Annotated in this window: 43 protein-coding genes, 8 pseudogenes and 2 riboswitches (1 of these 53 running past the window's edge); of the genes and pseudogenes, 24 read left to right on the plus strand and 27 right to left on the minus strand. The window is 71.1% G+C overall.

The annotated features are described in order from the left end of the window. Both ACZ4SA_RS12040 and ACZ4SA_RS12045 read right to left on the minus strand, forming a co-directional pair. A partial coding sequence (locus ACZ4SA_RS12040; protein WP_468273141.1) for a type I polyketide synthase occupies positions 1-6675 on the minus strand: 6675 nt, incomplete at its 3' end. A gap of 138 nt (positions 6676-6813) precedes the next feature. After that, positions 6814-7749, minus strand: a complete 936-nt coding sequence (locus ACZ4SA_RS12045; protein ID WP_468272804.1) for an ACP S-malonyltransferase — start codon at positions 7747-7749, stop codon at positions 6814-6816. A 496-nt stretch (positions 7750-8245) separates the two neighbouring features. Here ACZ4SA_RS12045 and ACZ4SA_RS12050 point away from each other — a divergent pair, with 496 nt between their 5' ends. From ACZ4SA_RS12050 to ACZ4SA_RS12085, 8 genes are all read left to right on the plus strand, one after another. Next, entirely contained in the window at positions 8246-8998 is a 753-nt protein-coding gene (locus tag ACZ4SA_RS12050) for a thioesterase II family protein (RefSeq protein ID WP_468272807.1), read from the plus strand. Between the two features lie 196 nt (positions 8999-9194). After that, entirely contained in the window at positions 9195-11966 is a 2772-nt protein-coding gene (locus ACZ4SA_RS12055) for an AAA family ATPase (RefSeq protein ID WP_468272810.1), read from the plus strand. A gap of 86 nt (positions 11967-12052) precedes the next feature. After that, positions 12053-12928, plus strand: a complete 876-nt coding sequence (locus tag ACZ4SA_RS12060) for a metallophosphoesterase family protein (RefSeq protein WP_468272812.1) — start codon at positions 12053-12055, stop codon at positions 12926-12928. Further along, entirely contained in the window at positions 12925-13680 is a 756-nt protein-coding gene (locus ACZ4SA_RS12065; protein WP_468272815.1) for a 4'-phosphopantetheinyl transferase family protein, read from the plus strand. The genes ACZ4SA_RS12060 and ACZ4SA_RS12065 overlap by 4 nt, the downstream gene beginning before the upstream one ends. Before the next feature lie 229 nt (positions 13681-13909). After that, on the plus strand, positions 13910-14545 hold the full coding sequence (locus tag ACZ4SA_RS12070; RefSeq protein ID WP_468272817.1) for a thioesterase II family protein: 636 nt from the start codon (positions 13910-13912) through the stop codon (positions 14543-14545). 93 nt (positions 14546-14638) lie between these two features. After that, entirely contained in the window at positions 14639-16108 is a 1470-nt protein-coding gene (locus tag ACZ4SA_RS12075; protein WP_468272819.1) for a class I adenylate-forming enzyme family protein, read from the plus strand. 15 nt (positions 16109-16123) lie between these two features. Continuing rightward, complete coding sequence (locus ACZ4SA_RS12080; protein WP_468272821.1) at positions 16124-16912, plus strand: carbon-nitrogen hydrolase family protein; 789 nt, start codon at positions 16124-16126, stop codon at positions 16910-16912. A 38-nt stretch (positions 16913-16950) separates the two neighbouring features. After that, on the plus strand, positions 16951-17661 hold the full coding sequence (locus ACZ4SA_RS12085) for a methylmalonyl-CoA mutase family protein (protein WP_468272824.1): 711 nt from the start codon (positions 16951-16953) through the stop codon (positions 17659-17661). Here the strand turns inward: ACZ4SA_RS12085 and ACZ4SA_RS12090 are convergent. Together ACZ4SA_RS12090 and ACZ4SA_RS12095 are read right to left on the minus strand one after the other, a co-directional pair. Further along, positions 17630-18085, minus strand: a pseudogene (locus ACZ4SA_RS12090) (MFS transporter); the annotation flags it as partial. The gene ACZ4SA_RS12085 and the pseudogene ACZ4SA_RS12090 overlap by 32 nt on opposite strands. Before the next feature lie 444 nt (positions 18086-18529). Next, positions 18530-19906: pseudogene (locus ACZ4SA_RS12095) on the minus strand (IS1380 family transposase). A gap of 294 nt (positions 19907-20200) precedes the next feature. On the opposite strand from ACZ4SA_RS12095, the gene ACZ4SA_RS12100 reads away from it, so the two are divergent. Both ACZ4SA_RS12100 and ACZ4SA_RS12105 read left to right on the plus strand, forming a co-directional pair. Then, the gene (locus ACZ4SA_RS12100) at positions 20201-20485 is read left to right on the plus strand and encodes a hypothetical protein (protein ID WP_468272827.1); all 285 of its coding nucleotides are present in this window, start codon (positions 20201-20203) and stop codon (positions 20483-20485) included. Further along, complete coding sequence (locus tag ACZ4SA_RS12105) at positions 20482-20880, plus strand: type II toxin-antitoxin system VapC family toxin (protein WP_468272829.1); 399 nt, start codon at positions 20482-20484, stop codon at positions 20878-20880. The genes ACZ4SA_RS12100 and ACZ4SA_RS12105 overlap by 4 nt, the downstream gene beginning before the upstream one ends. A 140-nt stretch (positions 20881-21020) precedes the next feature. Here ACZ4SA_RS12105 and ACZ4SA_RS12110 read toward each other — a convergent pair whose 3' ends face one another. The 3 genes from ACZ4SA_RS12110 to ACZ4SA_RS12120 all read right to left on the minus strand — a co-directional run bounded on the left by ACZ4SA_RS12110 (position 21021) and on the right by ACZ4SA_RS12120 (position 22912). Continuing rightward, complete coding sequence (locus ACZ4SA_RS12110) at positions 21021-21680, minus strand: hypothetical protein (protein ID WP_468272831.1); 660 nt, start codon at positions 21678-21680, stop codon at positions 21021-21023. Beyond that, positions 21677-22507 carry an ATP-binding cassette domain-containing protein gene (locus ACZ4SA_RS12115; RefSeq protein ID WP_468272833.1) on the minus strand — a complete coding sequence of 277 codons (831 nt, stop codon included), beginning with the start codon at positions 22505-22507 and terminating at the stop codon, positions 21677-21679. Before ACZ4SA_RS12115 ends, ACZ4SA_RS12110 begins: the two co-directional genes overlap by 4 nt. Positions 22508-22759: 252 nt before the next feature. Beyond that, a complete protein-coding gene (locus tag ACZ4SA_RS12120) occupies positions 22760-22912 on the minus strand; it encodes a hypothetical protein (RefSeq protein ID WP_468272836.1) in 153 nt (50 codons plus the stop codon). Between ACZ4SA_RS12120 and ACZ4SA_RS12125 the strand changes: the two genes are divergently transcribed. Beyond that, the gene (locus ACZ4SA_RS12125) at positions 22913-23224 is read left to right on the plus strand and encodes a hypothetical protein (RefSeq protein WP_468272838.1); all 312 of its coding nucleotides are present in this window, start codon (positions 22913-22915) and stop codon (positions 23222-23224) included. It begins immediately after the preceding gene. Between the two features lie 367 nt (positions 23225-23591). On the opposite strand, the gene ACZ4SA_RS12130 is transcribed toward ACZ4SA_RS12125, so the two are convergent. The 3 genes from ACZ4SA_RS12130 to ACZ4SA_RS12140 form a co-directional block, all read right to left on the minus strand. Further along, the gene (locus ACZ4SA_RS12130) at positions 23592-24152 is read right to left on the minus strand and encodes a TetR/AcrR family transcriptional regulator (protein ID WP_468272841.1); all 561 of its coding nucleotides are present in this window, start codon (positions 24150-24152) and stop codon (positions 23592-23594) included. A gap of 141 nt (positions 24153-24293) precedes the next feature. Then, on the minus strand, positions 24294-25685 hold the full coding sequence (locus ACZ4SA_RS12135) for an amidase (RefSeq protein WP_468272843.1): 1392 nt from the start codon (positions 25683-25685) through the stop codon (positions 24294-24296). Further along, positions 25672-25878, minus strand: a complete 207-nt coding sequence (locus ACZ4SA_RS12140) for a hypothetical protein (protein WP_468272845.1) — start codon at positions 25876-25878, stop codon at positions 25672-25674. The genes ACZ4SA_RS12135 and ACZ4SA_RS12140 overlap by 14 nt, the downstream gene beginning before the upstream one ends. 149 nt (positions 25879-26027) lie before the next feature. Between ACZ4SA_RS12140 and ACZ4SA_RS12145 the strand changes: the two genes are divergently transcribed. The 3 genes and pseudogenes from ACZ4SA_RS12145 to ACZ4SA_RS12155 form a co-directional block, all read left to right on the plus strand. Continuing rightward, positions 26028-27350 carry an MFS transporter gene (locus ACZ4SA_RS12145; protein ID WP_468272847.1) on the plus strand — a complete coding sequence of 441 codons (1323 nt, stop codon included), beginning with the start codon at positions 26028-26030 and terminating at the stop codon, positions 27348-27350. An 11-nt stretch (positions 27351-27361) separates the two neighbouring features. Beyond that, entirely contained in the window at positions 27362-28357 is a 996-nt protein-coding gene (locus tag ACZ4SA_RS12150) for an MBL fold metallo-hydrolase (protein WP_468272849.1), read from the plus strand. A 253-nt stretch (positions 28358-28610) separates the two neighbouring features. Further along, a pseudogene (locus tag ACZ4SA_RS12155) lies at positions 28611-28772 on the plus strand (GTP-binding protein); the annotation flags it as partial. Between the two features lie 117 nt (positions 28773-28889). Here ACZ4SA_RS12155 and ACZ4SA_RS12160 read toward each other — a convergent pair. The 8 genes from ACZ4SA_RS12160 to ACZ4SA_RS12195 form a co-directional block, all read right to left on the minus strand. After that, positions 28890-29702, minus strand: a complete 813-nt coding sequence (locus ACZ4SA_RS12160; protein ID WP_468272852.1) for an ABC transporter ATP-binding protein — start codon at positions 29700-29702, stop codon at positions 28890-28892. Next, the gene (locus ACZ4SA_RS12165; RefSeq protein ID WP_468273143.1) at positions 29702-30730 is read right to left on the minus strand and encodes a FecCD family ABC transporter permease; all 1029 of its coding nucleotides are present in this window, start codon (positions 30728-30730) and stop codon (positions 29702-29704) included. The genes ACZ4SA_RS12160 and ACZ4SA_RS12165 overlap by 1 nt, the downstream gene beginning before the upstream one ends. Positions 30731-30812: 82 nt before the next feature. Next, positions 30813-31838, minus strand: coding sequence for an ABC transporter substrate-binding protein (locus ACZ4SA_RS12170; RefSeq protein ID WP_468272855.1), 1026 nt, complete (start codon positions 31836-31838; stop codon positions 30813-30815). A 149-nt stretch (positions 31839-31987) separates the two neighbouring features. Next, positions 31988-32971, minus strand: a complete 984-nt coding sequence (locus tag ACZ4SA_RS12175) for a PLP-dependent cysteine synthase family protein (RefSeq protein ID WP_468272857.1) — start codon at positions 32969-32971, stop codon at positions 31988-31990. After that, positions 32968-34110 (minus strand): histidinol-phosphate transaminase, encoded by a 1143-nt coding sequence (gene hisC / locus ACZ4SA_RS12180; protein WP_468272859.1) that lies wholly within the window; start codon positions 34108-34110, stop codon positions 32968-32970. Before hisC ends, ACZ4SA_RS12175 begins: the two co-directional genes overlap by 4 nt. Further along, on the minus strand, positions 34107-35567 hold the full coding sequence (locus ACZ4SA_RS12185; RefSeq protein WP_468272862.1) for an MATE family efflux transporter: 1461 nt from the start codon (positions 35565-35567) through the stop codon (positions 34107-34109). The genes hisC and ACZ4SA_RS12185 overlap by 4 nt, the downstream gene beginning before the upstream one ends. Further along, positions 35564-36562, minus strand: a complete 999-nt coding sequence (locus tag ACZ4SA_RS12190) for an ornithine cyclodeaminase (RefSeq protein ID WP_468272865.1) — start codon at positions 36560-36562, stop codon at positions 35564-35566. The genes ACZ4SA_RS12185 and ACZ4SA_RS12190 overlap by 4 nt, the downstream gene beginning before the upstream one ends. Positions 36563-36591: 29 nt before the next feature. Then, entirely contained in the window at positions 36592-37971 is a 1380-nt protein-coding gene (locus tag ACZ4SA_RS12195) for an alanine racemase (RefSeq protein WP_468272867.1), read from the minus strand. Positions 37972-38189: 218 nt separating this feature from the next. Between ACZ4SA_RS12195 and ACZ4SA_RS12200 the strand changes: the two genes are divergently transcribed. Then, entirely contained in the window at positions 38190-38339 is a 150-nt protein-coding gene (locus ACZ4SA_RS12200) for a hypothetical protein (RefSeq protein ID WP_468272870.1), read from the plus strand. Positions 38340-38373: 34 nt separating this feature from the next. On the opposite strand, the pseudogene ACZ4SA_RS12205 reads toward ACZ4SA_RS12200, so the two are convergent. Continuing rightward, positions 38374-38790 (minus strand): annotated as a pseudogene (locus ACZ4SA_RS12205) (short-chain fatty acyl-CoA regulator family protein); the annotation flags it as partial. Here ACZ4SA_RS12205 and ACZ4SA_RS12210 point away from each other — a divergent pair. From ACZ4SA_RS12210 to metE, 3 genes and pseudogenes are all read left to right on the plus strand, one after another. Next, a pseudogene (locus tag ACZ4SA_RS12210) lies at positions 38784-39173 on the plus strand (isocitrate lyase); the annotation flags it as partial. The pseudogenes ACZ4SA_RS12205 and ACZ4SA_RS12210 sit on opposite strands and share 7 nt — an antisense overlap. After that, positions 39166-39414 (plus strand): annotated as a pseudogene (locus ACZ4SA_RS12215) (3-hydroxyacyl-CoA dehydrogenase family protein); the annotation flags it as partial. The pseudogenes ACZ4SA_RS12210 and ACZ4SA_RS12215, both read left to right, overlap by 8 nt. Positions 39415-39603: 189 nt before the next feature. Further along, positions 39604-39800: riboswitch (cobalamin riboswitch) on the plus strand. A gap of 179 nt (positions 39801-39979) precedes the next feature. Beyond that, positions 39980-42298: a 5-methyltetrahydropteroyltriglutamate--homocysteine S-methyltransferase gene (metE, locus tag ACZ4SA_RS12220; RefSeq protein ID WP_468272872.1), complete on the plus strand. Its 2319-nt coding sequence runs from the start codon at positions 39980-39982 to the stop codon at positions 42296-42298. A gap of 99 nt (positions 42299-42397) precedes the next feature. Here metE and ACZ4SA_RS12225 read toward each other — a convergent pair whose 3' ends face one another. The 3 genes from ACZ4SA_RS12225 to ACZ4SA_RS12235 all read right to left on the minus strand — a co-directional run bounded on the left by ACZ4SA_RS12225 (position 42398) and on the right by ACZ4SA_RS12235 (position 46542). Then, positions 42398-43147, minus strand: a complete 750-nt coding sequence (locus ACZ4SA_RS12225) for an ABC transporter substrate-binding protein (protein ID WP_468272875.1) — start codon at positions 43145-43147, stop codon at positions 42398-42400. Positions 43148-43488: 341 nt separating this feature from the next. Further along, positions 43489-45552 (minus strand): iron ABC transporter permease, encoded by a 2064-nt coding sequence (locus ACZ4SA_RS12230; RefSeq protein WP_468272878.1) that lies wholly within the window; start codon positions 45550-45552, stop codon positions 43489-43491. 15 nt (positions 45553-45567) lie between these two features. Next, positions 45568-46542 (minus strand): iron-siderophore ABC transporter substrate-binding protein, encoded by a 975-nt coding sequence (locus ACZ4SA_RS12235; protein ID WP_468273145.1) that lies wholly within the window; start codon positions 46540-46542, stop codon positions 45568-45570. A gap of 363 nt (positions 46543-46905) precedes the next feature. Then, a riboswitch (cobalamin riboswitch) is annotated at positions 46906-47112 on the plus strand. Between the two features lie 40 nt (positions 47113-47152). Here ACZ4SA_RS12235 and ACZ4SA_RS12240 point away from each other — a divergent pair. The 3 genes from ACZ4SA_RS12240 to ACZ4SA_RS12250 are packed head-to-tail and all read left to right on the plus strand — an operon-like array spanning position 47153 to position 50081. Next, positions 47153-48193: an ABC transporter substrate-binding protein gene (locus ACZ4SA_RS12240; protein ID WP_468272881.1), complete on the plus strand. Its 1041-nt coding sequence runs from the start codon at positions 47153-47155 to the stop codon at positions 48191-48193. Further along, a complete protein-coding gene (locus tag ACZ4SA_RS12245) occupies positions 48190-49266 on the plus strand; it encodes a FecCD family ABC transporter permease (protein WP_468272884.1) in 1077 nt (358 codons plus the stop codon). Before ACZ4SA_RS12240 ends, ACZ4SA_RS12245 begins: the two co-directional genes overlap by 4 nt. Then, positions 49263-50081, plus strand: coding sequence for an ABC transporter ATP-binding protein (locus ACZ4SA_RS12250; protein WP_468272887.1), 819 nt, complete (start codon positions 49263-49265; stop codon positions 50079-50081). Before ACZ4SA_RS12245 ends, ACZ4SA_RS12250 begins: the two co-directional genes overlap by 4 nt. Positions 50082-50097: 16 nt before the next feature. On the opposite strand, the pseudogene ACZ4SA_RS12255 reads toward ACZ4SA_RS12250, so the two are convergent. Both ACZ4SA_RS12255 and ACZ4SA_RS12260 read right to left on the minus strand, forming a co-directional pair. After that, a pseudogene (locus ACZ4SA_RS12255) lies at positions 50098-50434 on the minus strand (short-chain fatty acyl-CoA regulator family protein); the annotation flags it as partial. Between the two features lie 78 nt (positions 50435-50512). Further along, a complete protein-coding gene (locus ACZ4SA_RS12260) occupies positions 50513-50734 on the minus strand; it encodes a hypothetical protein (protein WP_468273165.1) in 222 nt (73 codons plus the stop codon). Here ACZ4SA_RS12260 and ACZ4SA_RS12265 point away from each other — a divergent pair. Beyond that, a pseudogene (locus ACZ4SA_RS12265) lies at positions 50667-51143 on the plus strand (ABC transporter substrate-binding protein); the annotation flags it as partial. The gene ACZ4SA_RS12260 and the pseudogene ACZ4SA_RS12265 overlap by 68 nt on opposite strands. 166 nt (positions 51144-51309) lie before the next feature. On the opposite strand, the gene ACZ4SA_RS12270 reads toward ACZ4SA_RS12265, so the two are convergent. Both ACZ4SA_RS12270 and ACZ4SA_RS12275 read right to left on the minus strand, forming a co-directional pair. Then, positions 51310-52629 (minus strand): class I SAM-dependent RNA methyltransferase, encoded by a 1320-nt coding sequence (locus ACZ4SA_RS12270; RefSeq protein WP_468272890.1) that lies wholly within the window; start codon positions 52627-52629, stop codon positions 51310-51312. A 75-nt stretch (positions 52630-52704) separates the two neighbouring features. Next, the gene (locus ACZ4SA_RS12275) at positions 52705-54753 is read right to left on the minus strand and encodes an APC family permease (protein WP_468272892.1); all 2049 of its coding nucleotides are present in this window, start codon (positions 54751-54753) and stop codon (positions 52705-52707) included. A 196-nt stretch (positions 54754-54949) separates the two neighbouring features. On the opposite strand from ACZ4SA_RS12275, the gene ACZ4SA_RS12280 reads away from it, so the two are divergent. Continuing rightward, positions 54950-55618, plus strand: coding sequence for a potassium channel family protein (locus tag ACZ4SA_RS12280; RefSeq protein ID WP_468272895.1), 669 nt, complete (start codon positions 54950-54952; stop codon positions 55616-55618). Further along, complete coding sequence (locus ACZ4SA_RS12285; protein WP_468272898.1) at positions 55618-56301, plus strand: potassium channel family protein; 684 nt, start codon at positions 55618-55620, stop codon at positions 56299-56301. Before ACZ4SA_RS12280 ends, ACZ4SA_RS12285 begins: the two co-directional genes overlap by 1 nt. A gap of 766 nt (positions 56302-57067) precedes the next feature. On the opposite strand, the gene ACZ4SA_RS12290 is transcribed toward ACZ4SA_RS12285, so the two are convergent. Continuing rightward, positions 57068-57671, minus strand: partial view of a DUF3159 domain-containing protein gene (locus ACZ4SA_RS12290; RefSeq protein WP_468272900.1) — the 3' portion only. 131 nt of this gene lie beyond the right edge of the window; only the last 604 of its 735 coding nucleotides appear in the window; its start codon lies beyond the right edge, outside the window; its stop codon occupies positions 57068-57070.

Here is a 57671-nt window from a genome sequence, read left to right on the forward strand (position 1 = left end):
GTGCGCCTCGACCACGTCCACGTCCGCCGTCGCCAGACCCGCATTGGTGAGCGCGGCACGGATCACCCGCTGCTGGGCCGGGCCGTTCGGCGCGGACAGGCCATTGGACGCACCGTCCTGGTTCACGGCCGAACCCCGCACCACCGCGAGCACACGGTGTCCCATGCGCCGGGCATCCGACAGACGCTCCACCACCAGGACGCCGACGCCCTCGGCCCAACCGGTGCCGTCGGCGCCCGCCGCGAAGGACTTGCAACGGCCGTCCTGGGCCAGACCGCGCTGCCGCGAGAAGTCGATGAAGGTGTCGGGGGTCGACATGACGGTGACGCCACCGGCGAGGGCCATCGAGCACTCGCCGCGCCGCAGCGACTGCACCGCGAGGTGCAGGGTCACGAGCGACGACGAGCACGCCGTGTCGATGCTGATGGCCGGGCCCTCCAGGCCCAGCGTGTAGGCGATCCGGCCGGAGGCGACGCTGTAGGCGTTGCCGTTGCCAACGAAGTCGGCGACGTCCTGGGGGATCTCGTCGAGGCGGGAGGCGTAGTCGCCGTACATGACGCCGGCGAAGACGCCGACGGCGTCGCCGCGCAGGCTCTGGGCGTCGATGCCGGCGCGTTCGATGGCCTCCCAGGAGACCTCCAGGAGGAGGCGCTGCTGCGGGTCCATCGCCAGCGCCTCACGCGGGCTGATGCCGAAGAACGCCGGGTCGAACTGCGCCGCGTCGTGCAGGAAACCACCCTCCCGCACGTACGTCGTCCCCGGACGGTCCGGATCCGGATCGAAGATCCCCTCCACGTCCCAGCCACGGTCCTCGGGGAACGCGGACACACCGTCCGTGCCCTCCACCACCATCCGCCACAGGTCCTCCGGCGACAGCACGCCGCCCGGGTAGCGGCAGGCCATGCCGACGATCGCGATCGGTTCGGTGCCGGCGCCCGTGGCGGTCATGGCGGCCGCAGCGAGCGGCGCCGCCGCAGTCGAAGACGCGTCGCCCACCAGCGTGGTGGCGAACTCGCGGGCCAGGGCGTGCGGGGTCGGGTAGTCGAAGATCAGCGTGGCGGGCAGGCGTACGCCGGTGGCGGCGGTCAGCCGGTTGCGGAGTTCGACGGCGGACAGCGAGTCGAAGCCGAGCTCCTTGAACGCCTGCTGCTCGTCGAGGGCGGTGCTCTCGGGATGGCCGAGGACCACGGCGACGGTGCGTCGTACGAGGTCGAGCGCGGCCTTGAGACGGTCCTCGGGCGTCAGTGCGGCGAGCTGGTCGGCGAAGGTACGGGCGGAGCCCGTGGTGCCGGTGTCGGTGTCGGCGGTGCCGCGACGGACGGTGGTGGTGCGGACGAGGCCGCGGAGCACGGCGGGGATGTCGCCGGAGGCGCGTACGGCGGCAAGGTCGAGCCGGACGGGGGCGACGACGGGCAGGTCGGTGCGCAGGGCCAGGTCGAGGAGTTCGAGGCCGAGTTCGGTGGGCAGGGGCAGGGAGCCGGCGCGCTTCATGCGTTCGATGTCGGCGTCGGAGAGGTGGGACGTCATGCCGCTGCGCTCTTCCCACAGGCCCCAGGTGAGGGAGAGGGCCGGGAGGCCCTGTGCCCTCCGGTGCTGGGCGAAGGCGTCGAGGAAGGTGTTGGCGGCGGCGTAGTTGCCCTGTCCGGGTGCGTTGACGACACCCGCGTCGGAGGAGAAGAGGACGAACGCGGTCAGGTCCCGGTCGGCGGTGAGGTCGTGCAGGTTGACGACGGCGTCGACCTTGGGCCGCAGGACGCGGGCGAGGCGCTCGGGGGTGAGGGAGCCGATGAGGGCGTCGTCCAGGACGCCGGCGGTGTGCACGACGCCGGTGAGCGGGTGCGCGTCGGGGAGCGCGGCGAGCACGGTCCGCAGGCTCCCGCGGTCGGCGGCGTCGCAGGCGGCGACGGTCACGTGGGCGCCCCGTGCCGTGAGTTCGGCGGTGAGTTCGGCGGCGCCGGGGGCGGCGGTGCCGCGGCGGCTGGTGAGCAGCAACCTGCGGACGCCGTGCCGGGCGACCAGGTGGCGGGCGACGAGGGCGCCGAGGGCGCCGGTGCCGCCGGTAACGAGCCAGGTGCCGTCGGGGTCGCCGGCCGGGTCCTGGGGTTCGGTGGGGACGGGGGCGCGGCCGAGGCGTCGGGCGTGCGGGACGCCGTCGCGGAGGGCGAGTTCGGGTTCGTCGAGGTCGAGGAGGGCGGGGAGAGTGGCTGCGGCGGCCGGCCCGTCGAGGTCGACGAGCCGGATGCGGTCGGGGTTCTCGGCCTGTGCGGAGCGGACGAGGCCCCAGACGGACGCGCCGGGCAGGTCGTCGGGGGCATCGCCGGGTGCGGTGGCGACCGCGCGGCGGGTGAGGACGACGAGCCGGGTGGTGTCGAAGCGGGCGTCGGCGAGCCAGTCCTGGAGCAGGGCGAGTACGGCGCCGACGCGCTGGTGGACGGTGGCGGCGAGGTCGTCGCCCGTGGCCTGCGGGAGGCTGAGGACGACGGTGCCGGGCGCGTCGGCCGCGGCGGCGTCGAGGCTGTCGTGGGCGCGGGCGGTGACCGGCGTGCCGGCCAGGGCCTCGGCCACGGTGTCGGCGTCGGCGCCGAGGACGGCCCACGTGGCCGGGGCGGGTTCGAACGCCGGCGTGGTCAGGGCGGTCCACTCGACGCGATGGAGGGCGTCGTGGCCGGCGGGCGGAGCGGTGAGCTGCTCCGCCGAGGCGGGGCGCATCGTGAGGGCGTCGACGGTGGCGACCGTGGCTCCGGTGGCGTCGGCGAGGGTGAGCCGTACGGTGCCGGGGGCCGTCTCGGTGGTGGTGACGCGGCAGACGGAGGCACCGCCGAGAGCAAGGCGTACGCCGCTCCAGGAGAACGGCAGCAGCACACGGCCGCCGTCCTGACCGCCCTGGGAGCCCTCGGGGCTGAGGAGGCTCGTCGTGTGGAGGGCGGCGTCGAGGAGCGCCGGGTGCAGGCCGAAGTCCTTGGCGCTGTCGGCTGCGGTCTCGGGCAGGGCGACCTCGGCGTGAACGGTGTCGCCGTGCCGCCAGGCGGCGCGCAGGCCCTGGAAGACGGGGCCGTAGCCGTAGCCGTCGGCTTCGAGGCGCTCGTAGAAGTCGGTGAGGGCGAGGGGTTCGGCGCCCGCGGGCGGCCAGGCGGCCGGGGCGGCCTCCGCGGCCGCGGCCGGGGTGCCGCCGGTCAGCAGGCCGGTGGCGTGCAGGGTCCACGCGTCGTCGCCCGCGTCCACCGGGCGGGAGTGGAGGGTGAGTTCACGGGAGCCGTCGGCGGCGGGGGCGACGACGGTGGCGCGCAGGGCGACGCCGCCACGCTCGGGTACGACGAGCGGGGTGGCGAGGGTGAGTTCGTCGAGGCGGTCGCAGCCGGCCTCGTCGCCGGCGCGTACGGCCATGTCGACGAAGGCCGTGCCGGGGAGCAGGACCGTGCCCATGACCGCGTGGTCGGCGAGCCAGGGGTGGGTGCGCAGGGAGATCCGGCCGGTGAGGACGACGCCGTCGGTGTCGGGGAGGGTGACGGCGGCGCCGAGCAGGGGGTGGCCGGTGGCGCGCTGGCCGAGGCTCTCGGCGTCGGTGCCGGGGGTGGTGGTGTCGAGCCAGTAGCGCTGGTGCTGGAAGGCGTAGGTGGGGAGGTCGGTGCGGCGGCCGCCGCGGCCGGCGAGGGCGCCCGTCCAGTCGACGGGGGCGCCGTGGGCGTGGAGTGCGGCGAGCGCGGTGGTGAAGGTGCGGGCCTCGGGGCGGTCGCGACGCAGGGCGGCGGTGAAGAGGGCGGGCGTGTCGTCGCCGGCGGTCTGCCGCGCCATGGCGGTGAGGACGCTGTCGGGGCCGAGTTCGATGAAGTGGGTGACGTCCTGGTCGCGCAGGAAGCGGACGGCGTCGGCGAAGCGAACGGCGTGCCGGACGTGCTGCACCCAGTAGTCGGGGGAGCAGATCTCGTCGGTGGTGACGGTGCGGCCGGTGAGGTTGGAGACGACGGGGAGGGTGGGCGGCCGGTAGTCGACGATGCGGGCGATCCAGCGGAACTCGTCGAGCATGGGTTCCATCAGCGGCGAGTGGAACGCGTGGCTGACGGTGAGCCAGTGGGTGCGGCGGCCGCGGTCCTTCCAGGTGCGGGCGATCTCGGTGACGGCGTCCTCGGTGCCGGAGAGGACGAGGGAGTCGGGGCCGTTGAGGGCGGCGATGCCGATCTCGTGCTCGCGTCCGGCGAGTGCGGCGAGCATCTCGTCCTCGGTGGCCTCGACGGCCACCATGACGCCGCCGGCGGGGAGTTCCTGCATGAGGCGGCCGCGTGCGGTGACGAGCAGGGCGGCGTCCTGGAGGCTGAGGACGCCGGCGATGTGGGCGGCGGCGAGTTCGCCGATGGAGTGCCCGGTGACGTAGTCGGGGCGCAGTCCCCAGGATTCGGCGAGCCGGTAGAGGGCGACCTCCAGGGCGAACAGCGCGGGCTGGGTGTAGCGGGTCTCGTCGAGGAGGGCGGCGCCGGGGGTGCCCTCGTCGGCGAACATCAGCTGCTTGAGGGGCCGGTCGAGGTGGGTGTCGAGGGCTGCGCAGGCTTCGTCGAGGGCGGCGGCGAACACGGGGTAGGCGTGGTGGAGTTCGCGGCCCATGCCGGGGCGCTGGCTGCCCTGGCCGGTGAAGAGGACGGCGGTGCCGCCGTCGGTGCGAGTGCCGGTGACGGTGCCGGGGCGCTCGGTGCCGTCGGCGAGGGCGTCGAGGGCGTCGAGGAGGTCGGCGCGGTCCTCGGCGACGACGACGGCGCGGTGCGGCAGGTGGCCGCGGGTGGTGGCGAGGGAGTACGCGATGTCGGCGTCGGAGGCGGCGGACACGTCGGCGGAGACGGCGGTGAGCCGGCCGGCGAGGCGGCGGGCCTGGTCGCGCAGGGCGTCGGCGGTGGCGGCGGACAGGGTGTGGGGCAGGGGGGTGCCGTCGGCGACGGCCGGGGCGGCGACGGGCGAGACCTCGTCCTCGGCCTCGGCCTCGGCGGTGGGGGGCTCTTCGATGATGGCGTGGGCGTTGGTGCCGCTCATGCCGAAGGACGAGACGCCGGCGCGGCGGGGGGTGTCGCCGTCCGGCACCCAGGGGCGGCTGTCGTCGAGGAGCCGGACGTGGCCGGCGGACCAGTCGACGTGGGGGGTGGGTTCGGCGGCGTGCAGGGTACGGGGCAGGGTGCCGTGGCGCAGGGCCTGCACCATCTTGATGACGCCCGCGACGCCGGCGGCGGCCTGGGTGTGGCCGAGGTTGGACTTGACGGAGCCGAGCCACAGTGGCCGGTCCTCGGGGCGGTCCTGGCCGTAGGTCTCGATGAGGGCGCGGGCCTCGATGGGGTCGCCGAGGACGGTGCCGGTGCCGTGGGCCTCGACGGCGTCGACGTCGGCGGTGGTGAGGGCGGCGTCGGCGAGGGCGGCGCGGATGACGCGGCGCTGGGCGGAGCCGCTGGGGGCGGTCAGGCCGTTGGAGGCGCCGTCGGAGTTGACGGCGGTGCCGCGGACGACGGCGAGGACCTGGTGGCCGTTGCGCCGGGCGTCGGAGAGCCGTTCGAGGACGAGGATGCCGACGCCCTCGGACCAGCCGGTGCCGTCGGCGTCCGCGGAGAAGGGCTTGCATCGGCCGTCGGGGGACAGTCCGCGCTGCCGGCTGAAGGCGAGGAAGCCGCCGGGCGAGGACATGACGGCGACGCCGCCGGCGAGGGCGAGGGTGCACTCGCCGGAGCGCAGGGCGCGGACGGCGAGGTGGAGGGCGACGAGGGAGCCGGAGCAGGCGGTGTCGACAGTGAGGGTGGGGCCTTCGAGGCCGAAGGTGTAGGCGAGTCGGCCGGAGGCGACGCTGGCGGCGGTGCCGGTGAGGAGGTAGCCCTCCAGGCCGGCTTCGGCGTCGCCGAGGCGGGGGCCGTACTCCTGGGTCTCGGCGCCGACGAACACGCCGGTGCGGCTGCCGCGCAGGGCGGCCGGGTCGATCCCGGCGTGTTCGAGGGCCTCCCAGCCGGTCTCCAGGAGGAGGCGCTGCTGGGGATCGGTGGCGAGGGCCTCGCGCGGGGTGATGCCGAAGAACTGGGGGTCGAACGCGTCGGCGTCGTGGAGGAATCCGCCGTGCCGGGTGTAGCTGGTGCCGGGGTGGTCCGGGTCGGGGTGGTAGAGGCCGTCGAGGTCCCAGCCGCGGTTGTCGGGGAAGCCGGTGATGGCGTCCCGGCCGTCGGCGACAAGGTCCCACAGGTGGGCGGGCGAGGCGACGCCGCCGGGGTAGCGGCAGCCCATGCCGACGATGACGACGGGGTCGTCGGTGTGGTCCCACAGGTGGGCGGGCGCGGTCTCGTCGGTGTCAGGGCCCGTGGGCGGGCCGTCACCGTCGAGTTCGGCGATCAGCTGCTCGGCGAGGGCCTGCGGGGTGGGGTGGTCGTAGACGAGCACGAGCGGCAGGCGCAGCTCGGTGGCGTCGCCGATCCGGCGGACGAGTTCGACGGCCGCGAGGGAGCCGAATCCGAGGTCCAGGAAGGACCGGTCGGAGGTGATCTCGTCGGCGGGGCGTTGCAGGATGTCCGCCACGTGGTCGCGGACGAGGGCGACGAGTATGCGCCTGCGTTCGTACGCGGAGGCCCGGGCGAGTATGTCGCGGACGGAGGACCGAGGGGACTCGGTTTCCTCGTGGTGGGCGTTCTCCGTTTGCGCACCGAATTCGCGGGACTCATCCAGCATCTTTGACCACTCCAGAGTTCTGCCGTGCTTCTCAGCGGACGCCGATCCGTGGTCGAGGCTACGCAGCCGGTGGAGCCCGTTCGCACCCCTAAAGCCCCCTGACTGGTGGTGAATTCACGGTCGAGGGGGTGGGTTTCACCGGGTGACGGGTGCGGTCATCGCGCGGACGGTGCTCTTGGGGTCGAATGCGGTGACGTCGAACCGTGCGGTGGTGCAGGGAAGTCGGCGGAAGAGGTTGTCGGGGCCGGTGACGACGACGTGTTCGACGCCGAGTCCGTGGAGTCCTTCGACGGCGGCCGGCCAGTCGACGGGGCGGTCGAAGGTGTCCAGGAGCATGGTGCGCATGTCGTCCGCCGTGGTGACGGTCCGGCCGTCCTGGTCTGCGACGACGGGGATGGCGGGGGCGTCGATGCGGTAGCGGGCGAAGACCTCGCGTTCGGCCTTGGCGCGCAGTCCGGCGAAGGCCCGGGCGTGGACGGCGGGGCGCATGGCGTACATGGGGTGGCCGCCCAGGGCGCGGACGGCGGTGGTGAACTCGTCGAGGGTGGATTCGCGTAGGGTGACGAGGAAGAAATGGGTGTCCATGTAGCCGGAGATCTCGCACGTGTCGTCGCGTTCGCGGAGTCGGGCGACGAGTTCCTCGAGGGGCTCACGGGGGGTGCGGGCGACGGACTGGGTGACGGTGTCGGTGTATTCGGCGGCGAAGAACTCGGCTTCGCAGCGGGCGGTTTCCGCCGTCATCCGTATCGCGTCGGAAAAGCTCATCGTCTCCGCGTACACGGCGGCCGCCTTCTGTCCGAAGCTGGGGCCCACGCAGACCTCGGGTCGCATTCCGAGGGTTTCGACGGCGCGGTCGGCGAGGGCCACCGAATTGACGAGGAAGGCGAGTTGGGTGTAGTCGGAATAGTCGCTTTCCGAGGCGTAGAACCGGTCGAGGAGGCGGTATCCGAGGGCGTCGTCGGCCTCGGCGAGGCGGCGGCGCACATAGGGGTCGAGGACCATGAACTTGCCGACCTCGGCGAAGTTCGACGGTCCCATGCCGGGGAAGACGAGGGCGGTTGCGGGGGACATGGTTCTCCTTCAGGCTGCGCCGGGGCCGGACGGGCCGGTTCGCCGCGCGGCGACGCCGCGGGCGTTGGCCGGATCTCGTCCCTGCACCGGTAGGCTGGAATCCGGCGGCGACGGGTCGTCTGGCCCGCGAGAGCCGACCCTACGCGGCGACGGTCGGCGGTCCCCACCCCTAACGTCCCCTAGGTGGAGGGCTCCGGGGCACCGGTCGCGGGGGCCCGACGGCGGCTCGAGGCGTTCGCGAAGAACGGGTGGGCGAAACCCCTAGGACCCCTCATGTGATCCTCAAGGATTCCTCAAGTCGTCCGGTCCGACCCGCAGAGGCGGTGCGGCGCCTGAGAAGTCATCAGTTTTGCGCACGCCAACCACCGTTCAAACCTGTTGAGACATGAATAGGGGTACCGCGCGGCAGAAGCGGCTCGTTAGCATTCAGCAAGATCGATTCGCACAAACTTCCGCCAGACCCTCACACTTTCACACGGAAGGACTCGCCATCACTGTGACCGCACCCGCATCCGGCAGTGCCTGGATTCGACGGTTCCACCCGACCCCGGACAGCAGCATCCGGATGACCTGCCTGCCGCACGCCGGCGGCTCGGCTTCCTTCTACCACCCCATGTCACAGGCGTTCTCGGGCCTTGCGGACGTCATGGCGGTGCAGTACCCGGGGCGGCAGGACCGGCGCAGGGAGCCGTGCATCGAGGACATCGGCGAGCTCGCCCTGGCCGTCGCCGGCGAGCTGGAGCCCTGCCTCGACCGGCCGATGGCGCTCTTCGGCCACAGCATGGGCGCGACCCTGGCGTTCGAGGTGTCCCGCATGCTGGAGCTGAAGTACGGCTTCACGCCGCTCCACGTGTTCGTCTCGGGCCGCCGCGCCCCGTCCGTCCACCGTGACGAGTCGGTCCACCTGCGCGGGGATGACGGCATCGTGCGGGAGATGCTGGCCCTGCAGGGCACGGACGCAGCGGTGCTCGCCGACGAGGAACTTCTGCGCATGGCGCTGCCCGCACTGCGCGGCGACTACCGGGCCATCGAGCGGTACCGCGCCGAGCAGGGGGCCGTCACCGCGGCCCCGGTCACTGCCCTGACCGGCGACTCGGACCCGCGCGTCTCGATCGCCGACGCCGAGGCGTGGCGCTCCCACACCACGGGCCGCTTCGACCTGAAGGTCTTCACCGGCGGCCACTTCTTCCCGGCTCAGAACCAAGCCGCGATTACCGAGTTGATTTCCAGCCAGATTTTCCCGTCCTGAGCGCCAGATCACCGCAGGGGAACCGTCCGGAGGCGACGAGAATCCAACCGGACGAGTGATGATCACGTCGAGGCGGAGGCCCACGACAGGGAGGGGAAGGCCTGCATTCAACCTTTGCTACATCAACTAACTGGTTGGTGCCGGCCCACACGATCTGTGGCCCGCGCCAGTACCTATCGGGGGAAAAAGAAAGTTGTTGTCTGCAAAACTGACCGATCGCGACGAAGAGCTGTCGGAGCTCAGGGAGATGTTCTCCCGCACCCAGGGCGCCTCGGGGCATATCGCCCTGATCACCGGAGCCGTGGGCAGCGGGAAGACCGCCCTGCTGAACCAGTTCGCCAACGAGACGGCAGACGAGGGAGCCCTGCTCCTCGACGTGACGGCCAGCCGTGGTGACGACGACCTCTCGTTCGGCGTCCTCCGGCGCATGCTCACCGACGCGCCGCTGGCCGATACCGCCCGCACCGATGCGGAGCGCCTGCTCGGTCCGCGTACCGTCGCCACCGGCCTCTCCGGATCGCCGACCGAGGCGATCTCCCGGCTGGCCACCACCCTGCTGAAGTCCGTCGAGGACCGGGCCCTGGTGATCGCCGTGGACGATGTCCACCACAGCGACCCGGCCTCCCTGCGGTTCCTGCTGCACCTGGCCCGTCGCATCCACCACCAGCGGGTGCTGATGGTGTTCACCGACGCGAACCGACGCGGCGACAGTCTCGCCCGCTACCGCTCCGAGCTCGCGCAGCAGCCCCACTACCGGCGCATACGCCTCAGGATGCTCTCCCGCGCCGGCATGCAGGAGATGCTGGCGGGCCGCCTCAGCCCGGCCGCCGCCGCCCGGCTCAGCAGCGACCTGCACAACGCCACCGGCGGCAACCCGCTGCTCGTCCGGGCCCTCCTGACGGACTACCAGGCCACTGCTGAGGCCGAGGGCACCCCCCTCAGAGTGGTCCGCGCCGAAACCTACGACGAGGCCCTGCTCGACTGCCTCCACCGTTGCGGCACCGAGAGCCTCGGCGTCGCCCGCGCCATCGCCGTCCTCGGTGACCGCTCCACTCCCCCGCTGCTCGCCCGCGTGCTCGACACCAGCGTCCGCAACATCGAGATGGCGCTGTACACCCTGGACCTGTGCGGTGTCGTCCAGGACGGCCGGCTCCGCGACCCCGAAGGCCGCGGCACCATCTACGACTCCACCCCCTCGTCCGTGCTCGCCGACCTCCACCGCGACGCGGCCGCCCTGCTCCACCAGGAGGGCGCCTCGGCCACCGAGGTGGCCCGCCACCTGCTGCGGGGCCCCGCCCGCTACGAGCTGTGGACGGCGCCCGTCCTGCGCGAGGCCGCCGAGCACGCCCTGGTCGCCGGGGACACCACGCAGGCCCGCCGCTGTCTGGAGGCCGCCCTGGGGGCCGCGGTCGACGAGCGCACCCGGGCCACGATCCGGCTGCGGCTCACCAGCGTGCTGTGGCGCATCCTGCCCACGGCCGCCGAGAAGCACTTCGCGCAGCTCACCACCGACATGGCGGGCGGTCTGCTGTCGCCCGTGGAGACCGTGGCGCCCCTGTCCCAACTCGCCTGGGCCGGCCAGGTGGAGCAGGCGGCCGAGCTCGCCGAACGGCTGCGCGTGACCCAGCCGTGGGGGCCCACCCGCACCGACCGCCTCACCGGCGCCCGCTCCTGGCTGGCCATGCTGAGCCCCCGGCTGCGCGACCGGCTCGCCGCCGCCGACGCGACCGGCTCCGCGGACGACGCCGCCCTCGCCGACGACCCCTACTTCCACGCCGCCGGCGCGGTCGCCGAGTCCCTCACCAACGGCGCCACGGACAAGGCGCAGTTCGTCCTGCAGCGCTACCAGCTCGACGACACCACGGTGCAGCCGCTCGTCTTCGCCCTCTGGGCGCTGATCTACGCGGAGCGGCTCGACCTGGCCGACGACTGGAGCCGACGCCTCCTCAACGAGTGCTCCGGCACGCACGCCCCGTCGTGGCAGGCGCTGCTGATCTCCGTCCGGGCCGAGGTGGAACTGCGCCGCTCGCGGCTGAGCAGCGCCGACCACCTGGCGAACACCGGCCTGCGCGGGATGTCGATGCGCAGCTGGGGCCTGGGCGTCGGCTTCCCCGTCGCGATCCGGGTCGAGGCACTGACCGGCATGGGCCGCTTCGACGAGGCGCTGGACATGCTCAGTCGGCCGGTGCCCGACGAGATGCTCGACACCCTGCCGGGGCTGCACTACCGCCGCGCCCGCGGCCGCTTCTACCTGGCGACGAACCGTCACCACGCCGCCCTGGGCGACTTCCTCACCTGCGGCGAGCTGGGGGAGCGATGGGGCGCGGACGCGCCCGCGCTGGTGCCGTGGCGGACCGACGCCGCCGAGGCGTGGCTGGCGCTCGGGCAGCCCCAGCGGGCGGCGGCGCTCGCAGAGGAGCAGCTGAAGCTGATCCCCGCCCGGCAGCGCCAGCTGCGCGGCATGACGCTGCGCGTGCTCGGCATGGCGACGCGGGAGATGCCCGCGCGTACGGCCATGCTCCAGGAGTCCGTCGAGCTCCTCGAGGGTGGTGAGGGTCCGCTGCAGCTGGCCCTCACGCTGGGCGAGCTCGGCGATGTCCACCACGCCAAGGGCGACTTCGGCCGGGCCCGGATGCTGACCCGCCGAGCCTGGCACCTGGCGAAGTCCTGCTCCGCGGAGCCGGTCTGCCGCCGGCTGGCCCCGCAGAGCCCCGAGGGAGGCCATATGGAGGCAGGCCCGGAGGCCGAGATGTCCCAGGTGAACGACGCGTTGCTGTCGGAGGCCGAGAACCGGGTGGCCATGCTCGCCGCCCAGGGGCTGACGAACCGTGAGATCTCGGCGAAGCTGTACATCACGGTGAGCACGGTCGAGCAGCACCTGACCCGCATCTACCGTAAGTTGAGCGTGAAACGGCGGCGCGACCTGCCCACCGCACTCGCCGAACTCACCACCCAGATGGCCAGTTGATGGAGTCTCGTCCCGCCGGTGCCGCACCGGCGTCCGGACCGACCCGGTCGGCATCCGGACCGACGTCCGAGCCCACGCCCGGGCCGGTGTCCGAGCCCACGGCGGAGCCGGCGTCCGGGCCGCGGCTGCTCGCCGTGAGCGACCTGCACACCGGCATGGCCGACAACCGGCCGATCCTCGAGTCGCTGCGTCCCGTGACGGACGACGACTGGCTGATCGTGGCCGGCGACGTCGCCGAGCTGAGCGCGGACGTCGAGGCCTCGCTCACGCTGCTGGCGGAACGGTTCGCCAAGGTGATCTGGGCGCCCGGCAACCACGAGCTGTGGACGGTGCCCAAGGACCCGGTCCAGTTGCGTGGGGTCGCCCGCTACCGGCACCTGGTGGACATGTGCCGCGGCCTGGGGGTGGTCACCCCCGAGGACCCCTACCCCGTGTTCGAGGGGGCCGGCGGGCCGGTCGCGGTGGCACCGCTGTTCCTCCTGTACGACTACACGTTCCGGGCGCCGGGCACGGCGACCAAGGAGGAGTCGCTGGCCGCCGCGCACGCGTCGGGGATCGTCGGCAGCGACGAGTACGTGCTGCACCCCGACCCGTACCCGGGCCGGGACGACTGGTGCCGGGCCCGGGTGGCCGCGACCCTGGAACGGCTCGAGGCGCACGACCCGAGCCTGCCGCTGGTCCTCGTGAACCACTTCCCGCTCGTGCGGGAACCCACGAGGATCCTGCGGTATCCGGAGTTCGCGCAGTGGTGCGGCACGGAACTGACGGCGGACTGGCACGTCCGCTTCCGCACGGCCGCCGTCGTCTACGGGCACCTGCACATCCCGCGGACGACCTGGCACGACGGGGTGCGCTTCGAGGAGGTCTCCATCGGCTATCCGCGGGAGTGGCGCCGACACGGGCATCCCAAGGGCCTGCTGCGGCAGATCCTCCCGCACCCGGCCGCCGGGGAGGGCGCGTGATCGCCGCGCTCGTCCCGTCGCCGGTGGTCGCCGTCGACACCTTCGAGGACGGCAACGAGGGCACCCTGTTCGCCGAGGAGCACCAGCTGGTGAGCCAGGCGACACCGGGCCGCCGCAAGGAGTTCAGCGCCGTCCGGGCCTGCGCCCGGACGGCGCTGGCCGGGCTCGGGCTGCCACCGGTGCCGCTGCTGCCGGGGGTGCGCAACGCGCCCGTCTGGCCCGGCGGCGTGGTCGGCAGCATGACGCACTGCGCCGGCTACCGCGCGGCGGCCGTCGCGCCGTCGGACGCGGTGCACGCGGTGGGCATCGACGCCGAGCCGAACCTCCCGCTCCCCGCGAGGGTCCTGGAGTCGATCGCGACACCGTACGAGGCGGGCTGGGTGGCCGCGGCCCCGGCCGGCGGGCCGGTGGACTGGTCGCGGCTGCTGTTCAGCGCCAAGGAGTCCGTCTACAAGGCGTGGTACCCCCTCATGCGCGAGGAACTGGACTTCCCCGATGCGACGATCGACGCCCGCCTCACCGAACTCGCCGCCCCGGGGTCCGGCTACGACGCCCGCGGCACGTTCACGGCCCGCCTGCGCCGCCGGGGCCGGACACCCGACGGCCCCCCGCTGACCCGCTTCGACGGCCACTGGCTGACCGGGCGCGGGATCCTGGTCACGACGATCGTCCTGGCGTGCCCCGGCCTGACCGGCGCACGCCATGCAGTACGGCCGGCCCTGACCGGCGCACGGCGATCGGGCCCGCCCTGAACCGGGGCGGGCCCGGTCCCGGCACGCCGTCGCCCCGCGTCGCCACCGGGAGAACCCCCTGCGTACGTGCGCGTCGCCGGGGCGGCCACCCCACCCATCCCTTATTCGATCCCTTATCCCGCGGAAATCCCTTCCGTCGGGAATCGGGCTCACGCCTTAATGGGAAGTGGCCGGCTGGCCGTCGGGCGGCTACCCATGCCGTGCTGCCCACGTACAGCGGAGGTTCCTTTTGTTCGCCGACCGGAACGATGGCGTCTGTGTCATCCGGACGTACTGTGCCACCGAACCGGGCAAGTACCGACTGGCCTGCTTCCCCCATTTCACGGAATACTCCACGCTCTACCACAGGCTTTCCGGGCAGCTGCTGCCCGGCGTGGAAGTGCTGTCGTTCCAGTACGTGGGAAATCTGCCGGACGGCACCCCCGCGCACATCAGGGACATCGAGGACCTGGCCGACCAGTCGCTCCGCGCGCTGCTCGACTGGACTGACCTGCCGCTCGCCCTCATCGGCCACCGCAGCGGCGCCTATCTGGCGTTCCTGGTCGCCCAGCGCCTGGAGCACCGGTTCGGCGTGACGCCGTCCACGCTGTTCGTGGCCGACCGGGCGGCGCCCTCGGAGGCCGAGCGCCGCGAGTGGCGCAGGCTGAGCTGTCGCATCGTCGCGCTCACCGGCGCCTCCTCGGGCCCGGAACACGCGTCCGCCCTGGCCTGGCGGGAATTCACGAGCCGCCCGTTCGATCTGGAGATTTTCCCCGGGTCGCGGAAATTCCCGTACGACGACTCGAGCGAGCTGGTCAACCTCATTCACGACCAGCTTCTCTCCCTGCCACTGTCCGCCCATTCCACCCCTCTGCCGCCCGAATGAGGGGCGTCTAGGGGCAGCCTTAGGGGTTCCACCGGTCCGGCGCGGAGGGCAGGGTTCAACAGCGGGATCCCTACGCGGAAGGAGCGTGCGGAAATGACAGCGAAGATATTCGCATCCGACTCTGTGCAGACCCTGGAGGAATTCGAGGACTGCGCTCTCCGTGTCGCCGAGGCGCTCGCGGAGCGGGGCGTGACCCCCGGGCAGCGCGTCATCCTCAAGGCCGGGAATTCGGCCGCGTACGTCGCCACCCTCCTCGGCCTCATGCACGCGGCGGCGTCGATCGTCCTCATCGACCAGCAGGAGCGCCCCGAGGAGACGCTGCGCATCGCGCGCCGTACGGGCGCCAAGCTGGTCCTGGTCGACAACGACGCGCCCGTCGCCGACGACCTGGATCCCATCACCCTGTACGAGCTGCTGGTGTCGGCCGCCGGCCGCACCGCACTGGACCGGCGGCTGGACGTCTCGACCTGGTGCGAGCTGCCCGACTCGCTGATCATGTGGACGTCGGGCTCCACCGGCAGCCCGAAGGGCATCGTCAAGTCGGGCGGCAAGTTCCTGAAGAACCTGCGGCGCAACGCCGAGCAGGTCGGCCACGTCGCCGACGACGTGCTCGTGCCGCTGCTGCCGTTCTCCCACCAGTACGGCCTGTCCATGGTGCTGATCGCCTGGCAGGTGCGGTGTTCGCTGGTGATCGCCCCGTACCGCCGGCTCGACCGCTCGCTGGTGATGGCCGGGCAGTCCGGCGCCACCGTCCTCGACGCGACCCCCGCGAGCTACCGCAGCATGCTCAACATCGTGACCCGCAACCCGGCGCTGCGCGAACACCTCGACCGGGTGCGCATGTTCTGCGTCGGCGCCGCGCCCCTGGACCAGCCGCTGGTCGACCGCTACGTCGAGGAGTTCGGGCTGCCGCTGCTCGACAGCTACGGCAGCACGGAGCTGGGCAACATCGCCTTCGCGACCCTCGACAACCCGGTCGCCTGCGGCCGGGCCATGGACGGCATCCGGCTACGCGTCGTCGACGAGGACGGGCTGCCCGTGCCGGCCGGACAGCCGGGCGAGATCGAGGTGGACACCCCCGACGCGCTGGAGGGTCTTCTCGGCGAGAAGGGCGAGCTGGTGCCCGTGCCGGGCGGCTGGACCCGCACCGGCGACCTCGGTTACCTCGACGAGGGCGACAACGTGTTCGTGCTCGGCCGCAAGTACGCGGTCCACCGCAACGGCTACACCCTCTACCCCGAGCTGATCGAGCGGAAGGCCGCCGCGGCCGGCTGTTCGACCCGGATCGTCGCCCTCGATGACGCGTCGCGCGGCGCGCACCTGGTGTTCTTCGTCGAGGACGAGGACGACCTCGGGGTGCCGCACTGGCGTGCCGCGCTGCGTGCCGCGCTGCCCGAGTACGAGCAGCCCAACGTGGTCGTCGCCCTGGACCGCTTCCCGCTCAACCGCAACGGCAAGCCGGACAAGCTGCTGCTGCGGGAGCTGGCGGAGAAGCAGCGCACCGGCAGCCTGATGCCGCGCCAGCGCGACAGCGCGGGGCAGAGCCGGCCCACGCGGGCCTGAGCGGACGAGGACCGCATGAGGATCGCTTGCTGGCAGGCGACGTGCGCCGCGGGGGGCGTACCCGCCTTCCTGGAGACGCTGAGGTCCGTCGCCCGCCGGGCGGCGGACGGCGGCGCCGAACTGCTCGTCACCCCCGAGATGTCGGTGGGCGGCTATCCGCTGACCGCGGCCGCCCTCGCCGAGGCCCGCAAACCCGCGGCCGGCCCCCACAACGAGGTGGTGGCGGGCATCGCCCGCGAGACCGGGGTCACGATCGTGCACGGCTGGCCCGAGGCGGCGGGACCGGTCGTGCACAACGCGGCGGCGGTCACCTCGCCGGCCGGCCGGCTGCTCACGTACCGCAAGGGCCATCTGTTCGGGCCGCGGGAGCGCGCGGTGTTCGCACCCGGCGACGACGGGGTCGTCCAGACCCGGCTCGGGGGCCTCACCGTCGGCGTGCTCATCTGCTACGACGTGGAGTTCCCCGAGGCCGTCCGGGCGCACGCCCTGGCCGGCACGGACCTCCTCGTGGTGCCCACCGCCCTGATGCGGCCGTGGGACTTCGTGGCCCGGGTCGTCGTACCGGCGCGGGCCTTCGAGAACGGGCTGTTCCTCGCGTACACCAACTGGACCGGTAACCGGGCCGGGCTCGACTTCTGCGGTCTCACCAGGGTCGTGGGACCGGACGGGGCGGTGGTGGCCGTCGAGGGCGACGGGGAGGCGCTGTTGTTCGCCGACATCGATCCGGCCCGCGTCGTAGCCGCGCGGGCGAGCACCACCTATCTTCAGGACCGCCGGCCCGAGCTGTACGGGCCGGCCCCTTGACGCGAGCCGGCGGCGGCCGGTCCGAGGGAGGCACAGGCGTGCATCACTACACGGGTCCCGGTACCGCGGTGGAGTCCAACGTGTACCTCAGGTCGCTGGCCGAGGGCGGGGCGACGACGCTGCCCGTCGTCGTCGACCTGCCCACCCGGCGGGGGTACGACTCCGACGCCCCGGCGGCCCTCGGCCTGGTGGGCCGGGCGGGGGTGGCGATCAACTCGCTCGACGACATGCGCGTCCTGTTCCGGGGCATCCGGCTGTGCACGGTGTCCGTGACGCTCGCCGCCGGCGACCCGGCCGCGGCGCTGCTCCTGCTGTACCAGCTGGTCGGCGAGGAGCAGGGCGTGCCGGCCGGCCGGCTGACCGGCACGCTGGGCACCGGTGGGGAGGCCCGCTTCCCGGCGGACGTCTCGCAGCGCCTGGCCGCCGACGTCCGCGCGTACCTGTGCTCGAACCTGCCCCGCTGGCACGCCCGTACGGTGGCCGCTCCCCTGCGGGACGCGGCCTGTCTCCCGGATCCGGCGGTCGAGGCGCGGCAGCGGGAGCGGCTGGCGAAGCTGCGCGCGTGGCGGGACCAGGACCTGGTCGACGAGGCGCTCACGCGGCTGCAGAAGGCGGCCTGGGGCTCGGAGGGCGTGCTGCCGCCGATGAAGGACGCGCTGCGGACCGGTGCGACGGTGGGCGAGGTGTACGGGACGCTCCGCGAGGTGTGGCGCGGGCTCAGCCCGGCATCACCCCGGCGCCGCCCTTGAGGCGTTCGTTGTCCGAGGGGCGGACCTTGATCGCGAAGACGGCGATCACGAACGCGAGGATGGCGAAGGCGGCGGCCACGATGAAGCCGGCGGTGACGCCGCTGGTGAGGCCCCGGTCGCTCTATGGCGGCGGCAGTCGACCCGTCTTGGCGAACTGGGCCTTCTCCAAGGGGCCGGCCTGGGAGAGGAAGGCGGGGACCTGGTCCTTGACCTCGTTGCGGATCGCCGTGCCGAAGACGGTGACCAGGATCGACAGTCCGAGCGAGCCGCCGACCTGCTGGGTCGCGTTGAGCAGGCCGGAGGCGGCGCACGCCTCCTGCGGGGCGACGTCGGAGAGGGCCATCAGGGTCAGCGAGACGAACGTCATGCCCATGCCGGCGCCGAGGACCAGTATCGGTCCGAGGATGCTGCCGAGGTACTTGGAACCGCCCACGACCCACGAAATTTCACCAAGAGAAGGCAGAGTGAAACTCCTTCAGCTCACGCCTGACCCACCGTCACCTGCAGGAACATGCGCCTGACACCCCATCAGAACGAGCGTCACGAGCGTCATTTCAGCGTCAAGACATCGCCCGTAACGCACACAACGCCCATACCACACACTCGACGAAACAGCAGGTCAGCGGCCCTTTTCGGCAGGCTCAAGAATCGCCACGCACTCCACGTGGTGGGTCATCGAAAACATGTAGAGCAGAAAACGGGTTAACCTCGACCTTTCGTGACGGTCCGTCGGTTTCTTCGGCGGGCCGTTTCGGTTGTTCGGGTCGGTGGTGGACATGCTGATGGCCCGGCTGTCGCGTCGGGTGGGCGCCGGGTTCCACGGCTCCGGTCGGGGTGGTGCCTGGTTGCAGGGACGGGAACACGCAGTTCAGCCGGGGTTCGGGAGAGTTTCGAGCCGTGCCAGGGCGTCGGTGATCAGGTCGGTCCAGGGCCAGTGGTGTGCGAATCTCAGGTGCCGGCGGCGGGCCGTGCCGACGATCTGGGCTGCGGCGGAGAAGAGGCGGAGCCGGAGGCGACGGGGTTCCCACCTGCGGGTTTTGCCGGTCAGGGCGAGCATGGGCATCCAGGCCAGCAGGTCCAGGGCGAGCTGGACGATCTCCAGCCAGATCTGGTTCTGTGCGGTGTCGTGCAGGGGCAGGTTGCGCAGGCCGGTGGCTCGGGCGTTTCGGATGCGGTCCTCGGCTCGGGCTCGCCGGCGGTGCCGCAGCTCCAGTGCTGCGATCGGCATGTCGGTGGTGTTGGTGGCGAACGCGGTGAGCCGCAGTCCGTCAGCGTCGGTGATGCGCAACTGGGCGCCGGGGTGGGGTCGTTCCTTGCGGACGATCAGCCGCATGCCCTTCGGCCAGCCCTTGAGGCAGTCGCCGGTGATCTCGGCGACCCATGCCCCGTCCCGGATCTCGCCGCCGGGCTCGATTGCTGCCGTCCAGGCCGTGGCTGGGACCTTGAGTACGGCCTGGTGAATCTGCTCGGTGATGGTCATGCCGACCGAGTACGACAGCCACCTGCCCCGCTGGGCGAGCCAGGCTGTGAACTCATGCGTTCCGCCCCCGGAGTCGGTACGAATCAGCGTCCGGCGTCCGCGGCGGTACTTCTTCGGCAGTTGGGCCAGGGCGAGTTGTGCGGTTGTGATGTGGTCGGCGGCGGTGTTGCTGCCTGCGTTGCCTGGCCTGAGCAGGCCGGCCACGGGTTCCCCGCTCCCGTCGCTTCCGTGATCGACGAACGCCATCAGCGGGTGGTGTCCGAAAGTTTTCTTCCAGGTCGCGGTGGCGTCCTGTTTCTCGGAGTGGGCCAGCACGAGCACCCCGTCCAGGTCCACGATCACCTACCCGGCGGCGTCCGGGGCCGCGTTCTTGGCCACGTTCCAGACGTGCTCGCGGGCTTCTGCCCGTGCGGTCCGTATCGCGTGAAGGGCCTTCGGCCCAGCCGCGGCGAGGGTGTCGATGAGGCGGGAGACGGTTGGGTCGGAGGCCACCGGCCCGAACACGGCCGGCTCGGCCCGCAGCATCCCGACATCCGCGAGGCAGTCCCCGCCCAGCGCGACCGCGAGGGCCACGTCCAGCAGGATCTTGCCCGGATCGTGCACTGCCCGAGGGCGTCGCCACGGTGCAAGCGCTGTCGATATCGTCTGGTCCAGCCCGGCCTTGCGGGCGGTCTCGACCAGCAGCACGGCCCCGGCCTGGGACACCACCCCGTGGCCCCCGCCCTCGATGCGGACGCGTGGATAGGACCCGATACGCTTCTTCACCTGAGAAGTGCCTCCGACGGTGGCAGGAACAAGGACCTCGACAATCCTCATTCTTGCTGGTCAGAGGCACTTTTCGCTTACCTGACCACCGATCGGACAGCCCACTTCATGAAAGCGCGAGGTTAAGAAAGTCGCAGGTCAGCGGCACACAGGGCGCAAAACGGACTCAAGATCAATGTGCATTGCGTGCGCTATGGGCGCTACGTGCGACCTCTGGCGCACACCGGAAAGCGACCCCACGCCACCGCAGACAAGGATCTCGCCGTATGGCATTCGAAATGCCATACTCGCTTCATGGCTGACGACGACACCGACTTCCCGCCCGGCGATGGTCCCAGCAGCGGCATCTCCGTCTCCCTGACCGCCGGCACCCTCCAGGCGATCCGTGAGCGGGTCGGCAAGCGAGGCGTGTCCGCGTACCTGGAGAAGGCCGCGCAGCGGCAGATCGAGCGTGACAACCTGGACGAGCTGATCGCCGACTTCGACAAGACTCACGGCCCCGCCGACCCGGAGGCTGTGGCCGCCAAGCGGGCCAAGCTCACCGGCGGCGCCTCCTCCGGGGCCGGGGCGGCCGCGTGAGCGGCGCGCTCGTCCTGGACAGCGAGGGCCTGGCCAAGGCCGTCCAGCGCGACCGGGAAGTCCACGAGTGGCTCACCGCCGCCCGCGATGCCGATCTTCCGGTGATCACCTCGGCCTCGGTGCTCGTCGAGGTGATCCACCCCAAGATCAACGACGCCGCGCTCAAGTGGACGCTCTCCCGGCTGCGGGTCGAACCGGTGCCCCAGGCCCTCGCCCAGTCCGCCGCCGGTCTGCTGCGCGCGGCCGGGCTGCACGGCCACAAGTACGCCATCGACGCCATGCTCTGCGCCACCGCCCTCGCCCAGCCAGGCCGAGTCACCATCCTGACGTCCGACGTCGAGGACATCGCCATGCTCACCACCAGCCACTCACGCGTCGCCGTGGAGAAGGTCTGACGGGCACTGGTTGAGACACGCCGTCGCACGTCGTCCCGTTCCAGCATGGAACCGGCGTGACGATCCGCCTCCCGGCTCCTCCACCGTTCGGCTCGCCCTCCTGATCGACGCGCCGACGGCACGGCCGCGGACCCGACGATCTACTCCCTGCGCCCGGCGACGAACTGCGTGACAGCGGTGAACACGGCAAGGATCACCGCGGAGATCGCGAGCATGGCACCCGTGGGGGCGAGCAGTTTCGCCGCGTCGGGGGTCGTGGCCATCAGGGTGAACAGACGGTTGACCGGAGGCATGCCCTTGGCGAAGAGGGCTCCCATCACCAACGCGAGGGCGGCGACCAGCGCATATCCCTGCCGTTTGAAGACCAGCTTCGAGCACAGTACGCCGATGGCGATGCCTACGAGGGCACAGGTGAGCTGTGCCTCGAGGCCCAGCAGGAGGTCGGTCGTGGTGACCACGTAGTCGCCCATCCACAGCGGGAAGAACAGTCCGAAGACCATCAGGACGAGACAGCTCAGCAGGGCCGTGCCGATCGCCGCGAGCAGGACCGTGAGCGACCGGCCGCCCGCGGTGATGACGACGATCGCCCGCTGCGGCGGGTCGTCCAGGCTCATCAGAGCGATGGTCAGCCAGGTCGAGCAAACGAACAGCGCGCCGGCGGAAGAGGCGTAGGCGGGGGGCAGCGGACCGCTGCCGTTGACGGTCAGCACGCCCATGAGACCCATGAACAGGAGCAGCGGGGCGAGGTAGCGCTGCGTGTGCAGCACGGTGGCGAAGGTGTAGCGGATGAGCGCGATCACCGCATGTCTCCGTTCGTCGCGGCGTTAGGCGCCCGGTGGTGGTTCGTGGTCGTCCCGTTGACGCGCTCGACGGACCAGCCGTGCTGGAGCGCAGTGAGCAGCAGAGCGTCGATGGACTCGCGTCCCACACGCATCCGGACGCCCGTGACGTCCTGGCTCACCGTCAGTACGCCGTCCAGTTGTTCCCAGGCGAGGTCCAGCGGTACGCGGCCGTCCCGGCCCGCGGTCAGGACGACATCGGACGCGGGCCGCCGCTCGGTGGCGCACGGCTCCGGTCCACGCAACGAAACGCGGCCCTTGGCGACCGTGTAGGTCCGGGTGGCGCGGGCCCGGGTCACCGACTCGCGGTGGTCGGTGAACACCACCGTGCCGCCGGAGGCCGCGACCTCGGTCATGATCTCGGCGAGCACGCCGTGGGCATCGGCATCCAGCCCGGACCACGGCTCGTCCAGGACAAGCAGCCCGGGTTCCACCAGGAGGGCCTGGGCCAGCGCGACCTTCTGCGCGTTGCCCTTCGACAGGCTCCGCAGGGGGGCGTGCTTGCCGCCCACCAGCGCGAGTCGGTCCAGGAGCCGGCCGGCCCGAGCCGAGGCGACCGAGGTGGTCAGCCCGCGGACGCGGCCCATGTGCGTCAGGTACGCCGCGGCCGACATGCGTTCGTTGGGGGAGAACCGCTCCGGGACGTACCCGACAACGGGCGGCCGGGCGGCCACCGTTCCGCGGGTTGGCCGGGACAGCCCCACCGCGATCCGCAGCAGGGTCGACTTCCCAGATCCGTTCCCGCCCGCGAAGGCCACGACCTCGCCGGCCGGGGCCTCCACGTCCACGTCTCTCAGGATCCAATCGCCACGGCCGTAGCGCTTGCTCACTGATTCAAGACGTAACAACTGATCTCCTTCGTCCGGTGCACAATCCCCACGTGCTCGCAGATTACGAGGCTCGGCCTCCGCTTTGCATAAGCCGAGTAGCCGTGGCGCTTTGCATAAGCCGAGTAGTCGTGGCGACGGCGCAGCCCCATTCAGCGAAGAGGGCTGCGAGCCGGTCGAGCCCCTCCTCGATGTCGGCACCGGTGAGGGAACTCACGGAGAGATGGAGCTCGTTGGAACCGTCGGTCCACTGTAGAGGTGGCCCATCGGTGTCCAGAGCACGCCGAAGCGCCGCGCGGACAGTTCCAGCAGGTCGTCGTCGACCGTGGACGGCACGGTCACTGAAGTCCCCGTGATCTCGGACACGTGATCGTTGTGCCGCGAGGGGTGCTGATGCCGCTGCCTGGTCTCGGCCGGGGTGAGGTAGCCGAAAGTCCGGTGCTTGCGCAGGCGGCGGCGGTTGTAGAAGGTCTCGTTGAAGAGAAGACCTCGGCGCGGGCGGTGGCCCGGTCGGGCCAGGTGCGGGTGCCGATCTCTTCTTTGAGCAGGGCCCAGAAGCTCTCCGCGGCAGCGTTGTCGAAGCATGATCCGGTGCGTCCACAGCTCTGCCGCAGCCCCAACTTCCCTATTCGTCCCCGGAACTGGGTCGACGTGTATTCACTGCCGCGATCGCTGTGAACCACGCAGCCGGGCTCGAGTCCGCCTCGGCCGTGGCCATGTCGAGAGCGTCGACGACGAGCTCGGCGCGGTGGTGGTCGGCCATGGCGTAGCCGACGACCTCGCGGGTGGCCAGGTCCAGCCAGCAGGCGAGGCAGAGCAGCCCTCGGCGGTGGGCAGGTAGGTGATGTCGCCGACCAGCTTGGTCCCGGGGCGCTCGGCATGGAAGTCGCGGCCGATCAGGTCGGGGGCCACTCCTGCAGTACAGCCAGCCCCTTGGCCTCCACGGCCCAGTGGCCAGACCGCCCGATGAGCGAAGTGGTCAGCTATCGGGTTTCTTCGAGCGCCAAGGGGCGGCGGCCTGGGTGGGGCGAGCACCGGCCTCGATCTACAGGGCGTACACGGCGTTCGTCACGAGCTCGCGCGCGTATGCGGCGTCCAGTCGGCCGGGGCGGAAGAGGATGCGGTACATGATCGGCGCCACGACACGGTCGATCAGCAGTTCCGTCTCGGGCACCGGCTCCCCCCGCTGCACCGCACGGGCCAACACGGCGTCGATCTGCTCTGCGGCATACGCCGAACACCGACCGGCATTGGTGCCGTCGGGGTCGCCGAGCAGGGCGTCCCGGATGTAGGCGCGCCCGGGCGGCGAGGCCATCTCGTCGAGGAACTGCTCCGCCCACGCGTCGAGATCGGCCCGCAGGCTTCCGAGATCGGCCGGATCCGTTTCCGGACGCAGTCGTTCGACGGCCACGTCGGACAGGAGTTCCTGCAGGTCGCCCCAGCGACGGTAGATCGTAGAGGGGGTCACGCCCGCCCGAGTGGCCACCATCGGGACCGTGAGCGCGTCGCGGCCCACCTCCCCTACCAGGTCACGTACCGCCGCGTGGACGGACTCCTGTACGCGTGCGCTGCGCCCGCCGGGGCGGGCCATGGGCTTGGGGCTCATGCGATCCACCTTAATGCGAATCCGTTGCTTCTAGGCGGTGGCCAACGTCGGCGACCGCCAGGGCCACGTCTCCGGGCACCCGAGCACGGCGACGCCCCTGCGGCGACGCGATCACATGCCGGCTGGAACGTCCGCCTTCCCTCAGGCAGCGAGGGGAGCAAGCCGCCCCGCGCCGGCCACCGACTCCTCGTAGACCCGGCCGACACGGAGCACCGTCGCGTCGCGGAAGGCGCGTGCCATCAGCTGCATACCGATCGGCAGTCCGGCGCGGTCGTGACCGACCGGCAGGGTGAGGGCCGGGACGCCGGTGATGTTGGCGGGGGCACAGAGGCGGACGTAGCTGTCCGACACGGCCTCGGTCGTGCCATCGGCCCACTCGACGGCTTCCTGCCCCGCCTCGGCGGCGGTCATCGGCACCGTCGGCGCGGCGAGGACGTCGATTCCGTCGAACATGCGAGCCCAGGCGTCTCGCATCATGGTGCGGGCCCGCTGGGCGCGGAGGTAGTCGCCCGCAGAGGTGAGTTCGCCGGCCTCCAGCAGGATGCGAACGTCCGCCCCGTACAGGTCGGGGGCGGCCCGCAGCGACCGCTCGTGGTACGCGGTGGCCTCGGGAACCATCAGCCCCCACTGGACGGCCTGGATGTAACGCGCCATCGGGATCTCGACGTCGACGAGCTCCGCCCCAAGCTCCGCCAGCCGCTCGATCGCGCCGCGTACGGACTCCTCGACCTCGGGCGTGACCTGGTCGAAGTAGTGGTTCCGCGGCACGCCGACCTTCACTCCTCTCAGGTCACCTCCCGGGAAGCGGTCCAGCATGGAGCCGGACACGCTCGCCGGGTCGCGCGGGTCGTGGCCGGCGGTCGCCGACAGCACCAGCGCGGCGTCCTGGACGGTGCGGGTGAGAGGGCCCACATGGTCCAGGGACCAGGACAGCGAGGTCACGCCTGTGCGTGGGACCAGGCCGTAGGTCGGCTTGAGGCCCACCACGCCGTTCAGGGCCGCGGGGACCCGGATGGAACCGCCCGTGTCCGTGCCCATGGCGAACGTCGCCCCGCCGGCGGCGACAGCTACTGCCGAGCCGCCGCTCGACCCGCCCGCGACCCGGCTGTGGTCCCAGGCGTTGTTCGTCTGCGGAGTGGTCAGGCCGTAGGCGAACTCATGCGTGTGCGTCTTACCCAGGAGGACGGCCCCGGCGGCGCCGAGCCGTTCGACCACCCGGCTGTCGCGTTCCGCCACATGCCCTGCCCGGACGTGCGAGCTCGCCGTGGTGGGCATCCCCTCTGCGTCGATCAGATCCTTGAGCGCCATGGGGATCCCGTGCAGCGGCCCGCGCGGTCCGCTTCTGGAGATCTCCCGTTCGGCGCGGACCGCTGCGGCCGGGGCTGTGTCGGCGGCGACGGTGACGTAGGCGCCCAGTTGTCCTTCGACGGCGGCAATACGGGCGAGCACCGATTCGGTGAGTTCGACGGGGGACAGCTCCCGTGCGCGCACCGCACGGGAGGCTTCGGTCAGCGACAGCTCAAACGGTTGCATCGGCGTTCCCCTGTCCGGCTCGGTAGGAGGACGCGGGAAGGGTCTCGCCGAAATCGAGCTCGCGCAACGTGCTGATCACGGCGTGGATGTAGTTGGCCGTCATGGCCACTTCTTCGTGTCGGCCGTCCCCGAGGGGGAGCCCCGCCCGCAGCGCCCCGCGGGCTGCCTCTTGGGGGGTGAGTTCGCTGGTCATGGCGTCCTTCCGGGTCTGGTGCGGCGCGCCGGGCCGGGGCTGGTCCAGGACCCCCGATCACCGTAAACGCGAATTGTTTGCTTTAGTCGATCGTAGGATCTACGGTGACTTAAAGCAAACCAATTGCTTTTAACCCGGGAAGGACCCTCATGCAGAGCGCCTCCGCGGGCCTCGTGTCTCCCCGCACCTCATCCGGACGCCTGCCATTCGCATTGCACGCCTCGATCCTGATCGCGCTGCTCGCCGCATCCAGCGCGCCGACCCCGCTGTACCCCCACTACCAGGCTCAGTGGCAGTTGTCGGCCCTCAACGTCACCGTGGTCTTCAGCGCCTACGCGCTGGCGCTCCTGATCGCACTACTGACGACCGGAACTCTTTCCGACCATGTCGGACGCCGCCCCGTGCTCCTGGGCGCGCTCGCGGTCCAGGTCGCCTCCATGGCACTGTTCGCGACGGCCGGCGGCCTGACCACCCTGATCGGCGCCCGCGTGCTGCAGGGCATCGCGACCGGCGCGGCGACCAGCGCAGCGGGTGCGGCTCTCCTCGACCTGGAAGACCCCGCCCGGCCGGGTCGCCCCGCTCTGGCCAACAGCATCGCGCCGGTGACGGGCATGGCGGCCGGCGTCCTGACAGCCACCCTCATGGTGCGCTTCGCCCCCGCTCCGACGATCACGGTGTACGCGGCCCTGATCGCTGTGTTCGCCGCGCAGGCCATCGCCCTCGTCTCGACGTCCGAGACCGTCCGCCGCCGTCCCGGAGCACTGCGCTCGACGCGGCCCCACCTGGCGCTGCCGTCGGCGGCCGCCCACGCTCTCCTGCTCAACGGCTCCGGCGTCGTCGCCGTCTGGGCACTCGGCGGCCTCTACTCGTCCCTGGGACCGGGCTTCGCACGGCTCATCTCCCCCGGCGGACCCGAATACGCGGGCGGCATGGTCTTCTTCACGCTGACGGCCGTCGCCGCCCCGACGGTGTACTTCATGCGCAGGATGCGTGCCGACGTCTCCGCTCTTCTTGGGAGCTGCGCGGTGATTCCGGCGGCCGTCCTGACCCTGGGTGCCCTCTATTTCGCCGGCCCCGTACTTCTCTTCGCCGGGGCGGCGCTGGCCGGGTTCGGCTTCGGAGCCGTCTCCCAGGGTGCGGTGCGCGCGGTCGTCGACTCGGTTCCGGCCCGGGAGAAGGGCGGCACGCTCGCGTCCTATTACGTACTCAGCTACCTGGCGATGAGTCTGCCCGCCATCGGCGCCGGCGCGCTCACCGCCGGCTTCGGACTGCGTGCGGCAGCACTGGCCTATGCCGGCTGCGTGGCCGTACTGGCGACAGTCGCAGTCGCGACGCTGACCGCGCCGCTGCGCAGTCGGCGCCGGACACCGTTTCCCGAGGCCCGCTCCGGCCCGGCAACGAGCAACTACCCACCCGCCTCACCCGACACACCCGCTCCAGACACCTCCGTCCTCGCGACCCACAACAGGTAAGGAAAGTCGCCGTGTTCACCTCATCGCAGACGACCGAGTCCACCACTTCCCCCGCCCCTGCGTGGACGGTGGGCAACCACACCGTACGACGCATCGACGAAGTGGTCCTGCCTGCCCAGACCGGTCCGTGGCTGCTGCCCGGGGCGACCACCGACCTCGTGAGCCGGACTCCCTGGCTGAGCCCCGAATTCGCCGACGAACAAGGCGTCCTGCGCCTGGCGAGTCACAGCTTCGCCGTCGAGGTGGACGGCATGCGGGTGCTGGTGGACACCGGCATCGGAAACGGGAAGCGACGCGCCAACCCTGCCTGGCACAACCTGAACAGCGACTACGAAGCACGGCTACGGGCGGCGGGCTTCGCGCCGGAGAGCGTTGACGTCGTGGTCCTGACCCACCTCCACGCCGACCACGTGGGGTGGAACACGCGTGCCGAGGGCGACGCCTGGGTGCCCACCTTCCCGAACGCGCGCTATCTCGCCTCGCGCACCGAGTGGGACTACTGGGCGGGTGTCGACATGGAGGAGGCGCGTCGGCAGATGTTCCGGGACTCGGTCCATCCCGTCCGGGAAGCAGGTCTGTTCGACCTCATCGATGTCGCGGACGAGGGCACGGACGTCGCGCCGGGCATCCGTCTGCTGCCCACCCCCGGCCACACACCGGGGCAGGTAGCGGTGGAACTGAGCAGCCGTGGCGAGACCGCACTGGTCACCGGCGACAGCATCCACCACCCGGTCCAGATGGCGCATCCGGAGCTCTGCAGCTGCGTGGACATCGCTCCCGAACTCGCGGCCAGGACCCGGAACCAGGTGCTCGACTCACTGGCCGGTACGTCAACTCTCCTGCTTGGAAGCCACTTCCCGCCGCCGACCGCCGGACACGTGCGACGCGAGGACGGCGGGTACCGACTGGTCCCGGCTCCCTCAGGGGTCACGCCCATCGGCGGCCGACGCGGATCGGAGCACCCGGGACGTGCCGCGCACCGAGTCGCACCGAGTCCGTGCGGGTGACGTCCTGGGCGTCCGCGACCGGGCGGCCCGGGAGCGGCTATGAGACTCCTCCGGCATGCGCTCGGTCGTCACCGATGGGGCCGGACGAAGTTGTCATCGATCACCGGATTGCACCCTTCGCACAAACCGGCTGTCGGCTGTCCCTCGTGGGCGACAGCCACGTCAGCGCGCCGCGAACGAGGGCGACCCGCCGGGGCCCTGCGCCTGGTGAAGGCGTACGAGCGCGGCCTCGTCCACCCCGAGGGCTGAGAACGTGCCCCCGTCCGACCACCTGCCGGTCACCGTCCTCTCCTGCTTCCTCGGAGCGGGCTAGACAACGCTGCTCAACCACGTCCTGAGCAACCGCGAAGGGCTGCGGTTCGCGGTCATCGTCAATGACATGAGCGAGGTCAACATCGACGCCGCACTCGTGCGGCGGCGAGGCGGCCCGGTTCCGTTCCCGAAGCACGACACTGACATGGCCACCGACTGAGTCGGTGGCCATGTCAGTGTCGTCAGCAGAGGTCGGGCGTCCGGCCGGCAGCCGACGGCCCTACCGGGGATCGGGCTGCGTCGCCTGCACGGCAGCTGCTCGTGTGGCGGTGGCGAGGTAGGTGATGCGCAGGGTGCCGGTGGCGGGTTCGCGGTCGACGAGCACCTCGACGCCGTAGACCGACTTGACCAGGTCCGGGGTCAGCACGCTCTCTGGGGTACCCGATGCGACCACCTGCCCGCGTTGGAGGAGGACGAGGTGGTCGCAGTACCGGGCGGCGAGGTTGAGGTCGTGCAGGGCGACTACGCAGGTGACGTCCAGTGTTGTCAGGAGGTCCAGGAGTTCGAGCTGGTGGCGGATGTCCAGATGGTTGGTGGGTTCGTCGAGCAGGATCTCCCGGGGCTCCTGCGCGAGGGCGCGGGCGAGTTGGGTGCGCTGTTTCTCGCCTCCTGAGAGGGTGTGCCAGCTCCGGTCCTGGCGGTCGGTGAGGTCGGTCCGCTCCAGTGCCGCGTCGACGATCCGCCGGTCGTGTTCATTGAGGGCGTCGAATCGGCCGCGGAAGGGGGTGCGGCCGAGTTCGACGACTTGGCGGACGGTGACGTGGTGGTGGGCGGTGACGTCCTGTTCGACGACGGCGAGCCGTCGGGCCAGCACGCGGCGGCCGAGGTCCTGGAGTCCGGTGTCGTCATAGTGGACGGTTCCGGAGTCGGGGCGGCGCAGTCCTGCGAGCAGGCGTAGCAGCGTCGACTTGCCGGAGCCGTTGGGTCCGAGGAGGCCGGTGACCCTTCCGTCGTGAGCTGCCATGTCGATGTCGTGGAGCAGCCGTTGGTCCTTGACCGACCAGGAGAGGTGGGTGGTGGTGATGCGTCCCATCAGGACTCCAGACGCTTCAGGACCAGCGCGAAGGCGGGCGCCCCGAGAAGGGCGGTGATGACGCCGGCGGGCAGTTCGTGGGGCGCAAACGCCGTGCGCGCGAACACGTCGACCCAGATGAGGAAGACGGCGCCGGTGATCGCGGACAGGGGAAGGAGCGAGCGGTGCGTCGGGCCGGCCAGGATGCGGACGGCGTGCGGGATGAGCAGGCCGATGAAGCCGATCGCGCCGGAGGCCGCGACGGCGGCCGCCGTGATGACGGAGGTCAGCACCATGAGCCAGACGCGGGCCGCGGTGACGTTGATGCCGAGAGCGGCCGCGGAGTCCCACCCGAAGGTGAAGGCGTCGAGGGCGGGCGCGAAGAACTGTATGGCGATCACGCCGATCAAGATGATCAAGACGGTGACCGTCACGCCTTCCCACCGGGCGCCGCCGAGGGTGCCAAGCAGCCAGTAGGTGAAGCCGCGGGTGGAGTTCGCGTCGCCGCTGACCATGAGGATGACCGACGTGACCGCCGCGAAGAACTGGGACACCAGCACACCGGTCAGCACCACGCGGGACGGACTGGCGACGCGCCCTCCGCCGAGCAGGAGCAGCAGCAGGCCGAAGGAGACCAGGCCGCCGGCGAACGCCCCGGTGGAGAGGGAGACGCTGCCGCCGATGCCCAGCAGGAGCACGGCGACCGCGCCGGTGGAGGCTCCGGAGGAGACTCCCAGCAGGTAGGGGTCGGCGAGGGGGTTTCTGGTCACCGCTTGCAGGACCGCGCCGGAGACCGCAAGGGCCATCCCGACGACGGCGGCGAGCAGGACTCGCGGGAACCGGGACTCCCAGATCAGGGCGTCGAGGAGTCCCGGCAGTGCCGGGGTGGGGGCGAGGCCGCCCAGGCCGATGTGCCGGAGGATCGTGGAGACGACGTCCAGGGGCCGGACGTCCGCGCTCCCGAACAGCGACGCCGCGACGACCGACACCAGCAGTGCGGTCACGGCCAGGAGCAGGAGCACCGCCGTAGGGGCGCGCCGCCGGCGCACCGGAGCCCCTTCGCGGCGGGAGGTCGGGGCTTCGGTGCGCACGGCGGTCTCGTGTGAACTCGTCGTCATGATGGTGGACGGGTCACCCGAGTTTGTTCAGGCCGTCGACCAGCGCGGGGACGGCGGACGCGCTGCCGTAACCGGGGTCCATGTGGCTGCCGGGGATGGTGATGAATCGGTCGCTCTTGACGGCGGCGAGCTTGCTGGTGAGGGGGTCCTTCGTGAGGAGGTCGATCTTCTCCTTGGCGGTGTCGTTGGGTTCGCCTCGGGTCAGGTCGGCCAGGATGATGACGTCGGGGTCGCGGGCGGCGACCTCGTCCCAGCTGACCTCGGCCCACTTGGTCTTGGCGTCGGCGAAGATGTTCTCGACCCCGACGAGTTCGGAGATGTGCTGGGGCAGGCCGCCGGGGCCTGCGGCCCACGGGGTGCCCTCGTAGGTGGAGTAGAACCACATCACCTTGAGCGGCTTGTCCCGCTTCTTGACGGTGCCCACCGCCTTGTCCACCACGGCCTGCTGTTCGGTGGCCAGCTTCTCGCCGGTGTCGGGCACGCCCATGATCCTGCCGAGCCGGCGGTACTCCTCGAACAGCATGGTGAAGTCCGCGTCGGCCACTCTCTCGTGGTACGTGCAGTCGAACTCGGTCAGGTAGGTGGGGACGCCCAGGTCGTGGAGCTGCTTGCGTTCGCCGGACTGCTCCTTGGTGAACATGCTCGCGAAGGAGCCGTAGACGAAGTCCGGCTGGGCTTCCAGCAGCTTCTCGTGCTTGATCTCCGCCCCGGGAGCGGACAGGAGCGGGATCTTCTCGTACTGCGCGGCGATCGCGGGGGGCGTCTTCTCGATCTCATAGCCCGTGCCGACGATCCGGTCACCCACGCCGAGGTGGATGAGGATCTCGGCGGCGGTCTGGTTGAGCGTGACGACCTTCTTCGGCTCGGACTTGTAGGTCACGTCGGTGCCGCAGTTCTTGAGGGTGAACGGGTAGGCCGCCGCGCTCGTCGGCGTCGCCGAGGCCTTTCCGTCCGACCCGGAGGTGGAGTTGTCGGCGCATCCCGCGACTGCGAACACCGCCAGAGTCGTACCTATTATGGAAATCGTTTTCATTTTCATCGGGTGCACAGTACCAGGTGGTTCGAAGGGACAGAAGAGGTGGTGGCGGCCGAGCCACTCGGCCGGGAGAGTGCGTCAGCACGGCGCCCCGGGTGGGCGGTTCGACGTCCGGGAACCGTCCCGACTGCGTCGTCGGGCGTCGCGCGGCGCTATCGCAGCATCGCGGCCAGTCGGCGGACGACCCTCTCGTCGAACAGGCCGTTGGCGGCCATCCAGTCGTCGTTGAACACGGTGTCCAAGTACTTGTCGCCGCCATCGCAGACCAGGACGACGATCGTGGTGCCGGGGGACGCGGACTCCGCCCGCTCCAGGGCCTTGTACACCACGCCGCCCGCCGAACCACCGATCAGGACACCGAGGTTCCTGGCGAGGTAGCGGCAGGTCTCGAAGGCCTCCGCGTCGCTGACCTTGAGCCCCTCGTCGAAGACGTCGTAGTCGACGACACAGCCGATCTCCGAGCCGGCCGGCGTACCAGTGCCCGACTGGTGGTAGGGCGCGCCCTCGCCGCCGAAGACGACGGAGCCCACCGGCTCGACGCCGATGACCTTCAGGTCGGGGATACGCTCCCGCAGGAAGCGGCCGGTGCCGCAGAGCGAGCCGCCGGTGCCGACGGCCCCGTACAGGTAGTCGATGTCGTCGCCCAGGTCGTCGTGGAGCTCGCGGGCGAGCGGCCGGTAGCCGTTGGGGTTGCCCTCGTTGCGGTGCTGCGCGGTCCAGTAGGCGCCGTGCTCGGCGGCGAGCCGCTCGGCCGTGGTGTCGCGTTCGGCGGTGGCGAGGCCTTCCTCGTCCCCGGCGACGTTGAGGATGTCGGCGCCGTAGGCGAGCATGCCGCGCAGCTTGTCCGCGCTGGAGTGGTTGTCGACCACGGCGGTGAACTTGTAGCCGCATTCGGCGGCGATGAGCGCGAGGCCGAGCCCGGTGTTGCCGGAGGTGGACTCGACCAGCCACCCGCCGGGGGCGAGAAGCCCGGCTTCCTCCGCCTCGTCGACCATGTTCCGGGCCATCCGGATCTTGGCGGTTCCGGTGGGGTTGAACTGCTCCAGCTTCAGCAGGACGGAAGCCCTGCCTTCCGCGACAGGCAGCTTCAGCAGTGGCGTCCGCCCGATCAGGTCGGAGATCTTGCTGGTGATCACGGCTTGTCCTTCGCACAGATCTCGGTCACACACCGGACGAAGACGTCGTTGTCCCCGGGGGTCGACAGCGAGGCCCGGATGTAGGTCTCGTACCTCGGCTCGCGCCACGCCTTGACGATGATTCCGGCGTGGTGCAGCTCCCGGGCGACATGGTCGGCAGGCCGGCCGGTGTCGATGAAGAGGAAGTTGGCCGAGGACGGCACCACGCGCAGTCCCGCGGCGCGCAAGCGGTCGGTGACCCTGGTGATCTCCAGGGCGGTGCGGCGGACCGTGTCCGCCAGGTGCGCCTGGTCCGCCAGCGCGGCGATGGCAGCCTCCTGCGCCGGGTGGTTGACGTTGTACGGGGTACGGACCCGGTCCAGGGCCTGGATCAGGGCCGGGTCGGAGGCGATGCCGTAGCCGACGCGGACGCCGGCCAGGCCGTACGCCTTGGAGAAGGTACGCAGCACGATCCACGGCCGGTCCAGCCCGCGCAGTGCCTCCAGTCCGTCGGGGTAGCCGGGGCGGGAGCGGGCGAACTCGCCGTACGCTTCGTCGAGTACCAACAGGGACGACTCCGACAGGGCCGCCACGATCTGCGCCAGCTCGCCGGCGTCGAGCATCGCGCCGGTGGGATTGCACGGGTTGGCGAGGAAGACGAGCTTGGGTCCCGCCGCGAGCGCGTCGCGCCAGGCGTCCACGTCGAACCCGCACTCGGCGGTGACCGGGACCTTCCGGACCTGGGCGCCCATGACGCGGGGGAAAGTCTCGTGCAGGCTGAAACCGGGCGCCTGGGTGACCACCAGATCACCGGGGTCGAGGACGGCCTGACAGAGCAGCTCGAGGATGTTCTCCGAGCCGTTGCCGAGCACGACCCGGTCGGTCGGCACGTCCAGACTCTTCCCGACGGCCTCGGCGAGACGCCGCCCGGTGGGGTCGGGGTAGCGGGAGACGCCGTCGGCCAGGGCCTTCCGCACGGCTTCGGCGACCGCTGGGGAGACGCCGAACGGGTTCTCGTTGTTGGAGAGTTTGATGACGCGGCCGGAGCCGCTGAGGGCGGCCACCTCGTCCGGGTCGGCGCCGGGATCGTAGAGCGGTAGTCCCGCCACATCCCTGCGTATCAGGGAAGTGGAAGGGGTCTGCGTGAGAACGGGGTTCATGACGGCTCCGGTTCCGTGACGGGTGCGCCGGACTTCTTCCGGTGGAGGCGGTCGGCGCGGCGCAGGAAGGCGACCAGAAGGAGAACGGCGGTGGCGGCGAGGCCGATGGTCTGGCCGGTCCAGACGCCCTCGACGCCCCAGCCGGCGGTGACCCCGAGCAGATAGCCCGCGGGCAGCCCGATCAGCCAGTAGCCGACGAGGGAGATCCGGAAGGGACCGGCGGTGTCGCCGATGCCACGCAGGATGCCGTTGCCGATGTTCTGGGTCGCGTCGAAGACCTGCATGAGGGCGGCGATGAGCAGTCCGGTCACGGTCAGCGCGATGATGTCCGCGTTGTCGGCGTGCTCCGCGGAGATGAACAGGGACACGATCGCGTCCGGCACCACCAGGTACACGACGGCGACCAGCAGCGTCGCGATCACACCCCAGACCGTGCCGAGCAGCCCCAGCCCGCGGGCTTCCCGGTAGTCCTCGCGGCCGTCGGCCTCACTGATGAGGATGGACGCCGCGTGGGAGACGCCGGCGGAGATCATGAAGACGATGTAGACGATCTGGTTGAGCACCGTCTGCGCGGCCAGGGCCTCGACACCCAGGGAGCCGATGACCAGAGTGAGCACGCTGAAGAAGCCGGCCTCCGAAGCGTACGTTCCTGAGATCGGCAGGCCGAGGCGCCAGACCGAGCGAACCGCGTCCCCGTTCCAGCGCCGCGCGTGGGGCGAGGTGAGGTACGGGCGGAGGGTGCTGTCGCGCAGGATCACCGCGACGAACGCCAGGAAGGACAGCAGGAAGACCGTGACGGTGGCGATCGCGACGCCGACGAATCCGAACGCGGGCAGGCCGAACTTCCCGTAGATCAGGATGTAGTTCAGGCCGATGGTCGCGCCGACCGAGGCCAGCGTGATGGCCAGCAGCGGGCCGGGCCGCTTGAGGCCGGTGGTGAAGTGCCGCAGGTTCTGGAACCACAGGCAGGGCAGCATCCCCGGCGCCAAGACCATCAGGAACTCGCCCGCCCTGTCGACCACGGTCGGGTCCTGGCCCAGCAGGACGAGCAGCGGGCCGACGAGCAGCAGTGCTGCGCAGAACACCACACCGCAGACGGTCGCCCAGAAGAAGCCCGCGAACAGCAGCGCGCCGACGCGTTCGCCGTCGTCGCGCACCCGGGCTTCGGCGACCAGGTTGCTGACGCCGGTCACCAGGCCCGTGCCGGTCGTGCGTAGCTGGTTGAACAGCACGATGGCCAGACCGGCGGCGGCGATCTCGACCGCGCCGAGCCTGCCCAGCATGACGATGTCGACCGTGGTCAGCGCGACATAGGCGAAGTTGGTCAGGATCAACGGGAAGGCGAGCTTGAGCAGCGCGCCCGAGTTCTTGACCCACCAGGCGCCGCCGGGCGATCCCGTCGGCCTCGTACTGGTCGTGTCGGTCGTGTCGGCTGTATCGGTTGTGTCGGTATTCACCAGAAATTGACCTTTTCCCCGCGCCCGTCCGCTCGCGCGAGGTCGGCTATGTACCGGCCGAGCGCGGCGTCGGTGACCGCCATGCCGCTGTTGTAGGCGAAGACCACGTCCTCCGGGCGACGGCGGGCGGGTGCCAGGCCGAGCAGGATGTCCGGCAGCTGGGCGTCGACCGACGGCAGGTTGCCGTCCTCGCCCCGCAGGTCGTCGCAGGTGGCGTGCATCTGGGCGGTGTCGGTGGCGATCCGGTAGTCCGCGCCGTGGCACACGTCGGCGTGCACGCCGTACCCGAGCAGGACGGCAACCGAGCCTGGCTTCATCCAGTCGCGCCGGACCTCCTCCGTGGCGGACAGGCCGGCGGCGCCGATCACGATGTCCGCCTGGCCGGCGGCCTCCCGCAGGTCCTTGACGATCTCGACCTCGCGGCCCTCGACACTCTCCTGGACGGCGCGCAGACCCTCGGGGTACGTGCCGAACACCTGCAGACGCTCCAGCTCCGGCATCGCCGCCACCAGCATCGGCAGGGCCGCCTGCCCCTGGACGCCGGTGCCGACGACGAGGGCGGTCCGCGCGTCGGGACATGCTGCGCGGGCGAACAGGGCGGTGGTGGCCGAGGACCGCAGGGGGCCGAGCTTCACCACGTCCATGAGCGCGATGGGGGCCCCGGTCGTGTCGTCGACGAGGAAGACGAACGAGTGGAAGCGGTAACTGTCCCGGCTGCGGCGCGGGTCGAACTCGTAGACGGCCTTGAAGCAGACGGTGCCGCTGCCGCCGTCCCTCGCCACCATCGAGTAGCTGAGCGAGCGGTGGCCGGGATCGTCGATGATCGTCTTGACCGGGTTGTCCGAACCGCCTTCACGCAGCGCGCGGTAGGCCCGCTCGACGACTTCGATCACCCGCCGGTGGTCGAGGTCCAGTCCTTCCTGCTGCGCTTGCGGCAACAGCCACAGCTGTCCGGGCGGGGCGTAACTCGGGGGCATGCGGGTCTTCTCCTTCATGGGGGTTGTGTGTGGCTCGGTTCGAGGTCTCATCGGATGCCGTCCAGCCGCCAGCGCGGGGCGGCTGCGCCGTCGCCCAGACGGACGACGACCTTCGACGGCAGGCGGGCGTCGTGGAACGGCGACTCGTTGGAGTCCATCTGGTATCCGGCGGTGTTGAGGTAGACCAGGTGGTCACCGCGGCGTACGGGCTGCGGGAAGCCGATCTTCCGCCAGGTGACCATGTCGCTCTCCAGGCAGGTCGAGCCCGCGACACAGGCCGGGAACAGCTCGTCGGCACCCGGCCGGGCGGACATCAGCAGCGGGTCGGGGAGGTAGTCGCTGTTGAACCACTGCTCGGAGAGGCTGAAGCTGCTTCCGGCGACGGTGACGATCGCGTACCCGTCGGACTCCCGCCGGTCGTCCACCTGTTGTACGCGGAAGAGGGTGAATCCCGCCTGGTCCAGCAGGGCCCGGCCGGGCTCCACGACGAACCGGATGCCGTGGCGTCCCGCCTTCGCGGCGAGGCTTTCGCCGCTCTCGACCGGGTACGCCATGATCGCGCGGACCGCCTGGTCGGCGGGCTGGCCGCCGTACGGGTAGAAGTCGGCGAAGTCCTTGGCCGCGTGGTAATGGGCCGGTTCGTTCTGTGCGAGGAACTCGTTCCAGAGCCGAGGTTCTACGTAGCGGACCGGCAGTCCGCCGCCGATGTCGACCAGTTCGGCGGTCGTCGAGCCGCGCCGCCGGGCGTCGAGGCAGTGCTCGATCATCTCGTTCGCCGCCGTCGCGCGTTCCGCGCTGGAGTAGCCGTTGAGGTGGAAGGAGAAGCCTCGGAGGCTGATGTGTTCCGCGAGTTCCGCGCAGAGACCGACGGCGGCCGCGCGCTCGGCGTCGGACATTCCGAAGCGGCTTGCCGGTTGACTGGTGGTCCGGGACCGCAGCAGCACCACGGCCTGTCTCCGTGCGAGCCGGGCGGTCGCGGCGAGCCGACGGAGTTCGCTGGTCGAGTCGACGGCGACCAGGCAGCCGTGCTGAACGGCGAGAGCGTGCAGCGTGTCGTCCTTCTCCGGTCCGGAGACTCCGATCCGGTGTCCGGGCACTCCGCCGGCCAGCGCCTTGATCAGTTCGGAGGTGCTGGCGACATCGACCCCGATCCCCAGGGCTGCAGCCGAACTAACGTAGCAGTCAGCCTTGTTCGCCTTCTTGGCGAAGAGGATCCCGGTATCGGCGGCCGACTCGGCGAACGCCCGGCGAAGCCTGACGACGTTGTCCTCGAAGACCTCGGGCAGTACGACGTGCAGGGGAGACCCCAGGCCGTCCAGGAGGTCGGCCAGCAGGGCACGGTGATCCGCCAGGAGCGCGGAGACGAGGGGATGCCGGAGTGCGGTGAGCGCGAAGGGCCGGGGTGCGACCGCCGGACGCTCCAGCACTTGTCGAGGGATGAGCACCCCATACTTCTATATGATTATGACACTCATTTTCAACATGCTCCGAATGACCTCCGCGTTAAGTAATGGAATGGTCGTTTTCGCCTCCCATGCGTGTCGGACTCCACAGACGGGTCGAGTTGGGGGGGTAGCCGAACGCCTGGGGTGTTCGTCGGCTGCTCACGGTGCACGCCGAACTCGAACGTGCGGGGCGGACGTCCATGACGGTCGGGGTCCGGGTCACCGCCGAGCGGTGGAACGCGGCCGGGCCCGGTACTGAGGTCGCGACCGGGCGGCTCACGTTCGTCGCCATCGATGCCGACGGCAGGCCACGCCCCGTACCGGGCTTGGTGACGCCCGGAGTCGTCTAGAAGCCGGAAGCGGCCGGGGCGTCGGGCACCGGCCCTACCCGCGGCCCGCCCCTCGGTCCGGCCGTGCGTCGGGGTCGGTCACCGGGTAGGGGACGAAGGTGCTGCTGTCCGGGTCGATGCGCAGGGCGCGGCCGAGCGGCGGTGCGGCGCGCTGGGGGCAGTCGAGGCGTTCGCAGACCCGGCAGCCCATGCCGATCGGGGTGGTGGCCGAGGCGTTGTCGAGGTCGAGGCCATCGGAGTAGACGAGGCGGTGGGCGTGGCGGATCTCGCAGCCCAGGCCGATCGCGTACGTCTTGCCGGGTTCGCCCCAGCCGCCGCGGTGCCGGGTGACCGCGCGGGCCGTCCACAGGTAGCGCTGCCCGTCGGGCATCTCGGCCACCTGGACGTGGATGCGGCCGGGGGCGGCGAAGGACTCGTACACGTTCCACAGCGGGCAGGTGCCGCCGGCCCGGCGCCGAGCGGCTGTGGCGGCAGCTGCACGAGCGGGACTACATCCACGCCCTCGGCGCGCTCACCGGCGGTCAGGCGGTCCAGCAGGTCAAGGCGGGCCTGCAGGCGATCTACCTGTCCGGCTGGCAGGTCGCCGCCGACGCCAACCAGGCAGGCCACACCTACTACGACCAGAGTCTCTACCCGGCCAACTCCGTCCCGCAGGTGGTGCGTCGGATCAACAACGCGCTGCTGCGCGCCGACCAGATCGCCACCGCCGAGAACGCCGGCGACACGACCGACTGGCTGGCGCCGATCGTCGCGGACGCGGAGGCCGGCTTCGGCGGCCCGCTGAACGCCTTCGAGCTGACCAAGGCGATGATCGCCGCCGGTGCAGGCCGAATCCGGCTTCGCCACCGCCACCGACATCGACACCGGCATGGAGCTCGGCTGCGCCCACCCCATGGGCCCGCTGAAACTCGCCGACCTGATCGGCCTGGACACCGTCGCGTTCGTCGCCGAGTCGCTCTACGACGAGTTCAAGGAACCCCTCTACGCCCCTCCCCCGCTGCTCCAGCGGATGGTGGAGGCAGGACTGCTGGGCCGAAAGACCGGCCGGGGCTTCCACACCTACGACCAGGGCTGAGGGCCTGGTACGACGCGGGCTGAGGGGCCCGCACGGCCGCCGGGGTGAGGGTCCCGGCGGTGGACAGGGGAAGGGCGAGAAGCGCGAGCGCGGCGCTTCCCGCCCCTCGGCGTTCCTCCTCCGACGTGCTCTGTGTCACCTTCCAGATCCTGGACGGCTGAGGGGCGACACCCCCTAGGGTGGCCGGAGCAGCTGGTTCGCCCCGTCCGCCAGGCGGGGCGTCGCAAGAGGGAACCCGGTGGGAATCCGGGACTGCCCCGCAGCGGTGAGCGGGAACGACCGCCGTCATACGCACTGGGCCCGACGTACCGGACCTGGGAAGCGACGGCCAGTAGGTGTCCTCCGGCCAGGAGGACGTGCTCGCGAGTCCGAAGACCTGCCAACTGCCCGTGCGCGGACCATTCCGCGCACGGAGATCTCGGTGACCTCGAGGGCGGGTCGGCGTACATACCAGGCGGACGACCGCGCTTTGTCGCGCGAGGTCGGTTCCGTCCGGTTCGTCATCCCTTCGCGTTCTCGTCCCGTCTCCGGGATCTCAGGGAATCGTCTCGCGAAGGAGATCTCCGTGACCAGCAAGTCCGCAGCCGCGGCAGCACGGGCCACCGTCTACGGCTACCCCCGCCAGGGACAGAACCGGGAACTGAAGAAAGCGATCGAGGGCTACTGGAATGGCCGCGTCACCGCCGACGCCCTCCGCTCCACAGCCGCCGACCTGCGCGCCGCCAACTGGCGGCAGCTCGCCGACGCCGGCATCCACGAAGTGCCGACCGGTGACTTCTCGTACTACGACCACGTCCTCGACACCACCGTCATGGTCGGCGCGATCCCCGAGCGCCACCGCGCCGCCGTCGAGGCCGACGCCGTTGATGGCTACTTCGCCATGGCCCGTGGCACCCAGGACGTCGCGCCGCTGGAAATGACCAAGTGGTTCGACACCAACTACCACTACCTCGTGCCCGAGTTGGGCCCGGACACCGTGTTCACGGCAGACTCGACGAATCAGGTCGCCGAGCTGAAGGAGGCCCTGGCGCTGGGCCTGACCGCCCGCCCGGTCCTGGTCGGCCCCGTCACCTACCTGCTCCTCGCCAAGCCCGCACCGGGCGTCCCCACGGACTTCGAACCGCTGACCCTGCTCGACCGTCTGCTGCCGGTGTACGCCGAGGTGCTCGCCGACCTGCGCGTGGCTGGCGCCGAGTGGGTGCAGCTGGACGAGCCCGCCTTCGTGCAGGACCGCTTCCCTGCGGAACTGAACTCCGTCGAGCGCGCCTACTGCGACCTCGGGGCGCTGACCGACCGGCCGAAGCTGCTGGTCGCCTCGTACTTCGACCGGCTCGGCAAGGCACTGCCGGTGCTGGCGAAGGCCCCGGTCGAGGGCCTCGCCCTGGACTTCACCGAGGCCGCCGCGGCCAACCTGGACGCGCTCGCCGTCGTCGGCGGTCTGCCCGGCAAGCGACTGGTCGCCGGTGTCGTCAACGGCCGCAACATCTGGATCAACGATCTGTCGAAGTCCCTGTCCATCCTCGGCACCCTGCTGGGCTTGGCGGACCGGGTCGACGTCGCCGCCTCCTGCTCCCTCCTCCACGTGCCGCTCGACACCGCGTCCGAGTGGGACATCGAGCCGCAGATCCTGCGCTGGCTGGCCTTCGCGAAGCAGAAGACCGCCGAGATCGTCACCCTCGGGCGGGGCCTCGCCCAGGGCACCGACGCCATCACCGCCGAACTCGCCGCCAATCGCGCCGACTTGGCCTCCCGCGCGGGCTCGCCGATCACCCGCGACCCGGCCGTACGCAACCGTGCCGAGGCCGTCACGGACGCCGACACGCGCCGGTCCCAGCCGTACGGCGAACGTGCCGCGGCCCAGCGCGGCCATCTCGGGCTGCCGCTGCTGCCGACCACTACCATCGGGTCGTTCCCGCAGACCGGCGAACTGCGCGTCGCGCGGGCGGACTTGCGCGCCGGGCGGATCGACACCGCCGGCTACGAGGAACGCATCAAGGCGGAGATCCAGGAGGTCATCTCCTTCCAGGAGAAGACCGGCATCGACGTCCTGGTGCACGGCGAGCCCGAACGCAACGACATGGTCCAGTACTTCGCCGAGCAGCTCACCGGCTACCTCGCCACCCAGCACGGCTGGGTCCAGTCCTACGGCACCCGGTACGTCCGCCCGCCGATCCTGGCCGGCGACATCTCGCGGCCCGAGCCGATGACGGTGCGCTGGACGTCGTACGCCCAGTCCCTCACCTCGCGCCCTGTGAAGGGCATGCTCACCGGCCCGGTCACGATGCTGGCCTGGTCCTTCGTCCGCGACGACCAGCCCCTCGGCGAGACGGCCCGCCAGGTCGCCCTCGCCCTGCGCGACGAGGTGAACGACCTGGAGGCCGCGGGCACATCGGTGATCCAGGTGGACGAGCCCGCACTGCGCGAGACGCTGCCGCTGCGCGCCGCGGACCACTCTGGCTATCTGGCATGGGCTACGGAAGCCTTCCGGCTCACCACCGCCGGCGTCCGCCCGGACACCCAGATCCACACCCACATGTGCTACGCCGAGTTCGGCGACATCGTCCAAGCCATCGACGACCTCGACGCCGACGTCATCAGCCTGGAGGCGGCCCGCTCCCACATGCAGGTCGCCCGCGAACTCGCCGCCCACGGATACCCGCGCGAGGCCGGTCCCGGTGTGTACGACATCCACTCGCCGCGCGTTCCCAGCACGGAGGAGGCCGCCGCGCTGCTGCGCACGGGCCTGAAGGCGATCCCGGCCGAACGACTGTGGGTCAACCCCGACTGCGGCCTGAAGACCCGCGCCTGGCCCGAGACCCGGGCCTCCCTGGAGAACCTGGTCACCGCCGCGCGCACCGTGCGCGGCGAGCTGGCCGCTTCCTGACCACGGTGTCGTGTGGGCCGGGGCGCCTCGAGGGGCCCCGGCCCACCGGCCACTGGTGCGCACGATTTCAGCCACGGTAGGATCTCGCGGCTTTGGCCCTCACCGGCGTCGGGCGGAGCTGCGGGCCCGGCTCGACCGGGTGCGCGGTGCCGTGGCGGGGCGGGACCGGCCGCGCGTCGTCGCCCCGGCCTGGAAGGACTTCAGCCGGAACGCACCGGTGCCGGCCGGCTTGGCGGGGTCGGAGTAACGGGAGCTGACGATCGGGGTGCCCAACGTGCCCAGCAGACCGGGGAGTTCGGCGCTCGGCCGGTTCAGCCGGAGTTCGAGGGTGCTCTTACCGGCGGCGCGGCTCTGCTTCAGGTCGACGACCGACAGCAGGCCCTGCGCGAAGTGCGTGGTCGCCTTCGGGTCAAGGATGCGGGCGAAGCTGAAGAGCACGTCCTCAGGGGTGAGCTTCTTCCCGTCGTGGAACGTGGCGTCCCGCAGGGTGAACCGCCACACCGTCGTGTCGGCGTTGGACTCCCACTTCTCGGCCGGCCTCGGCACCGGCGCCATGTTCCCGTCCAACTCCACGAGCCGGTCGAACAGCGCCTTGGTGCGGGCCATGTCGATGGCCAGCGACTCCGCGTGCGGGTCGATCGTCTCCTGTTCCCCGCCCCCGGTGAAGAGGGCCCGGAACTGCCCGCCGCGCTGGGGCTTCGTCTTGCCGTCCGCCGAACCGCCGCTGCCCGATCCGGTGCCCGCCCGCAGCCGGTGAGGGCGAGGGCGCCGGCGGTCCTGGCCGCGCCGGCCAGGGGGCGGCCACCCGGCCGGCGGCCCCGGACCGCCCAGCCCGGCAGGGAGACGCACTCGCGCCGTGTCGGTGCGCCCAGGCGCTCAGCCCGCTGAGCGGGCGGCAGCAGCCGGGGTCGGCAGCAGTGCCGCGACCGGGAGTCACAGCAGCCACAGAACGGTGCGCAGCCACTCGCCGTACCAGACGTGCCAGATCCTTACGGGCGGCGTCCTCGTCCTTCGACGACACGGAACAAGGCCGGGCGGCGCCCGGTAGCGGTGTCGGGGTGGCCTCGGCGGCGAGGGTGGCGGCCTCGAATCCCCGCCGCCGTCGACGGCGTTGGGCCGCCCCGTCGACCTCGCTCGCGGACGTGTTCGCGAATCCGGAACCACGTCGCCGCATCGGTTGCGGCACTTCCCTATCTGCGGCCACGCACCAGCAGGTAGAGGAAGTACGGCGTGCCGATCACAGCGGTCATCAGACCGGCGCCGAGCTGGGCCGGTGCGATGACGGTGCGGCCCACCAGGTCCGCGGTGCACACGAGGACGGCGCCGAGGAGCACCGCGACGGGCACCACGCGGGCGTGTTGGCGGCCCACGAGGGCGCGGGCCGCGTGCGGGGCGACGAGTCCCACGAAGCCGATGGTTCCGGCGGCGGCCACGGCGGTGGCGCTGAGCAGCACGCTCAGGACGAGGAAGCCGAGGCGCCCGCGTCCGAGGTCGAGGCCGAGGAGTCGTGGGGTGTCCTCGTCGAGTGAGACGAGGTCGAGTTCGGTGCGCCGAGCGACCGCGACGGCCACGCCCACGGCGAGTGCGACGGCGAGGGGCACCACGTCGGGCAGGGTCCGGCCGTATGTGGAGCCGGACAGCCAGGTGAGCGCCTTCGTGGCGTTGAACGGGTCGGTGAGAATGATGAGCAGGCTGACCAGGGCGGCCGCCCCCGAGTGGATGGCGAATCCGACGAGAACGAGCCGGGTCTGCTGAAACCCGCCCCGCGCGGCGAGCCCGAAGAGCAGGACGGAGGCGCCCGCGGCGCCCGCGCACGCGGCACCGGCCACGCCCCACCCGCTGGCCAGGGGCACGGTGGTCACGAGGAGCACGGCGCCGAGCGCGGCGCCGCCGGAGACGCCCATGATGCCGGGCTCGGCGAGCGGGTTGCGGGTCACGGCCTGGACGAGCGTCCCGGCCAGGGCGAGGGCGGCGCCCGCGAGGAGGGCGGCGAGGACCCGGGGCACGCGGGTGTCAAGGACGAAGCCGATGGTCTGTCCGGCCCGGCCCAGTGCCCAGTTGGTGACGTCGCCGAGGAGCAGCTTGGCGTCGCCGAGGAGGACGGCCGCGATGGTCACGCCCACGAATGCCGCGACCAGGGCGGCCGTGACGGCGAGAAGGGCCGCGCGGCTCCTGATGCGCAGCCGGTCGGTGGCGACGCCGGCGGTGTCCCGCAGCCGCGCGGCCATGACCATCACGAAGACGGCCCCGACAAGGCTGGTCACGACGCCGGTCGGCACGGCGACGGCCGTGTCCGCCGGCACGAGGGTGCGCAGCAGCACGTCCGCGCCGAGCACGAGCCCGGCGCCGACGAGACCCGCGACCGGTATGCCGATACGGGACCGCGCGAAGCCGCGGAACCTGTGGGCGAGGGGACGGACGAGTGCCGGGGCGCACAGGCCGACGAAACCGACCGGACCGGCCAGGGTGACGGCGGCCGCGGCGAGCAGGGCCGCGAGCACGACCGCGGTCATGCGGGTGGCGCGGACGGGTACGCCGAGGCCGCGGGCGGCGTCGTCGCCGAGGGCCAGGGCGTCGACCCGGCGGGCGAGGAGCAGCAGCCCGAGGAGGCTGATGACACCGATGGGCGCCATCTGCAGGACGCCGTCGAAACCGTTCTGGGAGATGCTTCCCTGGTTCCAGTGGTAGACGCCCTCGGCTTCCTGGGGGAACAGCAGGACCAGTCCCTCGGTCATGGCGGTCAGACCGAGGGTCAGGGCACTGCCGACCAGCACGAGGCGGATGGTGCCGGAGCCCAGGCCGGACAATCCGAGCACGACGGCCGCGGCGGTGAGTCCGCCGGCGAAGGCGATGCCGGAGGAGGCGAACAGCGGGAGCGAGAGGCCGGTGGCGGCGGTGAGCCCGAGGGCGAAGTAGGAGCCGGCGTTGATGGCGAGGGTGTCGGGCGCGGCGAGGACGTTGCGGCTGACCGCCTGCAGGGCGGCGCCCGCCATGCCGAGGACGACCCCGACGAGCAGCCCCGCCGTCATCCTCGGCAGCCGCGAGGCGATGACGACGGACGCGTCGGCGGCGTCGGCGCGGCCTGTGAGGGCCTTGAAGACCTCGGTGGCGCCGACGGAGGCGGTGCCCTGGGTGATGTCGACGAGTGCGAGGCCCGCGACGAGGAGGAGCAGTGCGGCCGTCACCGCGGCCGCGGCCGTGCGGGACGTGGCCGCCGACGGACGGGTGGCGGGGGTGGTCGCGGTGACGGCCATGGTGCTGCTTCTTCCCTACTTCTTCGTCAGCTCGGCGACGACGGAGTCGACGTACTTGTTCATCGACTCGGGACCGCCGAACATCCAGATGCCGTCGGGGAGGCGGTGGACGTTGCCCTTCTTGACGAACGGCAGCGAGGTCCACACCTTGTCCTTGGCGAGGGCGCCGGTGAACGGGGTGCTGTTCTGGTCGCCGTCGTTGCCGATGTAGGCGAAGTGCACGTCGGCGCCCAGCTTGGTCAGGCCCTCGACGTCCGTCGTGCCGAGGCCGTACGCCGGGTCGCCCTTGACCGACCAGTCGTTCTTCAGGCCGAGCTCCTCGTTGACCGCGCCGATGAGCGAGCCGCTGGTGAACGGGCGGATCGACGTCTGGTTGGAGACGACGTACCCGTCGGCGAAGGCGTACTTCGCACCCGCGAGCCCGGCTCCCGCGAGAGTCTCCTTGCCCTCCTTGATCTTCGCCTCGAACTGCTTCTTGAGTTCGCCGGCCTTCTCGGTGGTGCCGGTGGCCTGGGCGAGCAGATCGAGGTTCTTCGTCATCTGCCCGATCGGGTCGGCCGCGTTGGCCGACTTCACCTCCACCACCGGGGCGACCTTGCGCAGTTGCTTCACGGCGGCCGGCGGCAGGTCGGTGCTGGCGACGATGAGGTCCGGCTGCAGGGCGGCGATGGTGTCCATGCTGGGCTCGCCGCGGGTGCCGACGTCCTTGGGCTCGTTCTTCAGCGGGACCGCGCTGTCCCAGGTCTTGTAGCCCTTGACGTCGGCGACGCCGACCGGGTCCACGCCCAGCGAGATCAGCAGCTCGACCTCGTGCCACTCGGTACCGACGACCTTCTTGGCCGGACCGTTCAGGACGACCTTCTGGCCGGAGGCGTCGGTGAGGGTGATCTTCTCGGCGGTGTTCTTCGCCCTGTCGTCGGCGGGGGGCTCGGTGGTCCCGCAGGCGGAGCTCGCCGGGCGGATCGCGGAGCCGGTCACAGCACTGGCCAGGGCTGCTGCGCGTTCTTCGGGCTTCACCCGTCAGAGCAGGTTTTTCGGCTTGCCATACCGCGTGCAGGCGCTCGGAGCGTCAAACGAGCGTCACAGCCGACCACCCGTCCCTCCCTGTACAGGACGGAGGAGGCTTCCCCGAGATCGCCGCAGCGTCCAGTGCCGTGCCCATCGCCCCCAAAAAGTTCGAACACGGCTTGGGCCCATGCGCAGCGTGGGCTGGTCAAGCGGAGCTGGCGCGGTAGTGGGCACGGCCTTTTCTCCTGAGCCGCGCGCGGGTTCGCATCCTGCCGGTGACACTCCGGATCGCGCTGCCGGCGACCGCGAGTACCGCAGACACTCCGGCGGAAGTAGGTAAGGCCGTGGTAACTTCCGGGCGCCAGTCGCACTCGTGCACACGGACGTCCGCGTGCACGGGTCAGGGAATCCGGTGAGAGTCCGGAACTGACGCGCAGCGGTGAGGGTGACGGGCGGGGCGACAACCACTGGACCCGGCCATGGCCGGGTCTGGGAAGGTGCCCCGTCAGGATGATCCCGAGTCCGAAGACCTGCTGGCAGCCGACCGTCCGAACGGGCCCCGCGCATGGGCCCCGACGCCTAGGAAGCCAACGTGCAGCTGTCACGTCCCGCCCACTGTTCCCTTCTGCTCCTGACCGGGGCCCTGTTGCTGACCGCGTGCGGTTCGGGCTCGTCGTCCGACGCGTCAGGGAAGTCCGCCGAAGCCGGGGCCCGGGCTGTCACACTCGACAACTGCGGGCAGAAAGCGACGGTCGAGGCCCCGCCGAAGCGGGCCGTGTCCCTGAACCAGGGCACCACCGAGATCATGCTCTCCCTCGGGCTTGCCGACCGGATGGTGGGCACCGCCACCTGGACCGACCCGGTCATGAAGGGGCTGGAGAAGCCCAACGCGAAGGTGCCCCGGCTCGCCGACAACGCGCCGTCGTTCGAGAAGGTCCTGAACACCGAGCCGGACTTCGTCGCCTCCTCCTTCGCCTCCACCCTCAGCAAGGGCGGGGTTGCCCCACGCGAGAAGTTCGAGGAACTCGGAGTGCCGACGTATCTCTCGCCCGCCGACTGCGAGGGCAAGGACAACAGCGGCGACGGCGACGGCTCACGGACGAAGCCGCTGGCCATGGACACCGTCTATCGCGAGGTGCGTGAACTGGCCCGGACCTTCGGGGTGGAGGAGCGCGGCGAGAAGCTGGTCACGGAGCTGAACGACCGGGTTACCAAGGCCACCTCCGGGATCGACGCCAAGGACACCACGATCCTGTACTGGTTCGCCAACCAGGAGTCCCCCTACATGGCAGGCTGCTGCGGCGCACCCGGCATCATCACGAACACGCTCGGCGCGAAGAACGTCTTCGACGACAGTACGCAGGAGTGGCCCCAGATCAACTGGGAGACCGTCGCCGACCGCAACCCCGGCGTGCTGGTCATCGGCGACCTCACCCGTAAGTCGCAGACCGCGGAGACCGCCGCGAAGAAGATCGCGTTCCTGGAGTCCAATGCGGCGACGCGGAACATGGACGCGGTGAAGAACAACCGGTACGTGCTGCTCAGCGGGCAGGCCATGAACCCCACGATCCGCACCGTCGAGGGAGTCGAGAAGGTCGCCGCCGCGCTGCGCGAGTACGGACTCGGCGGATGACCACCGCTCTGCACAGGCCCGCGGCCCGCCCGCCGCGGTCCGCCGCCGGTACCCTGCGGACCGCGGCCGGCCTGGGCACCGGGCTGGCGGTGCTCGCGGCATCCGTCGCCGTGGCCGTCACCATCGGCCCGGCGGACATCGGCGTCGGCGACGTCTGGTCCGCGGTCGCCTCCCATCTGGGATGGGGCACGACGGAGTTGTCCCCGATCCGAAACGGCATCGTGTGGAACCTGCGGCTGCCGCGCACCCTGCTCGCCGCGGTGTGCGGGGCCGGGCTCGCCGTGTGCGGGGCGGTGATGCAGTCGCTGCTGCGCAACCCGCTCGCCGACCCGTTCGTCCTCGGGGTCTCCTCCGGAGCGTCGACCGGCGCCGTCGTCGTGGTCGTCCTCGGTGCGGGGGGCGGTGTTCTGTCCATCTCGGGGGGCGCGTTCGTGGGCGCGCTCGGCTCGTTCGCGCTGGTGCTGCTGCTCAGCCACACCCTCGGCGGGGCCACGGACCGGGTGGTGCTGTCCGGGGTGGCCGCCATGCAACTGTTCTCCGCGCTGACCTCGTTCGTGGTGATGACGGCCGCCGACGCGGAGACCACCAGGGGCGTGCTGTTCTGGCTGCTCGGGTCGCTCAGCGGGGCCGGCTGGAGCGAGGTGTGGCTCTGCCTGGCCGTCCTGGCACTCGCGCTGGTGGTGTGTCTCGGGTACGCGCGCACGCTGGACGCCTTCGCCTTCGGCCAGGACGCGGCGGCCACCCTCGGCGTCGCGGTCGCCCGGACCCGGCTGGTGCTGCTGTGCGTGACCGCGCTGCTGACGGCCGCTCTGGTCAGCGCGGCGGGCGCGATCGGCTTCGTCGGGCTCGTCCTGCCGCACGCCGCACGCGCCCTTGTGGGCCCGGGGCACGGCCGCCTGCTGCCGGTCACCGCGCTGGCCGGGGCGGTGTTCCTGGTGTGGGCCGACACCCTGGCCCGTACCGTCCTCGACCCCCAGGAGGTACCGGTCGGCGTGGTGACTTCCCTTGTCGGCGTCCCGGCGTTCGTCCTGGTCCTGTACCGCACGAGCACGAGCACGAGGAGGACGCGATGACCGCCGGTACGGATGAGCAGGCGGCCGCGGCGCAGCTGTCCACCCTCGCCGCCGACCGCGTCAGACGCTCCATCGACGGACGGCTGATCCTCGACGGTGTCAGCATCACCCCCCGCCCCGGCTCCGTGACCGGACTGCTCGGCCCCAACGGCTCCGGGAAGTCCACATTGCTGCGGCTGCTGTCCGGCGTCCTCGCCCCCACCTCCGGGGTCGTCACCCTCGACGGACGCCCCCTGCCCGACTGGGGCCGCCGCCCCGTAGCCCGGCGCGTGGCGGTCGTCGAGCAGCAGGCGGACGCCCTTGTCGAGTTGACCGTCCTCGACGTCGTACGCCTCGGCCGCATCCCGCACCGCCGCGCCTGGACCCCCGCCACCGAGGCGGACGAGAACGCCGTACGCACCGCCCTGGAGCGCACCGGCCTGACCGACCGCGCCGGCCAGCCCTGGCACACGCTCTCCGGCGGCGAACGCCAGCGCGCACAGATCGCCCGCGCCCTCGCCCAGGAGCCCCGTGAACTGCTGCTGGACGAACCGACCAACCACCTCGACATCCACCACCAGCTCGACCTGCTGCACCTCGTCGCCGAACTGCCCGTCACCAGTGTCGTCGCCCTGCACGACCTCAATCTGGCCGCCATGTACTGCGATCAGGTCGTCGTCCTGCGGAACGGACGAGCGGTGGCCGCCGGCACTCCGGCCGCCACCCTCACCGAGTCCCTGATCGCCGACGTCTACGGGGTACGGGCCACGGTGACCCGTGCCGGGTCCGGCGACCGGCCGCACATCCGCTTCCTGGGGACGGTCGCCGGGAAGTGATGGTCCTGGCCGGCGGTCAGCCCGGCCCACCGTTGTCGACCGGGTACGGCACCAACGTGCTGCTGTTGTGGTCGATGCGCAAGAGTCGTCCGAGCGGCGGGGCCGCGCGTTGGGCGCGGTCGAGGCGTTCGCAGACCTGGCAACCCGTCCGATGGAGGTGGCGGAGGAGCCGTTGGTGAGGTCGAGGCCGCCGGAGTGGACCAGGCGGTGGGCGTGGCGGATCTCGCAGCCCAGCCCGATGGCATACGTCCTGCCCGGCTCGCCGCAGCCGCCGCGGTTACGGGTGACCGCACGGGCTGTCCACAAGTACCGCCGTCCGGCCGGCATTTCGGCGACTGGACATGGATCCGGCCTCGAAAGGCGAGTCAGCGGAATCAGGCGGCCGCCGCACCCCGGACCCAGCCGCATCGCCAGCGGCCCTACGCCCCTGCTCACTGGACTGTCCAGTAGGGCTCGGGCGCAACCGCGCCCGCGCTCGCCGAGCCGTGGAACAGCGAACCGGGCGGCAAGAGCTGGGTGTTCACCCCGCGGGACGCGAAGTTCCAGGACGGCGAGGCCGTCACCGCGAAGGCCGTCGCCGCCGCCGAGTCCGGCGCCTTCACCGACGCGGGACTTCGCGCCGCCGCCCGCGAGGCGATCGACACCTCCGTCATCGCCAAGGACGTGCACGAGGGCTACGAGCCAGCCCAGGGCCTCTACGGGCCGGCCCTGACCTGGGCGTCCGGCAAGCGCGTCGGGCCAAACGGCCGGGCGAAGGCCGCCGACCCCGACGGCAAGAGCATCACTATCGCCACCTACAACGACCGTCCCGAGCTGCCGGAGACCGCCCAGGTGCTCCAGCAGCAGCAGAAGAAGACCGGGTTCACGGTGAAGCTGGAAGTGCGCACGTCCGCGCGCCTCGAAAGCGACCTGCTGGCCGGGAAGTTCGACGCAGCCGTCTACTCCCGCAACATGATGCTGGACACCGGCGGCCCGGTCACCGTCCTTGGTAGCGACTACAGCTGCGACGGCTCCGACAACCTGTCGTTCCTGTGCGACAAGAACGTGGACGGCCTCGTCGCCGTCCGCCGACACTCGCCCCGCGCGGCGCTAGGTCCGCCATGTGCGCACCGCCCCACAGAGCCGCAGGTCGAAGCACGCTTCGCTCTCGCTGGACGAGCCACATCATGCGTAGGGGGACACAGGTCGAACGGACGGAGCAAGCTCGGAAAATCCCAAGGTCAGATGCCTATCGCACCGGCTCCAGAATCGCCACGCACTCCACGTGCGAGGTCATCGGAAACAGGTCGAACGCCCGCAGCGTGCGCGGCTTGTAGCCGCCCTCGCGGAAGTAGGCCAGGTCGCGCGCCAGCGCCGCCGGGTCGCAGGCCACGTAAGCGATGCGGCGGGCGCCGAGGCCCGAGAGGTGCTTGACCGTCTGCTTGCCCGCGCCCGCGCGGGGCGGGTCGAGGACGATCAGGTCGACCTCGGAGATCCGGGTGCGCGGCAGGACGGACTCCACCTTGCCCTGCTCGATGCGGACCCGGTCGAAGTGCTGGAGGTTGTGACGGGCGTCCTCCACCGCACGCTTGCCGGACTCGATGCCGAGGACCGCGCCCTGGTCGCCGACCCGGTCGGCGATCGCGCCCGCGAACAGGCCGACGCCGCAGTAGAGGTCGAGCGCCATGTCTCCCTTGCGCGGCAGGAGACCCTGCATCACGGCCTTGACCAGCATGTCGGCGGCCTGCGGGTGGACCTGCCAGAAGCCGCCCATGCCCACGCGGTACGTGCGCTCGTCTGCGCGCTCGCGGACGAAGGCGCGGCCGTGGACGCGGTGGACCGAGCCGTCGCGCTCCTCGACCCGGAGAACCGAGACGGGCTTGTCCAGTTCGACCAGGGGGAGGCGGCCGCCGGGGCGCGGGGTGAGGACGACCTGGCGGTCGCTCGACCCGGTCGCCGCGATCGCCTCGACCGTCTCCATCTGCGGCCAGTCCTGCTTCTCGATGCCCAGCTCGCTGACGCCCGGAGCGGCGATGAGGCAGTGGTCGATCGGCTGGACGTCGTGCGAACGGTGCTTGCGCAGACCGACCCGGCCGTCGGCGTCGATCGCGTACTGGACACGCGTGCGCCAGCCGGGCACCTCTCCCGCCGGGAGCTTGTCGCCCGGTGCCGGCATGACGGTGCCGTCCCAGCCGGCCTCCTCCGGGGTCAGGCCGGCGAGCCGCTGCAGCTGCTCCGCGATGACCTCGCCCTTGAAGCGGCGCTGCGCCCCCGGCTTGGCGTGCTGCCAGTCGCAGCCGCCGCACTTGCCGGGGCCGGCGTACGGGCAGGGCGCCTCGACGCGGTCCTTGGACGCCTCGATGACGCGCACGGCGTCGGCGCGCAGGAAACGGGAGTCCACCTCGCCCTCGGTGACCCTGGCCACGACCTTCTCGCCGGGCAGCGTGTGCCGGACGAACAGCACGCGGCCGTCTCCCGTGCGGGCGACGCAGTGGCCGCCGTGCGCGACCGGGCCGACCTCGACCTCGTACTCCTGCCCGACCAGCGAGGACTCAGGTGCGTTCTGCATGGTGGGGTGACTCCAGAGATCAAAGGGGGGCCCGAAGGGACAAGACCCACCAGTCTACGTCGGGCGGAAGGTCCTTCAGGCCTTGCCGCTGGGCTCCTTCGGTCGCTGGTCCACGAGGCCGCGGCGCACCGAGCCGGGGGCGTTCCAGTCCTGGCGCTTCCCGGCCCGCTTCTTCGCGGCCTCGGACGACACCAGCTGGTACGGCACCGACGTGACCATCACACCGGGGGTGAACAGCAGGCGGCCCTTGAGCCGCAGCGCGCTCTGGTTGTGCAGCACATGCTCGTACCAGTGGCCCACCACGTACTCGGGGATGACGACACTGACCACGTCGCGCGGACTCTCGGTCCGCAGGCCCTTCACGTATTCGATGACGGGCCGGGTGATCTCCCGGTAGGGCGAGTCGAGGATCTTCAGCGGCACGTTGATGCCGCGTCGCTCCCATTCCTTCTGCAGCGCCTTCGTCTCCGCGGGGTCGACGCTGATGCTGATCGCCTCGAGTGTGTCGAAGCGCATCGCCTTGGCGTAGGCGACGGCGCGCAGCGTCGGCCGGTGGACCTTGGAGACGAGCACGATCGCGTGGACGCGGGAGGGGCGGACGCTGTCGTCGCCGGGCTCGTCCGGTGCGGCGATCTCCTCGGCGACCCGGTCGTAGTGCTTACGGATCGCGGTCATCGTCCCGAAGAAGATCACCATGCCGAGCAGGGCGACCCACGCGCCGTGCGTGAACTTCGTGGCGAGCACCACGACCAGCACCAGGCCGGTGAAGAAGGCGCCGAACGTGTTGATCGCGCGCGAGCGGATCATGTGACGGCGCTTGGCCTTGTTGCGCTCCGCCTTCAGGTGACGGTTCCAGTGCCGGACCATGCCAGTCTGGCTGAGGGTGAAGGAGACGAAGACGCCCACGATGTAGAGCTGGATCAACTTCGTCGAGTCGGCTCCGTAGAGCCAGACCAGCAGGATCGCGGCGCCCGCGAGCAGCACGATGCCGTTGGAGAAGGCGAGCCGGTCGCCGCGGGTGTGCAACTGGCGCGGCAGATAGCGGTCCTGCGCAAGGATCGAGCCGAGCAGCGGGAAGCCGTTGTACGCGGTGTTCGCGGCGAGGAAGAGCACCAGGGCGGTGGCCGCGGCCAGCAGGACGAAGAAGAACGTGCCGGGCCCGAAGACGGCGGCCGCGACCTGCGAGATCACCGGGTTCTGTACGTAGTCGGGGCCGACGGGGACGCCGTTCGCGACAAGGTCCTTCGCGGGAAACTCCGCCATCTTCACGCCGGTGGCCATGGCGAGGCCGATGATGCCGCAGAACATGGTGACGGCGAGGACGCCCATGAGCAGCAGCGTCGTCGCCGCGTTCCGGCTCTTGGGCTTACGGAAGGCGGGGACGCCGTTGCTGATGGCCTCGACACCGGTCAGCGCGGCACAGCCGGAGGAGAAGGCGCGCAGCAGCAGGAAGAGGAGGGCGAAGCCGGCGAGGCCCTCGTGCTCCGGCTTGATCTCGTAGTCGGCGGTCGGGGCGCGCATGGAATCGTCGAGGACGATCCCCTTGAACGCACCCCAGACGATCATGATGAAGACACCGGCGACAAAGACGTACGTGGGAATCGCGAAGAGCTTTCCGGACTCCTTCACGCCCCGCAGGTTCATCAGGGTCAGCAGAACGATTATCCCGATGGCGCAGAACACCTTGTGCTCGACGACGAACGGGATCGCGGAGCCGAGGTTCTCCACCCCGGAGGAAATCGACACGGCGACGGTGAGCACGTAGTCGACGAGAAGTGCGCTGGCGACGGTGAGGCCGGCCTTCGGGCCGAGATTCGTGTTCGCGACCTCGTAGTCACCGCCGCCGCTCGGGTACGCGCGCACGTTCTGCCGGTACGAGGCGACGACCGTGAACATCAGCACCACGACAGCGGCGGCGATCCAGGGGCTGAAGTGGTACGCCGACACACCCGCGACGGACAGGACCAGCAGCACTTCGCCCGGCGCGTATGCCACGGAGGACAGGGGGTCGGAAGCGAAGACGGGGAGAGCGATGCGTTTGGGGAGGAGCGTCTCCCCCAGCTTCTCACTGCGCAGCGCCCGGCCGATCAGGATCCGTTTGGGGACGTCGGTCAGTTTGGACACGCTGAGGATCGTAAGCGTTCGATATGAGCCGAACCCAACCAGCGGGCCACAACCTGCGGGATCTTAACGCGTCTGCTCCACCGTGCCCTCTTGACGGACCGGACGACGGACCGCACGTACCCGCACGGGGCGGAGTCTGAGACCCTGTATTGCCTTACTGACTTGTACCGCCATTGACAGAGCCGGAAGGACGGTCGTGCACATCGTCATCATGGGTTGCGGGCGAGTGGGAGCCGCTCTCGCGCAGACCCTGGAGCAGCAGGGGCACACGGTCGCCGTCGTCGACCGCGACCCCACCGCCTTCCGCCGGCTGGGATCCGGGTTCGGCGGCCGGCGCGTCACCGGCGTCGGCTTCGACCAGGACACCCTGCGCGAGGCGGGCATCGAGGATGCCGGCGCGTTCGCCGCCGTCAGCAGCGGCGACAACTCCAACATCATCGCGGCGCGGGTCGCGCGCGAGATGTTCGGCATCGAGAACGTCGCGGCGCGTATCTACGACCCCCGGCGTGCCGAGGTCTACCAGCGCCTGGGCATCCCGACGGTCGCCACCGTCCGCTGGACCGCAGACCAGATGCTGCGGCGGCTGCTGCCGTCCGGTGCGGAGCCGCTGTGGAGCGATCCGAGTGGCGCGGTCCAGCTGGCCGAGGTGCACACCTCGCCGGCGTGGATCGGCCACAAGGTCAGCAGACTGCAGGAGGAAACGGGCGTGCGGGTCGCCTTCCTCACCCGGCTGGGCGAAGCGATCCTGCCGACCTCCCAGACGGTGCTGCAAGAGGGTGATCTCGTGCACGTGATGATGCGTACGAACGAGATCGCGAAGGTCGAGGAGGCCTTCTCGGAAGGCCCCGAGGAGGGCGGTCACTGATGCGGGTCGCTATTGCGGGCGCCGGTGCGGTGGGCCGTTCCATCGCGGGCGAGCTCCTGGAGAACGGGCACGAGGTACTCCTCGTCGACAAGGCGCCGACCGCGATCTCGGTCGAACGCGTACCGCAGGCCGAGTGGCTGCTGGCCGACGCCTGCGAGATCACGTCCCTGGACGAGGCGGCGCTGCAGCGCTGCAACGTGGTGATCGCCGCGACCGGTGACGACAAGGTCAACCTGGTCGTGTCACTGCTCGCCAAGACCGAGTACGGGGTGCCGAGGGTCGTCGCGCGGGTCAACAACCCGAAGAACGAGTGGCTCTTCAACGAGTCGTGGGGCGTGGACGTCGCCGTCTCCACGCCACGCCTGATGTCGGCGCTGGTGGAGGAGGCGGTGAGCGTCGGCGACCTCGTGCGGCTGCTGCGCTTCAGCCACGGCGACGCGAACCTCGTCGAACTGACGCTGCCGCCGGAGTCCGCGCTGGCGGGCACGCAGGTGGGCGCGGTGGCGTGGCCGCAGGACACGTCGCTGGTCACGATCATCCGGGGGTCGCGGGTTCTCACGCCGAGCCCGGAGGAGACGCTCGAGGCGGGCGACGAACTGCTGTTCGTGGCGGCGCAGGCGCGGGAGGAACAACTGGAGGACCTTCTCTCGGTCCGCCGCGAACTCCCGCCGTCGGAGGGCTGAGCCCGGGGGCGCCGGGCTCGCGCTTGGCCCGGTCCGGGGGTGTGGTGTTTCCGGGGTGTCCCCGTGGTGGCCCGGTCCGGGGGTGTGGTGTTTCCGGGGTGTCCCCGTGGTGGCCCGGTCCGGGGGTGTGGTGTTTCCGGGGGTGTCCCTGCCTTGTGGGTGGTGTGGGGGTCGGGGCCTCCGGAGGGGGGTGCCCGGAATGGCTTTCCTCACCGCGCTTCGCGCGAGTTGCGACGCTTTACTTCCGGACACCCCCCTCCTGCGACCCCGCCCCCCTCCCGCCGGTCGCGGGACCACCCGGCCGGCGGCCGTTTCCCACGGCCGGGGTGGGCTTCTCCCGGGGGAGCGGAACCGTCGCGTCGGCGTTGTGGGCAGCATCGCCTTTCCCGGTGGGAACGCAACGGGCGTGCGGATGCCGTAGACGGTGGGGGTGGTCCGACACGGAGACTGGGTGCCGTGGGGGCGGTGCGGTGATCCACCGGGGGGAGCGAAACCGTCGGCCGCGGGCAGGGGGACGCGCAGGGGGGCGTGTTCGGGACGTAAAGCGTCGCAACTCGCGCGAAGCGCGGTGAGGAAAGCAGTCCCGGACACGCCCACCGGAGCGGCACCCGGACACCACCGGATACGGACCCGGCCACGCCCAAGACGCCCGGCCCGAAGCGCCGGGCCACGCCCGGAAGCGCACCCGGACGCCACGCGAAACAACTGCGGGCCACGCCCGGCAGCCGCAGCAGGGGGTGTGGGGGCGAGGCCCCCACACCCAGCGCTACGCCTCGCGCTGCTGCGCAGCCGCCGCCTTGCGGGCCTCCTCCGCGCGTTCCTCCGCCTCCATCTCGGCGAAGACGTCGATCGGCGGCGGAGCCTTCGCCAGGAAGACCCACGTCAGGTAGACCGCCAGCAGGAACGGCGGGATCTTCAGGGTCACCAGGACCCAGCCGAGCTGCGTCGTGTCCGCCCACCAGTACAGGGGGAACAGGATCGCGCACTTGGCGAGCAGGATCAGGCCCCAGGCCCAGCTGGCCTTGGCGTACGCCTTTTTGCGGCCCGGGTTGCGGGTGCGCCAGGAGAGGTTCTCCTTGAAGACCGGGCCGAGCATCAGGCCGATCAGGGGAACGCCCGCGAGCGTCGTGACGATGTACGCGAGCGCCAGGCCGAGCGTGTACAGCATGCCCGGCAGGTAGAAGTCCTTCGCGTTGCCGGTCATCATCGCGAACACGACGCCGAAGGCCACGCCGAAGACGCCGCTGAACGCGTGTTTGACCGTGTCCTTGCGGACGAGCCGGACGGCCACCAGCACCAGCGCGGTGGCGAGCGCCGCGATGGCGGAGACGTGCAGGTCCTTGTTGATCGTGTAGATCGTGACGAAGAGC

Source organism: Streptomyces sp. NPDC027962 (assembly GCF_055566095.1).

Bases quoted from the DNA above. Each gene is read 5' to 3' on its own strand.
- ACZ4SA_RS12045 (WP_468272804.1), bottom strand. From the start codon at position 7,749: ATGTCCCCCGCAACCGCCCTCGTCTTCCCCGGCATGGGACCGTCGAAC.
- ACZ4SA_RS12075 (WP_468272819.1), top strand. From the start codon at position 14,639: ATGACAGCGAAGATATTCGCATCCGACTCTGTGCAGACCCTGGAGGAA.
- ACZ4SA_RS12080 (WP_468272821.1), top strand. From the start codon at position 16,124: ATGAGGATCGCTTGCTGGCAGGCGACGTGCGCCGCGGGGGGCGTACCC.
- ACZ4SA_RS12100 (WP_468272827.1), top strand. From the start codon at position 20,201: ATGGCTGACGACGACACCGACTTCCCGCCCGGCGATGGTCCCAGCAGC.
- ACZ4SA_RS12130 (WP_468272841.1), bottom strand. From the start codon at position 24,152: ATGAGCCCCAAGCCCATGGCCCGCCCCGGCGGGCGCAGCGCACGCGTA.
- ACZ4SA_RS12135 (WP_468272843.1), bottom strand. From the start codon at position 25,685: ATGCAACCGTTTGAGCTGTCGCTGACCGAAGCCTCCCGTGCGGTGCGC.
- ACZ4SA_RS12140 (WP_468272845.1), bottom strand. From the start codon at position 25,878: ATGACCAGCGAACTCACCCCCCAAGAGGCAGCCCGCGGGGCGCTGCGG.
- ACZ4SA_RS12145 (WP_468272847.1), top strand. From the start codon at position 26,028: ATGCAGAGCGCCTCCGCGGGCCTCGTGTCTCCCCGCACCTCATCCGGA.
- ACZ4SA_RS12160 (WP_468272852.1), bottom strand. From the start codon at position 29,702: ATGGGACGCATCACCACCACCCACCTCTCCTGGTCGGTCAAGGACCAA.
- ACZ4SA_RS12170 (WP_468272855.1), bottom strand. From the start codon at position 31,838: ATGAAAATGAAAACGATTTCCATAATAGGTACGACTCTGGCGGTGTTC.
- hisC (WP_468272859.1), bottom strand. From the start codon at position 34,110: ATGAACCCCGTTCTCACGCAGACCCCTTCCACTTCCCTGATACGCAGG.
- ACZ4SA_RS12190 (WP_468272865.1), bottom strand. From the start codon at position 36,562: ATGAAGGAGAAGACCCGCATGCCCCCGAGTTACGCCCCGCCCGGACAG.
- ACZ4SA_RS12200 (WP_468272870.1), top strand. From the start codon at position 38,190: ATGACGGTCGGGGTCCGGGTCACCGCCGAGCGGTGGAACGCGGCCGGG.
- ACZ4SA_RS12230 (WP_468272878.1), bottom strand. From the start codon at position 45,552: ATGGCCGTCACCGCGACCACCCCCGCCACCCGTCCGTCGGCGGCCACG.
- ACZ4SA_RS12245 (WP_468272884.1), top strand. From the start codon at position 48,190: ATGACCACCGCTCTGCACAGGCCCGCGGCCCGCCCGCCGCGGTCCGCC.
- ACZ4SA_RS12250 (WP_468272887.1), top strand. From the start codon at position 49,263: ATGACCGCCGGTACGGATGAGCAGGCGGCCGCGGCGCAGCTGTCCACC.
- ACZ4SA_RS12260 (WP_468273165.1), bottom strand. From the start codon at position 50,734: ATGACGGAGGTGTCGATCGCCTCGCGGGCGGCGGCGCGAAGTCCCGCG.
- ACZ4SA_RS12270 (WP_468272890.1), bottom strand. From the start codon at position 52,629: ATGCAGAACGCACCTGAGTCCTCGCTGGTCGGGCAGGAGTACGAGGTC.
- ACZ4SA_RS12285 (WP_468272898.1), top strand. From the start codon at position 55,618: ATGCGGGTCGCTATTGCGGGCGCCGGTGCGGTGGGCCGTTCCATCGCG.